This window comes from Christensenella tenuis (genome assembly GCF_014287795.1).
In the GTDB taxonomy this organism is placed as follows: Bacteria; Bacillota; Clostridia; order Christensenellales; family Christensenellaceae; genus Christensenella; species Christensenella tenuis.
Map to the genome: position 1 here is coordinate 229,680 of NZ_JACOON010000005.1, position 57,671 is coordinate 287,350.

Sequence of the window (57,671 nt, forward strand, 5' to 3'; positions counted from 1 at the left end):
ATCTATGGCCGCAGTTCGGCCTTTGGTAAAAAAGGCGTCGCATCACACGATACACTCTCGGAAAACGGTATCATGTCGCTGTCCTCTATCGAAGGGTATAAGCTCGGCGCAGATGTGGAAGACGTTTATCAGGACTTTTATAACCTCGGCAAGATCTTTCAGGTAGAAGATAAGGCAAATGAAGTGGTGGACGAAATGAAAGCGAGGATCACGGCCGTAGAGGAAAAAGTAAAGGACGTGGAGCCCGTTAAGGTATTCAACTTTGATTCGGAGATGGACGGCGGAGCGTATACGCCGGGCAATAATTTCACCTCCAAGCTGATCCGTCACGCGGGCGGGGTCAACGTGTTTGAAGATTTGGAGAACACTTGGAACACGGTCAGTTGGGAAGCGGTCGTAGAAGCGGATCCGGACGTTATTATTATCAATGACTACGGCAACACGACGCTTGAGGAAAAGATCGAGCAGTTAAAGACGAATCCCGCGCTTTCCGGTCTCAAAGCGGTACAGGAAGAAAACTTTATTATAGTAGAACTGCCCGAGGTATTTGCAAGCGCGCGTATCGCGGGGACGGTTGAAAAATTTGCCAAGACATTTCATCCAGAACTGTTTACTGAAGAGGAGGAAGGATAATGAAAAAAACATTAAAGAGTATTCTTTGCATCGCGCTTGTAGCGGTGCTGGCTTTCGGGGCTGCGGCATGCGGCGCCGGAACGGAAACGGGAACATCTGCGCCCGAGGCGGCCGGGCAAACAACGTTGTCCGCTCCGGAGGCTTCGGCAGCGGCGGAAGCCACGGCTGATGCTGTATTTCCCTTTGAGCTTACAACGTACGAAGATGCTGTCGTTACGTTCACCCACGTTCCGGAGCGTGTGATTGCGGCAAACCCGAACGCGGGCGAGGAACTGATGGCGCTTGGGCTTGGCGATAAGATTATTGCCACAAGTTATAACAATGCTCAGGTAGCGGAGGAATACCGCGAGGAGTATGAATCCAAGCCAAGCCTAACCGAAGAGGGGCAGCCTTCACTTGAGGTTGTACTGGACCTTGATCCGGATTTCATCTATGGCCGCAGCTCCGCATTTGGAAAAAACGGTATTGCATCACATGATACACTCACAGAAAACGGCATCATGTCACTGTCATCTATCGAAGGTTATAAGCTTGGGGCAGATGTAGAAGATGTCTACCAGGATTTCTATAACCTTGGGAAGATTTTCCAGGTAGAAGATAAGGCAAATGAAATCGTAGACGAAATGAAAGCGAAAATTTCTGCCGTAGAAGAAAAGGTAAAAGATGTGGAGCCCGTAAAGGTATTTAATTTCGATATGGAGATGGACGGCGGAGCTTATACCCCGGGCAACAACTTTACTTCCAAGCTGATCCGTCACGCGGGAGGAGTCAATGTATTTGAAGACTTGGAGAAGACATGGAACACGGTCAGTTGGGAAGCGGTCGTGGAGGCGGATCCAGACATCATTGTCATCAATGATTACAGCGGGACGCCTCTTGAAGAAAAAATCGAACAACTAAAGACGAATCCCGCGCTTTCCGGCCTTAAAGCGGTGCAGGAGGAAAATTTCCTTGTGATCACGCTGCCGGAGGTATTCGCAAGCGCACGGATAGCGGATACGATCGAAAAATTTGCCAAGGGTTTCCACCCGGACCTGTTTGCTGACTAATATGAAAAAACTAAGCGTCTATGCAAAAGAAAATACGACGCTGTGCTGCATCGTTTTAGGGGTGATCCTGCTCCTGTCCGTCATCCTGTGCATTGGAATAGGGCCGGTTGGGATTTCCTTTGATACGGTGTGGAACGTGATGTTCGGCAAACTGCTGGGGACGGATATCTCCGCTGTGGCGGAAAATACGCAGAATATCGTGTGGCATTTGCGGACGCCGCGCGTATTGCTTGGCGCTATGGTGGGGGCGGGGCTTTCTCTTGCTGGTGTCGCCATGCAGGCTCTGACCAAAAATCCGCTCGCAGATCCATATGTGCTCGGAATTTCTTCAGGTGCGTATTTTGGCGCGACAATCGCCATTATTTTCGGCGGATTTGCCATTTTTGGTTTATTCAAGGTACAGACAGGCGCTTTCCTGGGATCAATGCTTGCCATTACAGTCGTCTATGCGTTTTCACGAAGCGGACGTTCGGTAACGCCCATTACGCTCATTCTTGTCGGTATGGCGGTGGCTGCCATGTTTGGCGCTTTTGCAAATTTTGTGGTCTATAATGCGCCCGATGATACGAAAATACGGGAAACAAGTTTTTGGCTGCTCGGGGGAATTGCGGGTGTACAGTGGACGGAGCTTATCCCGATTGCTATTGTAACCGGGCCGGGAATTATCGCTATGTCCTGCCTTTCCGCTCCTCTCAACGCAATGATGATGGGTGATGGCGCTGCGGTGACGCTGGGTGTAAATCTTACTCTGGTACGCAATATCTTGATTGTGGTTACGGCGATCCTCACTGGCGTTACGGTTGCGGTCGCAGGCTGCATCGGTTTCGTGGGATTGGTAATTCCCCATATTGTACGGTCGCTTGTGGGCGCGGACCATAGAAAAGTGATTCCGCTCTCTGTCCTGATTGGCGCGATTTTTTTAATCTGGGTGGATGTGGGCGCGCGTATGTTCGACGCGCCCAAGGAAATTCCGATTGGGATTCTGACATCCATGATTGGCGCGCCACTCTTCCTGTGGATGCTCAAAGCGAGAAAATATTCATTTGGGGAAAAAGCATGAGTAAGGAAACGGTTCTAAATATCCACGAACTGGAATATGCGGTGCGCGACTTCAAAATATTGAAAAAGGTATCGCTCGAGGTAAAAAAAGGCGAATTTGTAGGCGTTATTGGTCCAAATGGGAGCGGAAAATCTACGTTGCTGAAAAATATTTACAAGGTTGCCGTACCTGATAGGGGCAAGATCTATGTAAACGGCTGTGACCTCGCTCACATGACCAATCGCCAGATGGCACGGGAGATTGCGGTTGTTGCGCAGGAAAACAATACGAATTTTGATTTTACGGTGGAGGAAGTCGTCGCCATGGGGCGGTATCCGTATAAAAGGATGATGGAGCCGCTTTCGGACAGCGATATTGCCGCCGTGCAGCAAATGGTACGCACGGTGGAGATGGAGGATTTCTTGAAAAGCAGCTTTTTGAACCTGTCCGGCGGAGAAAAGCAGCGGGTGCTCATCGCCCGTGCTCTTGTTCAGGATACCGGGTTGATTATACTCGACGAGCCGACCAATCATCTTGACATCGGCAGTCAGATCAGGACATTGCAATTGATGAAAAATTCAGGAAAAACAATCCTTGCCGCGTTGCACGACCTTGGTATTGCATCGAAGTACTGCGACCGTATCTACGTGATGTTTGAAGGAAAAATCCTATGTAAGGGAAAGCCGGATGAAATTATTAATGCAGAACTGATCGAAAAACTTTACGGTGTTCATGCCGAGGTGTTCGGGCACCATGGCCGCACTTTTATTGATTATCAGTAAAAGTGTTCAAATAAAACTGGAAAAAAGCGATAGATACGGCAATGTATCTATTTTTTTACCATTGAAAAGGGAAAATCCCTTTGGTATAATAAGTAATTAGTGAAATCATACATTTTTGTGTATCAATAAATGGAGGAACAATATGAGAAGATTATTTACTTCGGAATCCGTTACGGAAGGGCATCCGGATAAGGTATGCGACCAGATTTCGGATTCTGTGCTGGACGCAATTTTGGAACAGGACCCGAATGCCCGCGTGGCATGTGAAACGGCGGTTAATACGGGCCTCGTGCTTGTTACCGGTGAAATTACAACAAATGCGTATGTGGACATCGCAAAAATTGCCCGCGAAACAATCAAGCAAATTGGCTTTGACAAAGCGGATTATGGGTTCGACGGTGAAACGTGCGGCGTGATTACGTCTATCGACGAACAGTCGCCGGATATCGCGATGGGCGTTGACAAAGCGCTTGAAACGCGTGAGAACCAGGATGATGCGGAAAACGGTGCAGGCGACCAGGGCATGATGTTTGGTTACGCATGCAATGAGACGCCTGAATTCATGCCGATGCCGATCTATCTTGCGCACAGGCTTTCCCGCCGCCTTGCGGAGGTGAGGAAAAACGGTACGCTCGATTATCTCCGTCCGGACGGAAAATCCCAGGTGACGGTTGAATACGATGAGAATTGGAACCCGGTTCGTGTGGATGCGGTCGTCATTTCAACCCAGCATGATCCGGAAGCGACGCAGGCACAGATCCGGCGCGATATGATCGAGCACGTGATTACTCCTATGATTCCCGCGGATATGATGGATGACGATACGAAAATCTATGTCAACCCGACAGGACGCTTCGTGATTGGCGGACCGAAGGGAGACAGCGGACTCACGGGCCGTAAAATTATTGTCGATACATACGGCGGCATGGGCCGTCATGGCGGCGGCGCGTTCTCGGGCAAGGATCCGTCCAAGGTAGACCGGAGCGCGGCTTACGCGGCGCGCTATGTGGCGAAGAACGTGGTTGCGGCAGGCCTTGCGGACCGCTGCGAAATCCAGCTTGCCTATGCGATCGGCGTAGCGCGTCCGGTATCGGTTTTTGTGGAAACATTCGGCACGGGCAAAAAACACAGCACGGAAATTGCGGACATCGTGACAAAGCTGTTTGACCTTCGCCCGAAAGCGATTATCGAAAAGTTGCAGCTGAGAAAGCCCATTTATCGCCAGACCGCGGCATACGGCCACTTTGGAAGAGATGATCTGGATCTGCCGTGGGAGAGGCTTGACATGGTTGAGGCCATCAAGAAGGAAATTTGAGCGAAGAACTTGAAGGTACGGTTGTAAGCATTATCTATGAAAGCGCGGATGGTTATACCGTGGCGGAAATCGAGGCGGACGAGCCCACTATTGTAGTGGGCAACATGCCCGATTTAAAGCCCGGGGAGCGTACGCGCTTTTTTGGTATATTCAAAAACCATGCGAAATACGGCACCCAGTTTGCGGTACAGTCTTACGAAAGCGCCCTGCCGCATGACCTGAATGATATTGTACTTTTCCTGTCCGGCGGATTCATCAAGGGGCTGGGGGAAGTGCTTGCCACACGCATTGTGGAGGAATTCGGTGAAGATACGTTTGACGTGATTGAAAACGATCATCGAGAGCTGACGCGGATACGGGGAGTGTCGCGCCGCCTCGCAGACAGTGTACACGGGGCGATGAAAGAATATGCGCGCAAAAAATACGTCTATTCCGACCTGATGGGCATGGGCCTTACTGCACGGCAGGCGACGGCTGCGGCTGCCGCGCTCGGGGACGATGCGGCAAAGCTTGTACGGGAGAATCCATATATTCTTATCGAGCATGTGCGCGGCATCGACTTCCTTACAGCAGACCGGATTGCCCTTCATATCGGCGTAGGCGAAAATTCGCCGTTTCGTATCAAGAACGGCATTTTGAATGTACTGCAAAAGGTACTTGCACAGGGCAGTACCTATGTACGCAGGAAACAGCTGGTTCCACACGTCGCAAAAAATTTAAACGTCGCGGAGCCGGAGGTCAATAAAGCGCTTTTGGCTCTTGTGCTTGCCAAGAAAGTCGTTTTAAAAAAATATTATCCGGATCAGCAGGTCGTGTTCCTTGCATCTGCCTATCATGCGGAGACGCGGTGCGCCGCGCGTCTTATTGCGCTTGCGAAAACTTCTGCGCCGGACAGCGTTAAAAATTTAGACCGGCTGGTGAAAAAGCAAAGCGATGCATTTTCATTGACGGAGGAACAGGAGCGCGCGGTCCGGGCGGCGGTGGAAAACCGCATATGCGTTATCACAGGCGGTCCGGGAACAGGCAAAACGACGATCTTGAAAGCAGTGCTGAACATTCTCGGTGGCCTGGGCCTTATGTGCAGCCTTACCGCCCCCACTGGCCGTGCAGCCAAGAGAATGCAGGAAATGGCGGGCACGCAGGCGGCGACTATCCACCGCTTGCTGGAGTATTCTTATAATGAGGATGAATATAACTGCTATTTTCGCCGGGATGAGGAAAATCCATTGGAGGCAGACGCGGTCATTGTGGACGAGGTTTCCATGCTGGATGTGTTTCTGTTCCATAACCTCCTGAAGGCGCTTCCAGAGGGCGCGCGGCTGATTTTGGTGGGCGATGCGGACCAGCTTCCGTCCGTCGGGCCGGGCAACGTAATGGGCGATATCATTGATTCCGGTGTGGTCCCGTGCGTGAAATTAACGCATCGGTTCCGTAACGCGGGCAGTATTGCGGATGCCGCTTACGATATTCTCAACGGAAAGGTGCCGGAGCTGTGCGACGATTCCTTTGAATTCCGGGAATGTTCGGGCATAGATGAAGTGCGCGAGCTTTTGTGCGCAGAATATGAAGCTTACGCGAAAAAGGGCGTGGATGTACAGCTGATCGCTCCGATTAAGCGGACCGACCTTGGAACCGTGGCGCTTAACTCCGCGATCCGTGAACGGGTGAATCCTGGAAGGGCGGGGAAAGCGGAGATAGTGTTCGGGGACCGGACGTTCCGCGAGGGAGACCGTGTGATGCAGATAAAGAACAATTATGCACGCGAATGGCGGGATGATACAAACCTCACGCTTGGCGAAGGCGTGTTCAATGGCGATATCGGCACCGTAACAGGGATTGCGGCGGGTACGGTGGACGTACTTTTTGAAGATATGAAGCGCTGTGAGTACGAGACAATGGCGCTTTCGGAGTTGGATGGAGCGTATGCTTACACCATCCACAAATCGCAAGGAAGCGAATTCGACGTGATCCTGATGCCTATGATGTATGGAGCACAGCCTTTTTTAACGCGCAATTTGCTGTATACCGGCGTGACGCGCGCGAAAAAGAAAGTCCTTATTGCGGGCAGCATGCACACATTCCGGCATATGATCGGAAATGTATGGCAGGGAAAACGCGCAACGGTATTAAAACGGGAATTGATGTATCTTGACAGGTTGACAAATGGGTAAATGGATTGACTTTGTGCGGCAGGTAATGCACGCGGGCACAAAATGTATATACTGCGAACGGGAGCTTCCGGAGGGGGAACTCGTATGCGCGGAATGTGCACGGGAAGAGGATGAGCTCCGCAACCGGGATGGTTTTGCGGGCGGCATTTTATATGCATACCGTTACGGCGGCGTTGTGCGGACGCTCGTTCACAGGCTGAAGTACAACGACTCCCCGCATTGTTCCCTGTTTATGGCGCAGCGCATGGCGGAATTCCTCGACGGCTATGAGGTAAATGCGGATGCGGTTACTTTTGTACCGATGCACAAAAAACGGAGGAGGACGCGGGGATATGACCAATCCGAACTCCTGGCCCGCCATTTGGGGATGCTGCTCAATATTGCGTGTGAGACGATGCTCGTGCGCGGGCGCGAGACCAGGCCCCAATATAAGCTTGGCGCGCAGCAGCGATGGCGCAATGTGCACGATGCGTTCATCCTTGCGGAAGGCGCGCAGCCGGAAGGGAAAAATATCCTTCTCATTGATGATGTATTTACCACGGGGGCAACGGTAGGGGAATGTATGAAAGTACTTGCGGACGCGGGGGCGAACGTCATGGTGTTTACTTATGCGAAGGAGTTTCCGCAAACGGAAAAAAGAATAGGATTTCCCCGGATATAATTTTAATCTTGGCGGGGGAGGGCCTGCATTGCGGAAGGAAGCGGAACGTGGTATGCTTGAGTTAGCGATTGCTAACGAATTTGCGGAAAGGCAGGCGAAAATAAATGCTGGAACTAAAAAATGTATCGCTCCGGCTGCCAGATCAAAAGGAGATCCTGAGGAACGTCAACCTCAAGATCGACGACGGAAAATTTGTCGTGGTAACAGGCCCGAACGGGGGAGGAAAAACGACGCTCGCTAAAGTTGTTTCCGGGATTGAAACGCCTACTGCGGGTGCTGTTTTCCTGGATGGATGTGAAATTACAAATATGGGAATTACGCAGCGCGCCCGGTTTGGAATTTGTTATGCATTTCAACAGCCGGTGCGGTTTAAGGGGATTACGGTACGCGACCTGCTCGAACTTGCAGCGGGAAAAAAGCTGCGCGAAAAAGAATTATGCAATTACCTGATGGAGGTTGGCCTGTGCGCACAAAACTATACGGAACGCGAAATTGATGCAAGCCTTTCGGGCGGAGAAATCAAGCGGATCGAGATTGCGGCGGCACTCGCGCGGGATGCGAGGATTACGATTTTTGACGAACCGGAGGCAGGCATTGACCTGTGGAGCTTTAACAGTCTGATCGACGTATTTAAAGGCTTGCGAAAAAAAGGCAGGTCGGTGCTGGTGATTTCGCATCAAGAACGCATTCTTGCCATTGCGGATGAAATTGTCGTAGTGGCAGAGGGGGAAATCAGGCATCATGGGCCCAAAGCAGAGATTTTCCCTATGCTGCTTGGGGAACAAAAGCAGATATTCTGCCCGCAGCAGGAGGGACGGCTATGAATAAAGTTACGCAAAAATTACTGGGGCTTGTTTCCGACCTGTTCGGTAAACCGGACGGGGCATATAACATCCGGGAGGACAGCCTGTGCGCAGGGCGGAAGAGTTCAGAATATATCAGGATCGAATCCAAAACGGATAAGCCGGGGATCGATATTATTGTTGATGCGGGAGCAAAAGGGGAAAAGGTATATATTCCCGCCTGCGTGACACACAGCGATGTGGACGACCTCGTGTACAATGATTTTTATATTGGAGCGGGTGCAGATGTAATCATCATTGCGGGCTGCGGAATCCATACGGATGGAGAAGGAGACTCCCGCCACAATGGAATCCATCGCTTTTTTGTTGAAACGGGCGCGCACGTGCTTTATCTGGAAAAACATATTGGAATCGGGGAAGGAACGGGAAAGCGGGTAATTAATCCGCAAACCATTGCCGAAATCGCCAGAGATGGGTTTATGGAAATGGATACCACTCAAATCGAGGGTGTGGACAGCACCAAAAGGATTACGCGGGCGGTTCTTGGAGAGGGAGCGCGGCTTGTGATCCGTGAAAAAATCATGACGCACGGCAGCCAGTCCGCAGTCACCGATTTCGAAGTAGAGCTTAACGGAGACGGATCAGGAGCGGATCTTGTTTCACGATCGGTTGCCAAGGGAGCCTCGAAGCAACTGTTTCGTTCGCGTATTTATGGAAATGCCGTTTGCAGCGGACATTCGGAATGCGATGCGATCATTATGGACGGAGCTGAGGTAAGCGCGGTTCCGGAGCTTACGGCAAGGCATGTAGACGCCGCACTGATTCATGAAGCGGCGATCGGTAAAATCGCAGGAGAACAGATCATCAAGCTGATGACGTTTGGGCTCACGGAAAAGCAGGCGGAAACAAAAATCATTGAAGGGTTTCTAAAATAAAAAAGAGCTGCAATCCGCAGCTCTTTTTCTGTTTTTATCATTCCGGCTCGATCAGGCCGTAATTTCCGTCGGCACGCTTATAGATGACGTTTACCTCGCTTGTATGCGCATTGCGGAATACATAAAAGTTGTGTCCCAAAAGTTCGAGCTGAATCGCAGCATCTTCTTCGGCCATGGGCCGCAGCGCAAATTTTTTATTGCGCACGATATGCGGTTCATCTTCGTCAAAATTCTCTTCATAGTAATCGTATACGGTATCTTTCGTAAACGCCTCTTCATGCAGCCGCTTTTCGAGCTTGGTACGGTGCTTGCGCATCTGCCGCTCCAATTTTTTGAGAGCAACGTCGATGGAAGAGTACAGGTCCCCCGTCGCTTCTTCCGCACGCAGCACAACGCCTTCCGCGACTACGGTAATCTCTGCGATATGCCGGGATTTCTCGATTGAGAGCGTCACCTGCATTTCGGTGTTGGGCTTGAAATAGCGTTCCAGTTTTCCAGCCTTTTTTTCAACAACGCGGCGCAGATAGCCTGAAACAGTGATGTTTTTCCCCGAAATATTGATGTTCATTTAGTTCGCCCCTTCCGTGATATGTAGTATGGTACGGATTTACCCGCTACTTACAGATACACCTTTGCAGGCCATATGAAACAACGGCCTTTTAGCCCTCCAAACGAGATGACATCATTGAGTTTGCCACCGCGCAACCAAGGCAATCAGAAAGGCGCTGAGGCAATGGGAAAACCCGTGCCTGAAGGATAAAAAATCCTACTTAATAATTCGTCAAAGGAATGGGAAATTCCTCTACAAAAAATAAAAATGAGCGGCAAAGGATCCGCCTGACCTGGTCTTTTCCCCCACATTCGCCGCCCGGAAGCCCCGCAGCGGTTATGCCACTCTTACTTCTCTCGCCCTTTGCTGGACGGACGGGCTTACGTCTAGCCGCACTATGCTCACTGCGCCAAAAACACAGCTTACGTGGACCGCTTTGCCTGCGACTGGCATCGGCTTTCAACCACAGACGCGGATTCTTTTCCGCTTGTCTTTGATTATAATGCGGGCCGTTCCAAATAACAATAATTTGTGAACAATTCGCGGAATTTAGGTGGATTTGTTTACTTCGATGATTGTCTTTGATAAAATAAAGAGAATTGGACAACTATCGAAAACAAGAGAGAAGGTTTTAAATAAAATGGGATTATTCGGAAATTCGGCGCTCCGGCCGGTCAAAAAGCTTGCGGACAAGGTAGAGACGCTTTCTTCACAGTTTGAAAGGATGAGCGACGAAGAGCTCGTTGCCAAAACAGAAGAATATAAAAAACGCCATCAGGAGGATGGCGAATCCCTTGACAGCCTGCTGCCTGAGGTGTTTGCGCAGGTGCGCGAGGCGAGTCAAAGGGTCCTCGGAATGAAGCATTTTTATGAGCAGGTGCTGGGCGGTATCGTCCTTCACCAAGGCAACATTGCCGAGATGAAGACAGGCGAAGGGAAAACGCTCGTGGCGACGCTTCCGGCGGTTTTGAATGCTATCTCCGGCAAGGGCGTGCATATTGTTACGGTAAACGAATATCTGGCTAAGCGTGACAGCGAGTGGATGGGAAAGGTGTTCCGCTACCTTGGCTACACGGTAGGGCTTGTCACACGGGAAATGGATAAAGCGCAGAAACAGAAAGCGTATGCGTGCGATATCGTATATTCCACAAACAATGAACTCGGGTTCGATTACCTGCGGGATAACATGGTTGTACGGAAAAGCGACCTTGTACAGCGCGAACTGAATTTTGCGGTTGTCGACGAAGTGGACAGTATCCTGATCGACGAAGCGCGTACCCCGCTGATTATTTCCGGACAGGGAGACAAAGGCACGGATCTTTACCAGCAGGCGGATAAGTTTGTAAGCCGCTTAAAAGAGGAAGACGATTACGAAGTCGATGAAAAAATGAAGGCCATCAACCTGACGGAAGAGGGCGTAAAGAAAGCAGAGCAGTTTTTTAAACTCGATAACCTGACCGATATTGAAAATACGGAGATTGTACATCATATCAACCAGGCATTAAAGGCGCATAGGCTGTTCGTACGGGACCGGGAGTATGTGGTCACGGAGGACCGGGAAGTCGTCATCGTGGATGAATTCACAGGCCGCTTGATGATCGGCCGCCGCTATTCCGATGGGCTGCATCAGGCAATTGAGGCCAAGGAAGGCGTTAAGGTGGAACGCGAATCCAAAACGCTTGCGACCATTACCTTCCAGAATTTCTTCCGCATGTACCACAAGCTTTCGGGCATGACGGGTACGGCAAAAACAGAGGAAGCGGAATTCCAGAGCATTTACAATTTGCAGGTTGTGGAAATTCCTACGCACCGTCCCATGGTGCGTAAGGATCAAAACGACGTCATTTACGGTTCCAAGAAGGGCAAATTTGCCGCTGTGGTGGAAGAGATTGCCAAAGTACATGAAACGGGCAGGCCGATCCTCGTAGGTACGGTGTCCGTTTCGGACAGTGAATATTTGTCCTCTCTGCTCGTGCGGAAGGGAATCAAGCATGAAGTACTGAATGCAAAAAATCACCTGCGGGAGGCGCAGATTATTGCGCAGGCAGGTAAAAAGAATGCCGTTACTATTGCCACCAACATGGCCGGGCGCGGTACGGATATCATCCTTGGAGGCAATGCGGATTACCTTGCACGCAATGAAATGCGCGCGGATGGCATGGAAGAGGAAATGATCGAGAATGCGGTCAGCCATGCGGCAACAAAGGATCCGGAAATTCTTGAAGCCCGTAAGAAATATACTGAGCTCGTAGAAAAGCATAAAAAAATTACAGATGCGGAACACGATGAAGTCGTGGCGCTGGGCGGGCTTGCCATCATCGGTACGGAGCGGCATGAATCCCGCCGGATTGATAACCAGCTCCGCGGGCGCAGCGGGCGGCAGGGAGACCCGGGTTCGTCCAAATTTTACATTGCGCTGGAAGACGATCTTATGCGCCTTTTCGGGGGAGACCGCGTGAAGGGCGTAATGGACAGGCTTTCCGGCGGAGACGATGATATTCCGCTTGAATTCGGTATGATGACCAAGCAGATTGAAAACGCCCAAAAACGCATTGAAAGCAACAACTTCAATTTGAGAAAACACGTCCTTGACTATGACGACGTTATGAATAAACAGCGCGAAGTGATCTATGGGCAGCGCAAGCAAGTGCTGATGGGCGATGATATTTCTGATAATATCAGGTCGATGATCACGTCGCTGATCGAGCAGGCCATGGCGGTTTATTGCCCCAAAGGTAAATATCCCGAGGAATGGGATTGGGATGATCTTTATGCATATATCGAGCGTGTTTTCGGTATTAAACTTGTGCCCTATACGGATGAACAGCGGGAACAGGCGGAAGAAAAACGGCTGCAGCAGGAGATTTTGGATGCGGTGATGTCTTTCTACGCAACCAAAGAAGAGGAGATGTCGGGAGCGGGATTCAGCATGCGCGATGTGGAGCGCATGGTGCTGCTGCGTGTGGTAGACTCTAAATGGATGGACCATATCGACGCAATGGACCAGTTCCGGCGGGGTATCGGCCTGAGGGCGCTCGGCCAGCGCGACCCGATCAATGAATACCGCATCGAAGGCTTCGACATGTTTGATACCATGGTGGACGCAATCCGTGAAGAGACGATTTATATGCTTTTCCACATCAAGGTGGAAAGCAAAGTGGAACAACGTGAAGTAAAAAATGTACATGCGAACGTGGATGCCGATGGGAACCCGGTTGCGGCCAGCGCTCCATCCGGTCAGCGGATGAATACCAATGCTGGCGCGGGGCAGGCGCAGATGCCCGTACACGTGGAAAAGAAGGTGGGCCGCAATGAGCCGTGCCCGTGCGGCAGCGGCAAGAAATATAAAAATTGCTGCGGCAAGAACGTATAAAAACTGTAGGAAACCGCGATTCCGACAGAATTTGGAATTGCGGTTTTTTTATTTTAACTATTTTTTGAAAAAATAGGTTGACAAAGCGAGACACTTGTAGTATTTTAAAATTAAGTTGCGGTAACGCACACGCAAGTCTTTTTATATGATTCATTGATAAAAACTAAAAAGTATGTTGTAAAAAAGGATGAAATATTTTCATAACATTTGCGGTAACGCACACGCAAACGTAAGATAGACTAGATATACAGTATCAAGCGATATTACTTGACAAAAGGGGAAGTTATATGAAGGCTTTGGTATTCTATGACGTAAGAGACATTCGCTACGAAGAAAATTGGCCGGAACCCCCGCAGCCATCGGCGGGATTCGTAAAAATAAAGATTGACTGGTGTGGAATTTGCGGATCGGATATTGAGGATTATCTATACGGAGGCGTTATTCCTGTACACGAACCGCATCCGCAATCCGGATGCGCCGCACCCATTGTAATCGGTCATGAATTTTCGGGCACGGTGTATGAAACGGGAAAGGGCGTCAGGAATGTAGTTGCGGGCGATAAGGTTGCGGTAGAGTGCGTGGTAGGCTGCGGAAAATGTTATTGGTGCAAGCTGCGCGACTTTGGGCGGTGCGAACAGTATCTCTCCATTGGGCAGCATTGTGACGGAGGATTTGCGGAATATGTCAATGTGCCTGCGGAGAACTGCATCATTTACAGTGGCGTTGGGGCAGATGAGATTGCGGTCGCAGAACCGCTTGCGGTATGTGTGCGCGCCCTGAAGAAGGGAAGGATTAAGATTGGGGATTCCGTTGCTGTTGTGGGCGCAGGCCCTATTGGACTTTGCTCCATTGCGATGGCAAAGGTCGCCGGGGCATCAAGGGTGATTTGCATTGCCCGGGGCGGCCATCGCGCTGAAGTCGCTGCACAGATGGGGGCGGATCTTGTGTTGAATTCCCGAGAGGAAGGCTGGGAAGAACAGTATTGGCAGGAAACGGGAGGTCTGGGGAGTGATCTTGTGGTCGATACCGGCGGAAATATTCCGGCTATGCAGCTCGCTTACCGGCTCACCAAGCGGGGAGAGCGCTGCGTTTTCACTAGCGTGGCAAACGGGGATATTCCAATTAATGCGCTCAGTATTATTCTGGATGAAAAGGAAATATTGGGAACGGTCGCCCACTCTTACGAACGCGAATTTGCCTGGGCAATGAAATATATTTGTGATGGACGCGTGGATGTAAAGCCTATGATTACCAGCCACCTTCCCTTAAAAGACGCGCTTACACAGGGAATTCACAGGTTGATTGAGGATAGGAACCAAATCAAGGTACTCGTAACACCAAACGAAAAACTTTTGGAGGAATTTCGAAATGAATAAAGCGGATTTTGAATTGGCACATAAAATTGCCGCAGTGACAGGTGCGGGAAATGGAATCGGCGCGGGGATTGCAAAGGGATATGCGCAGGCGGGCGCTGCCGTTGCGGTGATCGATTGGGATCTTGCGGCGGCGCAGAGAGTAGCGGATGAAATTTGCACGGATGGAGGAAAAGCATGCGCATTGCGCTGCGACGTCTCCGATCATGTTATGGTGGAACAGGTGGTGCGGGAGATTACGGATAAGTTCGGCCCAATTGATGTTCTCGTCAATAATGCGGGAATCGGGATGCGCGCCCCGGCGGAAGAAATGACGGAAGAACAGTGGGACAAGGTACTCTGTGTAAACCTGAAAAGCGCTTACAATTTTTGTACAACAGTAGGAAAACAAATGATTGCCCGGGGCCGTGGCGGCAGGATTATCAATATGGCGTCTATTACATGCATGGTAGGTGTGGAAACGGGTAACATCAATTATGCGGCGAGTAAGGGAGGGATCGTAGCGATGTCACGCTGTCTGGCGATTGAGTGGGCAAAATATAATATACTGGTCAACGTCATTGCCCCCACCCACGTACGCACGCCGCTGATCAACCGGTTGATCGAAGAGCATCCGGAAAAAGGAGAATACTTTTTACATAATATTCCCTTGGGGCGGCTCGGAGAGGTGGACGACGTCGTAGGACCCGCGGTGTTCCTGGCATCGGGTGCGGCACGGTTCATTACGGGGCATACGCTGCTTGTAGACGGCGGCCATACCGCGTGGTAATAAATTCAATTTGCCGACAGGTAAAATAATAAAGGACTGTGAGGAGGAAAACAAATGAAAAAAATAGGCTTGATCGTTCTAACAGTGTTGCTGGTCTTGACCCTTTTGGGATGTGGTGCACAGCCGGCCGCCGGAGGACAGGAAACCTCTGCCGCCGCATCGGAAACGGAAACGCTTGCCGCGGAAGAAACGTCTGCCGCTCCGCAGACGGGTGGAGCTAAAATCGGCGTGTCGTTTGATTCGCTCGTTTCCCCTTTCTGGGTTGCTAATCTCGATGCCATGGAAGAAGCCTCGCAGGCGGCAGGCATGGAGCTTGTGACGGTGATGGCGGAAGGCGATGCCACAAAGCAAAACCAGCAGATCGAAAATCTGATCGCCCAGGGCGTTGATGCAATTGTATGCGGCCCAAAGGACAGCGGAGCGATTGTTTCATCCGTAAAGAAATGTAAGGACGCGGGGATTCCAATGATCATGGACAATCGTTCGGTGACAGGAGATGTGCTGCCCGATGTGCAGGTTGTGGCGGATAATAAAACGATGGCAACAGACGTACTGGATACTTTCGCAGAAATTGCGCGGAAAGAGGGAAAGAGCTATAAGGCGATTTTGCTGATTGGCAGTCTGAGCGATGAAAATGCGGTGCTTCGCAAACAGGGACATGACGAGGCAATTGCGGCCAATTCGGATGTATATGATATTGTTGCGGAGGTTCCGACAGACTGGAACCTCGATACGGCCCTGAAGGGACTGCAAAATGCACTTCAAGCCAATCCGGATATCGACCTGATTATTTCCCCGTCAGACTATCTGTGGCCTCCGATCCGTTCTTCCCTCGAACAAACCGGACGCTGGGCAAAAATTGGAGAGGAAAACCATGTTGCGGTCGTAAGTTTTGACGGAGATGAAGTCGGGATGCAGTATATGAAAGACGGCTACAGTGAAGCAAATGCGGCGCAGGACGCAGTACTGGAAGGCCAGATGTGCATCGAATGGGCACAAAAGCTTTTGAACGGTGAAACCCCGGAGGAAAATATCCTGTATGATCCCGGTAAGATCATCACATTTGAAAATTTCGAAGAAGTTGGACCAACAATTTATAGCTATGGTCTGCTGAAGTAAGCAATGCAGTGGGGCTGCCCGGAGCCACTTGCTACTGGGCGGTCCCAAATCCAATAAAATTATGAGCACTTGCTGAGGAGAAACCAAATGAAATCAGAAACAAACGGCATCCGTAAAGGATTACAGAATATATGCAGGGATGCTCCGATTTTACCAATTCTGGCGGTATGTCTGGTGATATCATGCATTTTTGTTCCGAATTTTGCTTCGTTTTATAATATCAAGGTTTTTTTCCTGCAAGCTTCCGATTTGCTTGTCGTATGCTGCGGGGTAACATTTGTGGTCCTGAACGGGGGAATTGATTTTTCCGTTACTTCCGTATTATCACTTGGAAGCGTAATTGGCGCATATATTATGGTGTTTTCCCCAATTGCTTCCAATCCTCCGATGGCCATTGCCGTTGCAATTATTGCGATGCTGGCAGTCGGCGCAGTGGTTGGGCTGATCAACGGATTCGCAGTAGCTGTGCTGAAAATGCCTTCTTTTATCGCCACGTTGGCTACCCAGCTTGCGTTTTCCGGGGTGGCTGTGCTGTTTTGCAGCCTTGTCACGGAAAAGACCTCGATTACCGGGCTGCCGGACGGATTTTTTATTCTTGGAGGAGAAGGTGGCTATTTTATGGTTCCGATCCTGATTGCTGTTGCTGCATGGACATTTTGCTTTTGGCTGCTGAAATACACTCGCTTCGGGCGTAGCCTCTATGCAGTAGGCGTTAACCCGAAAACGGCATATATTTCGGGAATTCCCGTGAAAAAAGTAATTATGCTGATCATGTTTATTTCGGGAATGATGGCGGCCCTTGCAAGCGTTCTTTCCACTGCGCGCAACCAGGTGGGAATGCCCTCCTTGGGCGATAAGTTGTTTATCAGCATTATGGCCGCAATTATTGTAGGTGGAACGAGCACGGCAGGCGGTTTTGGGGGATTGAAGCAAACGCTGTTGGGCGTGCTTTTCATTACGCTGATTAACAATACCATGAACCTGCTTGGAGTAGATTGGTATGTCATCACGGTCATTCAGGGAATCCTGATTCTTGTATCTACTATGATGGGAATGGTAAATGGAATTGGAAAAAGAAAAACTAAAATGATGGTACTGGAGGCAAAGAAATGAAAAATACAGCACTCCGGCTTTCGGGAATTGAAAAGAGTTTTTCAGGTGTCAAAGTATTGCACGGAATCAACCTCTCGATTGGAGAAGGCGAGATCTGTGGACTGGTCGGCGAAAATGGCGCGGGGAAATCGACATTGATGAATGTAATTGGCGGCGTCATTTCCAAAGACGCAGGGACAATGGAAGTGTTGGGGGAAGCCTATAGTCCGGTTACGCCTGCGGATGCCGCAAATGCGGGAATTGCCTTTGTTCATCAGGAACTGAACTTATTCACGAACCTTACAGTAGCTGAAAATATGTTCATAGAAGCATTCCCGGTCCACATGGGAAAGATTAACTATCAAAAAATAAGAAAGACGGCACAGGAAAAAATAAAAGAGTATGATCTTCCGGTTGCGCCGGATATGAAGATAGAGGCGTTGCCTGCGGGGATAAGGCAAATGATCGAGATATCAAAAGCGCTGATGAAAAAACCGCGCATACTGATTTTCGATGAACCGACAACTTCCCTTTCGTTTAAAGAAAAAGAAAAACTGTTCCATACCATCAATGGGCTGAAGGGAAACGGGATTACAATTATTTATATTTCTCATATCCTGGAAGATGTATTTGCATTGTGCGATACAATATCAGTTTTGAGAGATGGAAATATAATCAGTACAGATAACGCATGTGATGTGACAAAGGGAGAAATTATCCAAAAAATGGTCGGGCGTGAAATGAACCAAATCTATCCCGCTATTGAAAAATCTATCACCGACGAAATCGTATTTGAGACAAAAGATATCGTGTGGCAGAACAAAGTTGCAGGTGTTTCCCTTACCCTGAAACGGGGAGAAATCGTGGGCATATATGGATTGATGGGCTCTGGCCGGACAGAATTTCTGCGCACTGCATTTGGCATAGAAAAGCCTGACAGCGGCGAAATAATTGTTCATGGGGAACGAATAAAAAAGCAAACTCCCCTGCAAAGTATTAAAAAGAGGATTGCATTTGTTACGGAAGACAGACACCAGGAAGGCCTGCTGCTACAAAAACCGATTTTTGAAAATTTGTCACTTGTAGCGCTGCCTTCCCTGAGCGGCAAAGCAGGAGTGGTAAACCGTAAAAGGGAACGCAAACTTGTAGAAGAGGCAATTGAAAATCTGAAGATCAAGGTGTCCGACCCGGAGTCGCAGACAGCGGAAAGCCTTTCCGGTGGAAACCAGCAAAAGGTTGTATTTGGCAAATGGGTCATGAATGCCCCTGGGATTTTTTTCCTGGATGAACCCACCCGGGGCGTAGATATAGGTGCGAAATTTGAAATTTATACGATTATTGCTGAAATGGCGGCAAACGGGGCGACGATTCTGATGGTGTCTTCCGAGATGGAAGAACTGATCGGTACCTGCGACCGGATTCTGGTTATGAAAGAAGGCCGTATTACCGGTGAAATCGGCAAAGAGGAATTTAACCAGGAAGCAATTATCCGGCTGGCGCTATGACAGGAGAGGGAAAATGGATTATCAGAATGTAAGGGAAAGAAAATTAGGCGGAAACCAAGTAAAATCGGTTATCGCACGCCTTGGCGTATTTATTGTGTTCGGCGTCATCATTGTGCTATTTGCAGTAGGAAACGAACGTTTCCTGACGCCGGATAATATCCTGCTTATTATCCAGCAGGCGTCGCCGATGGGGATTGCCGTAATTGGTATGGTATTTGTTATGGTCGTAGCCGGAATTGATATTTCCGTGGGTTCCAACATGTATTTTACAGCCGTATTGGTTGCCATGATGATCAACAATTCCGTATTGGTGAACGATGAAATGATGAAAACCGGAATCGGCTATATTGTCGTCTATCTGGTTGCAATCGCCGTAGGAATCGGCATCGGACTCCTGAATGGCGTGCTTGTCGCAAAATTTAAAATTCTGCCGTTCATTGTCACGCTTTCCGTGGGCAGTATCCTGCGCGGTCTCGGCTATATGATGTCAGGGTCGCTCGTACAGGAAGCATCTGCGCTGTCGTCCTTTTCAAACAGCAGGCTGGGAATGATTCCCGTCGTATTTATCCTGTTTTTAGCAGTCATACTTGTATTTGATTTTCTGCTGCGCAGGTGCGTATTCGGCAGGCATATCCTTGCGATTGGGAACTCGCCGAAATCGGCACAGGTAGCAGGGATCAAAATCAACCGGGACGTTATTTTATGTTATGTAATCTGTGCAACGCTTGCCGCGGTTTCAGGTGTGCTTCAGGCCGGGCAGATTGGCAGCGTAGCGCTTAGCTTTGGGGACGGAAACGAATTTATTGTGATCTCGGCGGCGGTGCTCGGCGGGACGAGCCTGTTTGGCGGAAAGGGGACGATCTTTCCGGGAGCAATTATCGGAATTATATTGATTACGATTATTATGAACGGACTTGCTATGCTCAATGCGTCTCCTTATGTGTACACCATTGTACGCGCTGTTATCATCTTCCTTGCGGTGATGCTTGATTCGATCAATTATAAAGGAGACTTGCGATGAACCGGAGCAAACTGAAACGGATTCAGGGCTTGCTTTGCAAGTATAAACTGGACGCGCTTTTTTGCAGAATGTCTGTTAATATCCTTGCGCTTACCGGTTATTGGCCATGCAACCACGCTGCTGCCGCAGTGATCCCACAAACGGGAAACCCTGTGCTGGTCGTGCCCGAGACGGAACTCCAAAATACGGAAAAAGAAGTAGAAGGCCTTGAATTGTGCACATACGCACTTGAAAGTACAGAGCTTCTGCGCGGAGCTATGGACGGCATGGAGCACACACTGCGCAGCGTATTGAAAAAAATGGGGCTTCTGGATGCCAAAATCGGAATCGAACAGTCATTTGAAGACGGGGCTTCAGGTCGCCTGTTCGGAGATTTTAAATATCCCTCTTTGCCTACTTGGCAGCATTTACGGCGTTTTTTTCCCAACGCATGTTTTGTTGATGCGGCGGATGCCATTCTTTCCCTCCGCATGGTCAAAGAACCGGGGGAGGCACAGGCCATCCAAAAGGCGGCGGAGGTCGCATGCATTGGATATGAGGCCGTAAGGCGTGCGCTTCGCCCCGGCATGACGGAAGCAGATGTTTCCGCATTGCTTGAAGGGACGATTTTATCGCAAGGAACGGGCCGCAGCGGGGCGCGTTACGCACGCGGTTTTTCATCTGTCTATGCTGGAAACCGGGGGGCGGAGCAATGGACCCACTGGGCCTGCACGACGGGGCGCATGATCTGCAAAAATGATGTGATAGTGATGGAACTTGGAGTAGTGTGCGATGGCTACTGGGCGGATTTGACGCGTTGCATGTGCGCAGGGGAGCCGCCGGAAAAAGCAAAAGATGTACTTGCCATTTTGCTTGAGGCGCAGCGGCGTGGAATAGAGGCAGCAGTTCCCGGAACTCCAATCGGAGAGATTGACCGGATCTGTCACGCTTACTGCGCGTCCAACGGATATGGAAAAGAATATTACCGACACAATTGTGGCCATGCATCCGGTTATAATTACCATGAGACACCCATTGTGCATCAAGCAAACAATACACCGGTTCGGGAAGGAATGGTCTTATGCGTGGAACCGGGCATCTATATTCCCGGGGAATTTGGCCTGCGTACAGAAGATATGGTTTACATAACAAAGGACGGTGCAAAACTGCTTTCCAATTATCCGCATGAACTGTAAGGAGGGATCAGGTGAAACTGAAATATGCTCTGGTCACAGGCGGTTCCGGCAGTCTTGGCGCAGCAATTGCCAGGCGGCTTGCCCGCGACGGCCTGCACGTGCTGATTACCTATACAGGCAACCGGGAAGGCGCGCAGCGCGTAAGAGAGGAAATTCAAGTGGCGGGAGGAATAGCGTGGATAGAGCGGGCGGATCTGGCAGATATGAATGGAGTTAAAAAACTCGTCTCCGCAGCCTATCGCATCATGGGGCAGGTGGACGTTCTGGTCAATAATGCGGGCGTATTTTGCGATGAATCCTTTTTTGAAATTACAGAGGAAGGATTCGACCGAACGATTGCCATTAATCTGAAAGCGCCCTTCTTCCTTTCGCAGATGATTGCGCGGAAGATGAAGGATATGGGCGTTCCCGGAAGAATCATTCATATTTCTTCCGGCGGAACCAAACATGTAGAAGGGCTCAATGTATCTTATGCCGCGGCCAAGGGTGGGCTGAACGTGATGACAAAGGCGATGGCCGCGCATCTCGGAACGTTCGGTATTACGGTCAATGCGATTTTGCCCGGCCCGGTAGAAACCAAACTCAACGCCCACCAGTTTAGGGATCCAACGATGCGTGAAACGCTGCTTTCGGCCACCAGGCTGCGTAAATTTGGAAGCGCAGATGATATTGCTGCGGCGGCAGCCTATTTTGCATCCGAAGATGCGGGCTGGACAACCGGGACATTGCTCGGCGTAGACGGGGGATTTACATGTAACTGAAACGCAAAATTAAGTGAGCGCCTTTTCACCAATATGATATAATGAAAGTAAATTAATGAAAAAAGTGCGGTGGATGGATATGAGCGAACGGGTTACGATAAAGGATATAGCGCGAGCCGCAAACGTTTCCGTCGGCACAGTGGACCGTGCCCTGAACAATCGCGGAAGGATCAGCGCGGAAACAAGTAAAATGATTTTCCGGATCGCGGAGGAAATGCATTACAAGCCGAATAAATTGGCGAGCGCGCTGGGCAAGAAAAAAACAATTAATATCGCGGCTGTTTTTCCGGAACAGCCCGATTACTTTTTTGGTGAAATTGAACGGGGATTCCGGGATGCGCAGCGTGAGCTTTCGGACTATGGGCTGCAAATTCATCATATTCCCACGGAAAACCTGAACCCGAAAACACAGGTGGAAGTCCTGCGAAAAATCGGTAGGGAACAGTTTGACGGAGTACTCGTCGCAACGGGCGGCGAAGGGCTTGAAGGGGAGATCAATCGGCTGTACGATGAAGGCGTACCGATCGCAACGTTTAATTCAGATGCCGTCAAAAGCAAACGTCTGTTTTTTATCGGTGTAGATTATACAAACTCCGGCCGGGTCGCAGCAAGCCTCCTTGGCAAGTTTTGCCAGGGACATGGAAAGGTCGCTGTTTTCAAAGGATTCAAAGAGGTATTTTCCCATAGGGCGCGAAAAAAGGGATTTGTGGAATTCCTAAAAGAGGAGTATCCGGAAATCAACCGTGTATCCGGACGGGATTATGCCGACCGTGACGACCTTGCTTACGAATCGGTAAAGGATTACCTAAAACTGCACGGGGATGTAACGGCTGTATTTGTGACAAGTGCGCCCGGCACAGTCGGCGCGGGACGGGCAATTGGTGAACTGCCGCCGGAGAGCCGTCCTATGCTGATTGGCTATGACCTCAACGACTATACCGCCAAATTGCTGAGGGACAGAATCTGCTGGGGAATCATTGCGCAGGCGCCGGAACGGCAGAGCTATTATGCGGCTAAAACACTCTTGAAATATATTCTGGAAGGAAGCTTTGAAGAAAACGATATTGTGAACGCCAAATCCCAAATCATATTAAGGGAAAATCTCAGGGAATATCCGGAATATGAAAAATATGTCTGAAAGCGTATGAAAATACGCTTTTTTGATTGTGCGTTTAAGCGAGACATAATCCCCCGGCTATGCCGGGGGAGTAAAAAAGCTTTAGCTTTAAGCAAAAACCTCCAATGCTAGAATGGTGCGAGTCTGGCCAACTGCATTACAAAAGCAAAGGAGGTGTCCAAATGGACAAAAATACATTAGGACACACAACATGGGAATGCAAATATCATGTAGTATTGGCAGCAAAGTTCCGGAGACAGGTAATATGCGGAAGGATTAAAACAGATATAGGAAAAATACTCCGCGAATTATGTGCCAGAAAAGGAATTGAAATCATAGAAGCGGAATTATGTCCAGATCATGTGCATATGTTACTGCGCATTCCCCCAAAGTATAGCATGTCAGAGATAATGGGTTATCTGAAAAGGAAAAGGTCTCTGATGATATTCGATCGGCACGCAAATATGAAGTATAAGTATGGGAATCGGCATTTCTGGTGTAGAGGGTACTACGTGGATACGGCAGGAAAGAACGGGAAGAAGATAGCAGAATACATCAAAGGGCAATTGAATAGAGGCAAGTATGGAGAACAACTGGAGATACCGTATCTGGGCGACCCATTTAGTACTACGGGCAGCAGGCGATCTGTCTGCATGCGTCAGGCCGATGCGCCTTTTAAGGCGTTGTGCCAGTAACATAGCCTTACAGGCGTTTTGTGAAACCCCCAGCTCTGCCGGGGGTTGTTTTTGCAAAAAATATCCTTTCCAGACAGAGATAAATAGAAATCCCGGATTGCAGAAAATGGAAACAAAAGGGTCACTGAACCCTGCAAAAAAATTTTGTTTTAAGGTGGCTTCGAAGCGAACGGACAAGTTGCCATAATATCGCTATGATTGTAAAAAATCCTTAAATAAGGGAATGAAATATAAAATTTGTGTCATTGTTTTCAATTTTCCAGTACGGTACTATTGGAAAAACGGTAAAAATTTCGGGAGGAAAAAGTATGCTGCTGGGGATTGATGTGGGGACAAGTGGCCTTAAAGCCATGCTGCTTAATCCTGAAACCGGGATGTCAATACTAGCATACCGGGAATATGATGTAACGATGCCGAAGACCGGTTTTGCAGAACAATCACCGGATTTATGGTGGAAGGCATTGATTGCATGCCTGAATGAGCTTAGAGCAAAAAATACGGCAATATTCGAAAAAATTGATGCAATTGGTTTTTCAGGCCAAATGCATGGCCTCGTAATGGTAGGGAAGAATAAAGAGGCTGTTACAAATGCTATTCTATGGCTTGATCAACGCTCTGAACGCCAGACGCGGGCCTTTCAGGAGAAAATTCCTTCGGAGGAGATTGCAACAGTCATACAAAACCGTCCCTTTCCGGGGTTTGCGGTACCTTCCTTTATGTGGATTCAGGAAAATGAAAAGGATATTTATCGGGACTGTTATAAAATTATGCAGCCCAAAGATTACCTCCGTATGAAACTCACCGGAGCAATTGGAACAGAAGTAAGCGATGCATCCGCCACGGCAGGATTTGATATCAAAAATCGAAAATGGGCATTTGATTTATTAGATAAACTGGGACTTGATCCTGAAAAATTTCCAGATTGCCGGGAATCGGTAGACCTTGCAGGCGTGATAACGGCGGAAGCAGCGAAAGCAACCGGATTACGCAAAGGAATTCCCGTTGTATTTGGCGCAGGGGATCAACAGGCACAAAGCATTGGCAACGGCGCGGTATGCGAAGGACTGTTCATCTCTAATATTGGAACAGGAGGCCAAATTGCGACTTACAGTGAAAAAGATATTTATGATAAGAAGCTTCGCACACACACTTTTTGCCATGCTGTAAACAAAGCCTATACAATTTATGGGGCTGCATTATGCAGCGGAATGTCAATAAAGTGGCTGAAAAACAATGTATTTGATGCAGAGTCGTATGATGAGATATCGGCCTTGGCACAACAGGCGCCCCCATGCAGTGAAGAACTCATTTATCTTCCTTACCTTGCCGGAGAACGCACGCCACATATGGATCCAAAGGCACGGGGAATCTTTTTCGGGCTTACAATGCGCCATGACAAGAGGCATTTTGCGAGGGCGGTTATGGAGGGGGTGACGTTCAGCCTCCGGGATTCCTTGGAATTATTTGAAAAAATGAATCTTCCGGTGGAGAGGATTATCGCATCGGGGGGCGGTGCAAATAGCAAAATATGGCTGCGTATTCAGGCCGACATTTTTGGAAAAGAAATCGTGGTTTCAGATGTGCGCGAACAGGCCTGTCTTGGAGCTTGTATCCTTGCAGGGATAGGAACGGGAATGTTTGGGGATGTGCAGGAAGCGGTACGAAAACTTGTGACTTTTAAAAAAGAGACGTATGAACCGGATATGAAAGCGCATGAACGTTACGGTTTAACCTACAGGCAATTCCAAAAAATCTATGATGCGAATAAAGAACTATTTGCTGCAAATGGGCATTGATAGCGGGGGATATGATGAGAAAAACAATAGTATGCTTTGGGGATTCGAATACCTGGGGATTTGCCCCAGAATTACAGCCGGAAGACGAAAGCTATTTCGGAAGATATCCAGAGGGTGTCCGCTGGACAAGCGTACTTCAGGAGATGTTAGGCACTGGATATAGGATTATTGAGGAAGGCCTCAATGCACGCACCTCAATTTGGGACGATGTAACGTGGCCGGACCGTAATGGCCTCACCTATCTGAGGCCTTGCCTCAATACGCATGCCCCGGTAGACCTTGTTATCCTTATGTTGGGTACAAATGACCTCAAGGTTCGGATTTCCGGCTATACGCCGGAGATTGCCCGTGCTGCAGGAGTTTTGGTGAAGGCGATCCAAAGCGGAAATGATGGCCCGGAAGGAAATGCGCCCAAAGTACTTCTTGTATCCCCTATTCTCGTTGGAGAGGAACTTGAAACGGCAGCGCCTGATATTTATGACGAATTAGGGAGGGAAAACGCACGAAAAAACTCAAAAGAATTTGCAAAATATTTTCAGGCACAGGCAGCGCAATGTAATTGCTACTTTTTAGATGCGGCAAAATACGCAGAACCTGGCCCTGTTGATGCGCTTCATCTGGATGCAGCAAATCATCGAAAACTTGCAGTTGCCTTTGCGGAAAAAGTCCGGGAGATTTTTCAGGAAAGTATATAAGCGGAAGTCCGGAAGTGATACTCCAAATTTAGTATCAGATACGCCTTAGATGTCGTCTCAAAAAGATGTGCATAATACATATATCATTTAAGACTTTTCAGGTTTCATGACCATTTTAAATAACAATAAAATTCAATATGTGAATTAGGGAGGGAAATATGACAAATACAAACAGAGAAAGAATTAGCGCGATCCTTCATTACAAACCGTATGACCGAGTGCCTGTTATGCATTTTGGCTTTTGGAATGAGACTTTGGAAAAATGGGAACAGGAGGGACATCTTACCCATGAAGAGGTCGCAGTACTTTTGAGCGGTCATGGAAACCGTTCAGATGGAAATGAATATGAGCGCGCGATTGCACAAAAACTTGGATTTGATGATAACATTCTTGTATACACCGGGCAAAAAGGCGATTGGTATGATATGCCATTATACCCTGCTTTTGAAGAACAAATTATTGAACGCTATGACGATGGATCCTTTAAGCAGCTGGATATCGACGGCGTCTTCGAGTTAGGAAAAGAAGGAGCAGGTTCGATTGCGTCGGAACTTGGACATACGCTTGTGGACAGGAAAAGCTGGGAAGAACACTATGTCCCCCGGCTTCAATGGACAGAAGAACGTCTTGATATGGAAGCGATCCAAAAGATGATTGCAGAAAATGATACACGGTCAAGACATACGGCAGTTTATTGCGGAAGCTTATATGGAAAACTACGCAATTACTGGGGGATTGTAGAACTGAGTTATTTGCAGATAGATGATCCGGATCTTTATACTGAATGTATTGATACGATCGGAGAGTTATGTTATGATGTTGTAAAACATACGCTCGACACGGGTGTAAAAGTCGATTTTGCTCATTTCTGGGAAGACATATGCTATAATAAAGGCCCGCTTGTAAGTCCTGAAATATTCCGCGAAAAGGTCGGAAAACATTATAGACGGATTGCAGATGAATGCTTGCGCCATGGCGTTGACATTGTATCTGTGGACTGCGATGGATTTATCGAGGAATTGGTTCCTATTTGGCTTGATAATGGGGTAAACACCATGTTTCCTGTAGAGTATGGGGCATGGGAATACGATTTTGCAACCCTGAGGAAAAAATTTGGAAAAGAGATTCGCGGGATGGGCAATATCAATAAGCATGTGCTGAGCAAAGATAAAGCAGCAATCGATAAGGAAATTGAACGTGCCCGCCGCCTCGTTGATTTAGGAGGGTTTGTCCCCTGCATGGATCATAGAATTGCACCAGATGCGGAATGGGATTTGACAAGATACTATTGTGATAAAATGAAAGAGACTTTCTGGAAATAGGAGTCCAGACCCCATAACGGGCACGAAGCATCGGAGGAGTATTTCATTGCAAGAGCTCGTACGAATGGAGAACATATGCGGCAGTAATATATTAGCGCATGCCAGGCTCAACGTTTTTAGGGGAGAGATTGTTGGGCTGCTCGGAATGAATAACGCGGGAAAATCTGAGTTGATGGATATCCTGACGGGGCGGCTTCGCGCGGAAAAAGGAACCGTTTATTTTGAGGATCATCCTGTGTTCTTCACTTCGCCATCCCAAGCAAATGAACTAGGTATTTGCTACATTCATGGAGAGCAGGAACTCCTGAAGGAGTTTACGGTTACAGAAAATATTTTTGTGATGCGCAGGAAGCACGATGGACAGTTGTTGAATATGAAACAACTGTCCACTCGTTGCAGCCGGCTTTTAGGGGTGCTTTTTTCTGAGGAGACAGGCATTCGTTTTCAGGCCGGGGACCGTTTGCGGGATTTAAATGGTTTACAGAGATTAGCGGTACAGATTATCAAAACAATCAGCGAAAATGCAAAACTTATGGTGATCGACCACTATATCGACGATTTTCCACATCATTGGGTGACATCCTTGCGCAAATGGCTGTCTTTGCTCACGAGGAATCTTAATATTTCTTTTATTGTAACGGATCATAAAGCGCATAATTTATCTAAATTATGCGACAGAATTTTTGTGCTGCGCAGCGGTATGAGTGTAGGGACCTTTTCCAAAAACGAGTATGATGAAAAAATGCTTACCTCCGTTATGACAGGCAGCCTGATGGAAGACCGGGAGTATTACTGGCGTCCGAGCCCGGGTGAGAAAAAAATACTCGAATTTTCCGGGGTGAGGATTCCAGGAGAAAAAAATAAGCTGAATATCGAATTGATCGCAAACGAAATGGTTGGCTTGTGCTGCATGTCTCATCACTTTGTGAAGAATTTTTGTGATGCTTTGATCGGGGAAGTCCCTCTTCAGGAAGGGAAAATTTTGTTGGATGGAACCCCTATTGAGATTAGCAGCCCGGAAGATATCACAAAATATGGAATTGGGATCGTTTTTGGAAGGGCAAGATTATTCCCGAATATGAGTTTTGAAGAAAACGTGTCTATTACCGCATTACGAAAGTTCAGCGCAAAGACGGGAATTGTAAATAACAGCGCATCAACTCTGGCCGCGAGTGAGGCGCTTTCCATTTGGAAGCCGCCCCACCTTCTCTCTGGCGGAAATCAAATTGACCGCTATACGGAAAAGAAGATACTGATTAGCCGGGCTATGGCAACCCTGCCACAAGTCATGATTTACCAGAACCTTGACAAAGGCCTCGATGATGTGGCCTACGATAGGCTTGTGCGCGAAATATGGGGAACTCCCATCCGGCCGAAAGCTTCACTGTTTATTTCGTCTAATGTACGGAATTTAATTAAGGTATGTACAAAGATTTATTTTATTTACGAGGGCCAGGTAATCAATAAAGTATATCCGGCACAAACCACAGAAGAAGCAATGCTATCTTATTACAAAGCATTCTGCGAGATGTGATTGTGTAGGAAACTATTGAAGCGGAAGCGTAATCTCAACCTGTGTTCCTACATTGATCGTGCTTGCAATCGAAAGTCCGTATTCGTTACCATATTGCATCTTAATCCGCTGATTGATGTTGATAATTCCAATACCTACATGTATGCTATCCGCTGTATCAGCCATTTTTTCGCTGTTCAAAAGAGAAATAAGCTCGCGTAGTTTTTTGTCAGGAATCCCGCTTCCGTTATCGGATACCTGGAGTAGGAGACGGGATTGCGTTGAATAAATTGAAAGCGTAATTTTTCCGCCGGAAGGCTTGCTTTCGAGACCATGGGTGATGGCGTTTTCTAAAATTGGTTGAATAATAAAATTAGGAATCAGACACTTTGTCAGGTCACGGTCTCCATCGGCAATTTTTTTTTCAAAAGTAAACCTATCCTGGAAACGAAATTTTTGAATTAAAATATAATTATCGACATTTTTAATCTCATCCGACAAGGGAACCAATAGGCCGATTTTACGCGTATTATTGCGAAATAGCTGCGAAAGAGATTCCAGCATTTCGGCAATTTCCGGCACATTTTTCATCAGGGCTAATCCGCGGATTGATTCCAGAGTATTATACAAAAAATGCGGATTGATTTGGCTCTGAAGTTGGGAAAGCTCGGCCTTATGACGAAGCAGGTTAGCGGAAAGTTCGCGATTCCAGGAATCCTTGTGTTGCCTAATTACCGTATCTACCACTTCATAAAAGTTGCCGGAATAGCCCGAACGGGTTATGCCCTTCGAATTTGCGATCCGGTCATATGTTTCGAAAATGAGGCAATCGCTTTGATAAAGGGGCCTGATGTACTTTATACAAACAAAAACGATAATGCCTGTTTGCGCTGCGAAATAGATGAAAAAAATAAAATCAAGCGCAGTATCAAAAGAATGACGGTCAGGAAAAAGGGCGGAATTTGCAACAAGTAATTCGCAGCCCAAAAATAATCCTAAAGAACATAAAACAAACAAAACCAGTACAAAAAAAAGAATATGCGTTGCGCCTTTGCGTTTTCTTATAAAAGATAAAATAGAAGATAACATTGCGTATGCTCCATCTTTATTTATAATTGATTATGCCGCATATATTTTTTGCGATACTGCGAAGGCGTGATCCCCACGATTCGTTTAAAAATTTTTGAAAAATATTTTGCATTCGTGAATCCGACAAGATCAGCAATCCCTGCAAGGGATTGGGAAATATCTTTCAAATATTCTTTAGAAATTTCAATACGATATTTATTCAGATAATCTACAAAATTGATTCCCACTTCCTGCTTGAAGAGGATTGAAAAATATACAGGGTTGAGAAACACCAATTGGGCTATATCGTCGAGTGCAATTTTCTCCATGTAATGATCTGCAATGTATTTTTTGGCAATGGTGATATAAGTATTATCTGCACTGTCTTCAAGGGCCGTATAACGGTTAATATGGTCTGTGATTCTGGAAATAAGTGCAGCACGCACAGAAACAACATTCATGCAGTTGTCAAGCGAACTTAAAAATGCATTTTTTTCTTCCGAACGGTCGGGGAAAAGCCCTAAGTTTTGTGTAATATCAAGGAACAAATTATATATACGCTCTGTAAGTGCCCAAATTAGCTCTGCCTGGCCATCACAGATGCCTTCCGCAAGCGTAAACAACTGTGTGATTTGGGAGCGAATTTCATTCAGGTCAAATTTCTCAATATTGCGTTTCAAGCTGTCCTTGGCTTCTTCTGGGAATATCTTATTCAAATCTTTGCCGGAGTTATAGAGAACAGGAGGCTCTATAATCATATCAAGCCTGTTTAAAATGCGGGCACGCTGGGCACGTTGGGCGTTTTCACATGAGATGTGCAGCCGGGAGAGGTCTGTTTCCGCACTGCCCTTGCAGATCGTAAAATATAAATTTGAATATTTTTTGCAAATAAGCTCCATGTCGTCTAAAAAACATTGCAAGCTTTGCTGAAGTTTGCCGGAATTTGCCGGGCTATAGTTAAGCACTACGTGATACTTCGCCGTATTTGCGCTATAGACCGTTTCAAAACACATGCTTTCGAAATATTTAACAATATTGGCCTGCACACGGTCATATAATTGTGTAGGGAACGGAACATCTTCATCAAAACTTCTACAATCAAATTTCAAAATAAGGAACTGAAAAATTCCGGGCTGGAGATTGAGCAGGAATTCGTTGTTGACAGATGCGGAATCTTCTGCTTTAAAAGTTCCTTTTACAACCTGTTCCAGAAAATTATTATGCATTTTAAGCTTTGCAGCATCAAACTGCTCGCTCAGTTGCTTAATTTCCGTTGTATGGAGCTGACGTTTTTTTAGCTCCGCAGTAAGGTTTGTAAGGATATCGGTAAGATCTTTTTGATTAATTGGTTTCAGAATGTAATCCTTTACTCCGAACCGGATTGCTGTCTGTGCATATTCAAAGTTGTTATGGCCACTGATAATAACAAATGCTGCGGCGGGGTTGAATGCCTGTATTTCCTTAATCAGGTCAAGGCCGGAAAGCCCGGGCATTCGAATATCTGTAATTACAATATCGGGATTGCTTTTTTTGATTTGCTCAAGAGCTGTAACTCCATCTTTTGCAGTTCCAACAACCTCAAGACCCAATGCTTTCCAGTCAATCAGATGCAAAAGGAGCTCTATTACGAAGATTTCATCATCAGCGATAAATACTTTCATACTATGCTTTTTTCCCTCTCAGTTGTTTTCAAATGAATGATACATTCAATCCGGAGATGCCGGCAATAATTTAATACAAATTAAATTTGAATGATATTATAATAATATCACTCCTAATTATACACATATGCTCCGAAAAATCAATTAAGATCAAATTCTATGACAGGGGTGCTTTTTCCTTCCGAAAGGCAAAAGACCTAAAAATGGTATCTCAATTATAAAAATCATGCCATTGAATGCCCCTTTTTCAAGAGATATTCTGGATGCATTAGATAAAATTATTTTCTCAATTAAAGATTTCTAAAGGAGAATTAAATGATGACTTCGAGAGAACGGGTAAAAAAAGCAATCCGACACGAAGTGACAGACCGGGTACCTGTTGATCTGGGCGCGACTGCAATCTCTGGAATACATGTTTCGGAGCTCAAAAGATTACGGGAAGAGCTTGGGCTCGAAACAGGAGCGATAAAAGCTCTTGATCCGATGACGCTCATTGCTGAAGTAACTGATGATGTACGCGAGGCTCTTGAAATTGATTGCGTGGGGCTTTTTACCGGTGCGGACAGCCTCGGCCTCACATCAGATACCTATAAAGAATGGGAGCTTTCTGATGGAACAACCGTATTGCTGCGTGATGATTTTTCCTGGACGAAGGATGCGGAAACAGGGACGATTTATGCCTATCCGCAGGGGGATACTTCAGTCCCGCCAAGTGCGTTTATGAGTTCTGCTTCATTGTATTTCGACAATATTCCCAGGCAAGAAGACCTTGACAAAAAGACAGAGTGGGATGCACGCAAAGATTACGCGGGTATGTACTCGGTGTTGCCGGATAAAGATTTGCGGTATCTTGAAAGCAGAGCGAAAGAACTTTATGAAACGACAGATTATGCCATCATCGGCAGCTATGGCGGCGGAGGACTTGGGGATATTTTTCATGTGCCGGGTCCGTGGCTAAAAGAAACAAAGGGAATACGGGAAGTAGAAGATTGGTATATGGCAATCTATCTGCACCGGGATTATCTAATGGATCTTTTTGATATGCAGACGGATATTACGCTTGAAAATATGCAGAGATATTTTGACGCCGTAGGAAATCGGATTGAAGTGATGGTTCATTCAGGAACCGATTTCGCATTCCAGGGAGGGAGTATGATTGCTCCGGAACTGTACCGCGAGGTATACACGCCCTTTTATAAAAAAGTAAACGACTGGATTCACAAAAATACAGACTGGAAGTCTTTTATGCATTCCTGCGGTTCAGTTGTAACCTTAATTCCGGAATTCATTGATGCAGGGTTTGATATCCTGAATCCGGTTCAGGTCTCGGCAAAAGATATGGATGCCGTATCGCTGAAAGAGAAATTTGGCGATTCCATTGTGTTTTGGGGAGGTGGATGCGACCCGCAATTTGTACTCCCGAGCGGCACCCCTGAGGAGGTCTATGCCGAAACCAGGCGAAATGCACAGGCCTTTTCGCAAGGCGGCGGTTTTGTAGGGGGAAATGTCCACAATGTGCAATATGAAGTGCCGATTCCCAATCTTTTGGCTGAGTTTAGGGCGCTTCACGACACAGTCCCGCAGAAATAAACGGTGTGGGCCAGGCAAGGCTTGCTGTATGCAGAGGGAGAAGGGAATTGAGCCTGAAAATAATGCAACGTGGTTTTAATTATTCTCAAGATGGGCCGGGGAACCGGCTTGTATACCATTTGCAAGGATGCAATCTCGAATGCCCATGGTGCTCTAATCCGGAAGGCATCCCTAGAGACGGATGCATGATGCAAACAGGAGAAGCGCTGCCGCAAACAGTTTGCCCGCAGAATGGAATTAAGAAGGGAAGGATTGACCCGGATGTTTGCAGCCTATGCAAGGATTATTCATGTATAGAACATTCCTGCGGGCAACTGAAATGGAGTTGCTGCCTGATGGACGAATCGGAAATATTGGAGGAACTTGACAGAAGCCGCATGATGTTTTTCGATGGCGGGGGACTGACACTGACTGGCGGGGAGGCAACGCTGCAATTTGAGGAAATTAAGTCTTTGCTGGCAGCGGCAAGAAGAAGTAAGATACATACTGCTCTTGAAACGAATGCAACCCATCCTAGACTCCCCGAATTATTTCCGGTGGTAGATTGGCTGATTATGGATTTTAAGCATTATGATGATGCTGTCCATGAAGACACGTTGGGGATTTCTGGTGCGATTGTGAAGGAAAATATCAGGAAAGCGGCAAAGCAAAGCTGTGAGATGCTGGTCCGGATTCCCCTGGTGAACGGTTTTAATGCCTCAAAAGAAGATGCACAGGCTTTTGCCGAATTTTTGCGCGATTGTAATATTACAGAAGTAGAATTGCTGAAATATCATGAATATGGGAGAGAAAAATGGCGGCAGTGCGGGCGCCGGTATACAGTAAAGGACGGATTTGTTTCGGATATTCAATACCAGGATATTTTGCAGACTTTTGGAAGCTATAAAATTACCTGTGTCTCTACATAAAAGGGAGGAGAATAGCGGCTGATGAAAAAAATTCAGGACCTATATAAAGAAAATTCTATCACAGATATGGCAAAAGCGCTCTTCAAAGAAGAGCGTGCGAAAAAAAGACTGGACGGCTGGTTTCTTGCCCGGGAAATTGCGTTCAAACAGGAGGCGCGGCTGCAAGAGCTTCCCAGCGAACTCCGGGCGGCTTATGAATTGTCGGCCATTGTCAAAGACCTTCCTCTCTCAATCAGTGACCACTCTATTTTTGCTGGAACACAGAGCGATTCCTTTGCACGGAGCTATGCGTTAATTAATCCGGCCTTCCGGGTGGAAAGCTTTTCCGGGTACTGTGATCCTGTAGCGGTTTACGACGACATTATACCAAACAGCGAAATTACAAAAGAACGGATTGCCAAGGCAAAAAGAGCCGCGCAGGATACAGAATACGCAAAAAAGCTGGGAGAAGTATACCATTCTTATTCCCGGTATACCACAGAAGTGGCGTTTTTTGTCGAGCAGGTAACGGGCCACTTGATTCCAGATTTTCGCTACGCTTTGAGAAACGGAATCAGTAGAATGATAGAGGAACTGGAAAATAAAATTTCAAAGGAGAGAAAAGAAAAAAAGAGAATCAATTTTGCGGCAATGAAAATTGCTCTGGAAGCTACTGTTACGCTGGCAGGACGTTACGCAGACCTAGTTGCGGAAAAAGCCGGGGGTGCGGACGGACAACGAAAAAAGCAGTTGGAATTGCTGGAAAGAACTTTGCGTAAAGTTCCGAAGTATGGCGCGGAGAATTTATACGAAGCAATACAGGCTTATTTGCTTCTTTGGGAAGTGTTATGCCTTGAACAGGCCCCTAATCCCTTTGCGTTTTCAGTCGGAAACGCTGACCGGATTTTTGAGCCGTACCGCGCACTTGAAGATACGCCGCGGGAAATTGCTGCTGCACTTTTCAAACATTTTTTGACTTTTTTTAACGTAGGGGACCGTAGTTGGGCAATTTCCCAGAACGTCCTTATCGGGGGCAAAACCAAAGACGGGATGGATCTTACCAATGAGACTTCGTATGCGCTTTTAGATGCTTATTATGACATGAATCTCCCACAACCGATCCTGTCCGTTAAACTACATAAAAATACGCCGGAAAAACTTTATCAGGAGTTGGGGAAATTCTTTTTTACGCCGGGATGCCTGACGCCTTCCATTTTTAACGACGACGTGATTTTCGAGGTTTTGCAAAAAAGAGGAATTGAACCGGACGACTTGGAAAATTATGCTGTTGCCGGGTGTCAGGAACCTTTGATTATGGGAAAAGATAATGGAAATACCACTAACAGTTGGTTAAATCTTGCGAAAATTTTAGAACTTACTTTAAACTCAGGAGTTTCAACTATTACCGGCAAAAAAATCGGCGTCCCGTACCATGATGATTTCAAAGAAATTTTGGGAAATGTCCGGGAAGCATTTTATGAAAATGTTGCATTTTATATTTCGAAAATGGCTGAAGCGGCAAATGGCGCTTCGAAAGCTATTTCCTGCTTGCCAGTTCCGTTTTTGAGTGCATTTATGGGCGGTATGGAATCGGGTATCGATACCCGCGATACGGAAGAACAGGGAACGAAATACAACGGAAGCGGATGCCTGATTCATGGCCTTTCTGTCGTTGCGGATTCTTTTTGCGCACTCGATCATTTCCTGAAAGAACGACCAAATGACTGTGACACTCTTTTGCACGCCCTACAGGATAATTTTGAGGGGCATGAGGAGTTGCGCAGGTATTTGCTGGAATGCCCGAAATATGGAAATAATATTGAGGAAGTAGATGATGAGGCGGCGGAAGTCGTCAATAGAGTTTCCGATATGATAGCTGCACAGAAAAATTATCTCGGGAATTCATTCAGGCCTGACTGGAGCAGCCCATCTACCCATTTGCTATATGGATATTGGGTAGGCGCGACTCCTGACGGACGAAAAGCACGGGAAATGCTTGGCTATGGTGTAGATCCGCTCTATGGGGAGGCGGGGAATGGACTGGGATTTCGAATACTTTCTACAATGCGGCTCCCCTTTATAAAAATGAGCGGAGGATATGCTTCGCATTTTGGAATCGATCCTAAGTATTTTACCGGCAAGACCTATGAAGAAAAAGGCATTGATTTTGCAAAACGGATTATTACTCCGTTGTTTTTCAACCCGGAGAATAAAAATTTATCTCCATTTTATCTTTATGTAAATGTTACCACCCCGGAGATTTTGCGAAAGGTCAGGACAAACCCCAAAAAGTACGCGCCAAGCGGCGTTTATATTATGCGGATTCATGGAACGTTTGTTAATTTTTTGGATCTTTCTCCAGAAATCCAGAATGATATTATTAAGCGCCTTGATCCGGCATCTACAGCGATTCAGACTCATAAGACAGCATGAAACGTGCGGCGTTGATACTGCACAGCTTTATCCGCAAAACGAGTAATACCAAAAGAGCGGATTTTATGCGGATATAGGGGCCGAACAAAATTATTTGGAAGTTTTACCTTGAGGAATATCATCTAAAAATCAGAGGGGAATTCTAAATTTTGATGCATTGTTATTTAGTATTTTTGATGATAAATTGAAACTACAAAGTCAAAAGAAATTCCTGATGAGCCAACTAAATTAAGAATCAATAGAGAAGCTTTTGTGCGCAAAAATACAGAATAGTATGAAGTAACTAAAACATAACATTTGCATGGGCGAATCAAGCAACGCCTAATGCAGAATATCATACAAAGACTCAGGAGGAGGAAAGAATGAAAAAAATCTTAAGTTTAGTCGTTTGTCTGGCACTGGTACTTGTCGTGTTTGCGGGCTGTACCACTACACAGCCTGGAACGGAAGCAAGCGCTTCTACAGAGCCGTCGGCAGAAGCAACGGTGGAAGCAAGCAGTGAAGCATCTGCCGAAACGAGCAGCGAAGCGTCCGCATCTGCCGAAGCGAGTGCGGCTGTCTCTACCATTACAGAAGACACAGTGTTGGACTATGATCTGACAGGGAAAAAAATTGGTGTTACATTCTATGACCTGACAAACCCGATTTGGGCAGCAACAGGAGAAAACCTTGTGAAGATTGGACAGGAGCTTGGTGCGGAAGTCAATCTCGTTAGCTGTGAGGGAGTCGCCTCAACGCAAGTCTCCCAAATTGAAAATATGATCACAGCAGGGATGGACATCATCGTAATTGGTCCTCAAGATGCGAATGCTCTTGGAGACGTCGTTAAAAAAGCGCAGGATGCAGGTATCCTCGTTATGGCCTATGGGCAGTCGATGGAAGGCGTAGATGCGCAGTATGTCGTTGAAAACTATGAGGCTGGCTATATCGTTGGACAGAAAGCCGGCGAATGGATCAATGAGCATTTGGATGGGAAAGCGATTGTTGGTATGCTTGACTATCCGTTGATGGAAGATATCATCGACCGTGCAAATGGTATTAAAGACGCCCTTGCAGAAACATGCCCCGGCGCAGAAATCGTTGCAACGGCAACATCGGCAGATGCTGTCACCGGGATGGAAGCGGTGGAAACTTTCCTGCAGGCGAATCCCGACATGAAAGTTATTACCTGTATCGGCGATGGCGGCGCAGTTGGCGCGAATGAGGCTGTGAAAGCAGCAGGAAAAGCCACGGACGATTTTGGCATCTTTAGCTGCGATGGTACAGAGGAAGCACTATCAGCGATGATGAACGGCGATCCGATTCGTGTAACGGTAGGCCTTGGAACCCCGGTTCAGAAAGCAAAACAGACGATTGACCTTGCTGCAAGAATGCTTCTGGGACAGGAGTTTGACCAGTCTGAATATACCCCGATGGATCCTGTTAACATCGACAATGCCCAGGAATATTGGGATAGAGCCGGATATGGACAGTAAGAAACAATAGGGATTGGAAACAATGGGTTGGGTTCGGCAATGTGCAGAAAGCGCATTGCCGAACTTATCAAACAATAAAAAATCAAGAGGTCACAAAGTGGATAATAACATAGTTTTGGAATTTAAAAATATTTATAAAGAATATCCCGGTGTGCATGCTCTGAAAGATGTGAGTTTTGAACTAAGAAAAGGGGAAGTCCATGCGCTTGTGGGGGAGAACGGCGCCGGAAAATCCACACTGATTAAAACGTGCAGCGGCGCGATCAGCCCGACCTCGGGAACAGTTGTCGTAAACGGGAATGAGTTTTCTAATTTAACGCCTCTTGCATCGAGGGAAAATGGCATTGGCGTGATCTATCAGGAATTTAATCTTGTCAAAGAAATGTCTGTGGCAGAAAACATCTTTTTGGGGCGTGCTCTTCGGAATGGTATTGTAATCGATAAAAAAGCGATGAATGAAAAAACGGTCGAATTATTCCGGCAGTTAGGCATTAAAATCGATCCCAATGTGCTCGTTAAGAATTTGACAACCGGATATCAGCAAATGGTGGAAATTGCAAAGGCAATTTCTATGGAAAGCAAAATCTTAATTATGGATGAACCGTCGGCATCACTTACAAATCGGGAACTGGATGCATTGTTCCAGATTATCAGGAAGTTGAAAAATGAAGGAGTCGCGATCATATATATATCTCACCGGCTGGACGAGATTTTTGAGGTCACGGACAGGGTTTCGGTTATGAGAGACGGGGAACTTATAACCACAATCGATACTGCGGATTCATCGCGCGACGAACTCGTCAGGCTGATGGTTGGCCGTGAACTGAAGGAAACCTTTCCTGAAAGAGAAGTGAAAAAGGATAATGAAATTATTCTTGAGGTCGATCATCTTTCCGGAAATGGACTCACGGACGTCTCGTTTAATGTACGAAAAGGCGAGATTCTTGGCCTTGGCGGACTTATCGGTGCAGGACGGACAGAATTTGCGCAAATTTTATTTGGGGTTGCACATGCAACGGGAGGTTCGATCCGGCTGCGTGACGAAAAACTTGAAATAAAATCCCCGTCAGATGCGATTGAAAAAGGAATCGCACTCGTTCCGGAAGACCGGAAGCAACAGGGCGTATTGCTGCACATGTCGATTCAAGACAATATCACGATGCCTATTTTAAAGAGAATTTCCAAATATAGTGTTATAAATCGGAAAAAAGAAAAAGAGATTATTGAGAAATATAAGAATAGCCTGAGAATTAAGACGCCAAGTACGGAACAGCTTGTGAATAATCTTTCCGGTGGAAATCAGCAAAAAGTTGTTCTTGCTAAGTGGCTCGCGGCCGAGCCAGATATCATTGTTTTTGATGAACCCACTCGTGGAATCGACGTAGGAGCCAAACAAGAAATCTATGCTATTATGGATAATCTCGCTAAAGAGGGAAAAACACTTATCATGATTTCTTCGGAAATGGAAGAACTCATTGGAGTCTCAGATCGAATTGTTGTTTTGGCGGAGGGCAGAGTGACAGGAGAACTTCAGAAGGAAGAATTCAATCAGGAAAGCATCCTGAAATATGCCTCCATGTCATAAAGCCTCAATAAAATTTAGGAGTTAGATTATGAAGAACACAACATTTTTTCAAAAATACGGAATTGTGGTGGTGCTTGCCGGGCTGATCGTATTTTTCACGATTATGTCTCCTGCGTTTTTGACGGTAGACAATCTTTTTAACGTTGCGCGGCAGGTTTCCATGATTGGAATTACTTCAGTTGGCATGATGTTTGTCATGCTGACAGGCGGGATTGACCTGTCGGTTGGATCGGTACTTGCATTTGTAAACGTAGTATGCGCCTATTTCATGGTGAAGATGAATATGAATCCATGGGCGGCGTGCCTTCTGTGCATGGTCATCTCCGCAGGCTTCGGGTTCCTCAATGGTGTGATTATTACAAAGTGGAGGGTTCCGCCGATCATTTCATCTATGGGCTTTATGAACATTCTTTCGGGCCTTGCCTTTATTATATCGGGAGGCCTTCCCATCTATGGATTTGATCCTAACTTTACAATCATGGGGCAAGGATATATCAGTATCATTCCCATTCCGGTCATTATCATGATAGGGATCTTTATTCTCGGCTGGTTCATTCTGAACAAGACATATTTTGGGCGGTATTTTTATGCGATTGGCGGAAACGAAGAAGCAGCAAAGCTTGCGGGAATTAATGTTATTTCTACGAAACAGATGGTTTATATGCTGTCAGGAATCTTTGCTTCTCTCGCAGGTATCATTATGCTGTCGCGCCTGAATTCCGGACAGCCTACGACAGGTACGGGCTTTGAGTTCGAGGTTATCATTGCCGTTGTATTAGGCGGCGTCAGTGTAAACGGTGGTTCTGGGCGCATATTCGGCGTTGTGATCGGTGTGCTTATTATGGGAATTCTTTCAAACGGCCTTGTATTAATGAATGTCAACGATTATGTACAAGATGTTGTACAGGGGATTGTTTTGGTCATTGCCGTTGGATTCGATTGTGTATCTAAAGCAAAGAGTGAAAGTAAATTGAAAGAAAGCGTCAAAAATAAAGGCAATGCTGTCAGCGCATAAGCGCAGGAGGAAGGCAAAATGAAAGCTGCTGTATTTTATGGAAAACATGATATCAGGGTAGAGGACATCCCGATGCCCAAGGTAGGAGATGACGATGTCTTAATTCGCGTCAAGGCGTGCGGGGTATGCGGTACGGATGTACATATTTACAATGGAGACCCAGGATCGGCGGAAGTTGTACCGCCCCGTGTGCTGGGACATGAGTTTTCTGGCATGGTTGAAGAAGTTGGGAAAAATGTGACAGAATTCAAGCCGGGAGACCGCGTATGCGTGGATCCAAATGAGCTTTGCGGCGGATGCTATTACTGCCGCAGCGGAATAGGACATTTTTGTGAAAATATGATTGGCTACGGAACAAGCGGGAACGGGGCGTTTGCGGAATTCTGCAGCGTTAAGAAAAGTCAGGTCCTGAAGATTGCGGATACAACCACATTTACAGAAGGAGCAATGGCAGAACCTGTTTCCTGCTGCCTGCATGGCGTGGATATGTGCAATATTAAGTCGGGAGACAAGGTGGCGGTCATAGGCGGCGGTATGATTGGACTGATTATCCTGCAACTTGCTTCCATTGCCGGGGCAACGCAAGTAGCACTGATTGAGCCTGTTGAAGGGAAACGGAAGATGGGCGAGAAGCTGGGTGCAACGGTATGCATAGATCCGGCTTCGCAGGATGTGGAAAAAGAGCTTAAAGAGCATGGGATTGACCGCCTGGATGCAGTCATCGAGTGCGTAGGGCTTCCAAAAACGATGGAGCAAGCAATTCAGCTTGCAGGCAATAAATCGGTTGCCATGTTGTTTGGATTAGCCTCCCCGGAGGATACGATTACAATAAAACCTTACGATCTCTTCCGTAAAGAGGTTGATGTAAAAGCATCTTATATTAATCCCTATACGATTGACCGGGCTGCCGAATTGATTAATTCGCGCCGGATAGACGTTGGGTTTATGCAGTGTGAACCGCTGCCGCTAGAGCGGCTTGTGGATGCGGTGTCAGACCTTGAGCTGCGCAAACAAGGGAAACTGATCATTGATCCAGCTTTGTAATGTGGTCTGAGAGAGGAATGATTGGTATGGAAAAAGAAAAAATGCTAAACCAAATTCGGGCAGCGGAAGAGGAAATACGCGAACTTTGCGAAACGGAGGAAAATAAGCGGCGTATGGCCTTCTGGAGTTCAGAAGGAGTTTCGTCGGATTACTTCCATGCGATTCCAGCTGATAAGACGAAAAAACCATTGGTAATTGAATTTGAACGGGAGGCGTATGCGCAAACACTTGGGTATGATTTGATCGAGTTTTACCACGATCCGTATCTTCATTATCTAAGCGGCTTGCAAACGCAAATCTTCAAATTTAAAAATTTTGATGACGATACCCCGATTGCAAAAAAGCAGCCGGTCTTTGAATCTGCAGCGTTTGAAAAATGTATCTTTGGGGGAGATCAGGCAATATACACGGAGCACGATGCAGTTGTTTCCAAAGAACCGTTAATAAAGGAACGTAAAGATCTTGAACGGATGGAATATCCGGATTTTTACAAAGGCGGATGTATGCCACGAACCATTTCTTTTTTCGAACAGGTGCGTGAAATTGCTGCGGAAGATTTTGAAGTTGCTTTTCCGCAATGGGGAAGAAGCCCGTGGGGATGCGCATGGCAGGTTCGCGGCCTTGACAACCTGATGATTGACTGCATAGAGGATCCGGAATGGATGGTACAACTGCTTGATTTTCTTGGAGAGTCACGCAAACGGTGGACATTGCAAAAAAATGGATATCTTGGCCTTCCGCTCACGGAAGGAAATATTTACAATGATGAAGTAACTTTCCCGGTTGTCAGTCCACAGCTTTACGAAGAATATATTCTTCCCGGGGAAAAAGATCTTGCGGATTTTTTTGGAGGAATTGCGTATTGGCACAGTTGCGGGGACACAACAGAAATGTTCCATTTAATTAATACGATTCCCAATCTTAAAATGCTTACAGTAAGTGCGTGGTCAGACGTTGCAAAGGCCGGGCAAGTTTATGATAAGGATAAAGCGCTGGAAGTGCAGCTGCACAACTACCGTGATGTATTGCAACCGGAGACGGAAACCACGTTGCGTGACAGGATTCAGCTCATCAAAGATTCTACTAAGGATCATAGATCGATTGTACATGCCTGTGGAATTGTATGTGTTAATGGGTTTGAAAAGACAATGGAACGGTTACGCATCCTGAGCGAGACAGCACGCGAAATTCTTGATTAAAGGGGAAGCGGGGAATAAGGATATCCCGGATGGCCGGTAGTATATTGAGGGATTGCCTGCCGGCCTTCAGTGGAGAAAGTCACACTTTTTGAAGTGTGGCTTTTTTTATGGAAAAATTTTGTTGAGTATAAAGCATGGATTGTTTTCATTTCAGCCGGAACGGTTATATTGCGGAATTGTTACAAAAAGTTTACTTCCAAATATGACAAACCTTCTGCATTTATGGTATAATTGAACAAATTATTTGCAGGCGGGCGGCGCGCGTCCGCAGGGGCGCGCATAAGCGTCTCCAGTAAACACGAAAGGCAGACGGGTTGTGGGCATATTCAGGAACAAACCGCTGATTATAACGGTCATCATTATCATCGTTCTCGTGGTTCTGCTGGTGGCAAGCAGCAGCAATGGCACGATTTCACAAAGCGCAGGACAGGCCGGCGGCATCTTTTCTCCTGTGCAGGAATTTTTCTATCAAGTGTCATCGGGAATCGGCGGCTTTTTTGACGGGCTCATCAACAAAGATGACCAAGAGCAAAAAAATGAGGAGCTACAGAGCGAGCTCGAGGTATTCAAGAGCAAATCGCGGGAATACGAAGAGCTCAAAAAGGAAAACGAACGGCTTTCCGAACTCCTCGAATATAAACAGAATAATACCAATCAGGAATTGATGCTTGCGCGGATTACCGGAAAAAATCCCGGGAACTGGTTTGACGTATTCACGATCAATCTTGGCAGAGCGGATGGCGTAAAGGAAAATATGCCGGTTATCACGGCTGACGGTCTTGTGGGGCGGATTGAAGAGGTGAACCTCAATTCCTCCAAAGTTATGGCTATTATCGATGCGCGGAGCAGCCTGTCTTCCATTATGGAGCGTACGCGTGAACAGGCAATTGTCAAGGGGGCGATTTCAAGCAATTCGCTTGACGACTCGTTGTATATCACCTTCCTGCCCCTTGACGCGGATATTATGGACGGGGACAAAATTATTACTTCCGGCCTTGACGGAGTTTACCCCAAAGGATTCCTGATCGGCGAAGTCGCTTCCTCCTCCGATACGGAAGCGGAAGGGAAAAATGTAAGAATCGAACCGGCGGTGGATTTCCGGCGGCTGGAGGAAGTGTTTGTTGTGACGTCCATGGACGGCGAAGAAACGGGTACGGTTTCCGCGGCCAATGAAGTGATCGGCAGCACTACAGTTGGCGAGGCGGCGCAACCTTCCCCATCCTCACAGCCTTCGGACAGCGCGCAGCCACAGGGACAGTAAGATGAGATATGTGGTTCTTATCCTGATGGGTATATTTGGCACGATTTTGTCTGGCACGGCGTTTAGCGCTTCGTTTGACCTGGCAGGACTTGGCATTCAGATTGACCTCGTGTTGTTGCTGGTGCTTGCGTTGGTGCTCGTCGAAAAAAATATAACGCCGATTATTTTTGCCATGGCAACGGGGCTTTTGATGGATATGATGTTTTCCACCACGCTCGGCATGTATGCGCTTTCCTATACGGTTGCCGCCGCCGTGGCGAGCATTGTGGCCCACAGGATGGAAAAATTTAATTCGCTTCATATTTTTTTGATTGGTGCGGGTGGTTATATTGTCAAGGAACTTGTGATGGCGCTGATTGTATTTGCGCAGGGAGCGCGGCAATTTGACCTGGGGGCGATTTTCCTGCGGGATATGCTGCCGTCCGCCGCTTTTGCCGGGGCACTTCTTCTTTTGGTTTACCTGCTGGTTTCGCTTTTGTACAGGAATACGTGGATGCGTCCGCGTATGTCGTCTCATTTTATGGATGAGCTTTGAATGAGGAAAAAGTAGAATGTTTAAAAAATTAAAAAACAGGTTTTTCGTCGTTATGGCGATTACACTTGTAGCTTTTATAGCGCTTGGCGCGGGACTTGGGAACCTGACGCTGACGCAGGGCGGCGAGCTTTCGCTGCAGTCTGAAGATAAAAAAATCAGGACGCTGACCCTCAAAGGGGCGCGCGGACAAATTACCGATATCACGGGAATTCCGCTCGCCTATGACCAGAGCAGTTATGATATAGAGTTCCTGCGGGATCCTACCCGTAACAGTACGACGGATAAAGCATATTATACAAACGTTCTGTCCGAGGCTATTGCCCTTATCGAGCAAGGCGGAGGGACGACGATCGATACGTTCAACATTGTACGCAATGAAGACGGTACGTTTGCATTCGATTTTGGTATAACGAACCCGGAAGATATCGCCAACCGTGAAAAGAATTGGCGGTCGAATATGTATGTGTCTAAAAATGCGACGCCGGATGAAATTTACCGCGACCTTCGGATTCGTTACCGTATTCCCGAAGAATATACCTATGAACAGGCGAGGAAGCTGCTTTCCATCTGGCAGGAAGTACAGCTTTCCTCCTATCTTGCCTATGTCCCCATTACCATCAGCGAAGATGTCAATATGGATACGGTAGCCCTGATTGAAGGGAAATCCGACCAGCTCGATGGAATCCAAGTGGGCGAAAGCTCGGTCCGCATCTATCCCAAAGATGAGGTTGCGGCCCATATTGTTGGCTATCTCGGCAAAATGACCGATGAAGAAACCATCAAGGATTACAAGGAAAAAGGTTATTCGCAGAACGACCTGATTGGTGCGGCGGGCATCGAAAGTACGATGGAACAATATCTTACGGGAAGTTCGTCGGAAAAACAGGGAACGCGCGTTGTAGAGGTCAACAGCAGGGGAAAGGTAATCAACGAACGTTCTTACACCGCACCGACGGACGGCTATAATGTCCGCCTGACGCTTGATTTGCAGCTTCAGCAGGTAGCGGAAAAAGCGCTTGAGGAAAATATCAATACCGTTTACCAGGAACAGGTCGATGCATACAACAAGGCGGATCCCGAAGATTACGATGAGAATGAAAAGGTGCAGGCTGTTCTTGAGAGCCGCGAGGGCAATTCTACCTTGGAAAAGATGAACCTGGCAAAATCGGGTGCGGCCATCGTAATGGATGTGAAGACGGGCAGGGTGCTGGCTATGGCGAGCTATCCTTCCTATGACGCCAACATTTTCACGGGCGGCATTTCAAACGAAACCATGCAGGAATTAAATGATAATCCGGCAAAGCCGCTGTTCAACAATGCAATCTCCTCCAAGGCGATTCCCGGCTCCATTTTCAAAATGGTCACGGGCATGGCGGGCCTTGAGGAAGGCGCGATTACACTGGAAACAACCATTACCGACGAAGGACAATACCCGCTCGATCAAAAGAAGCAGGAAGGCGAACAAATCGTCGGCGATGTTCCGGCCTGCTGGGCTTGGGAGCCGGGAATGACGATCGTTCCCGGACATGAAAATCAGACACTGGTAAAAGGCCTTGAGCATAGCTGCAACTATTTTTTCTATGAAGTTGCCAACCGGATTGTAGGCACGACAGGCAGTACGGATACGCTTTCCCAATGGGGTGAAAAATTTGGGTTGACAACGTCTACCGGCATTGAATTGACAGGTGAAGTAGTTGGACAGGTTGGAAACCAGAGCGTGTTGTACGATCCGACAAAACCGATTTCCACGCTGAATTCGGAAGGGGTAGATGTAACCGCACAAAAGACGTCCCTGCCGCTTTTAATCCGCAACACACTGATGAGTTATTTGCGTGATTGCGGAAAATCCCTGAGTATCGACTATTCGGACGAACAGCTTAAGAAAACGGCGGAGCGACTGATTGAAGCGGCCGGGGAAGATCTGACAAATTATGAGATGGGGCCGACCATCCGGCAGATTTTATACGAGGAACTGCAGATTACCAGTGCGGTTGCGGACCGGAACGGATGGGTTGTCGATGTGAACAGTTACCTGAGCGAGCTTAGGTGGAATACACGCCGAACCATCGAGACCGGAATTGGTTCGGGCACTACGGCAGTTACGCCGATTGCCGTCGCGCGGTATATTTCAGCTTTGGTAAATGGCGGAGACGTATTTGAAGCGCATATTGTGGACAGTGTTGTTGACAATGACGGAAATATCATCGAACAGCAGGAACCGGTGGTATTTAATCATATCGATGCGCCGCAGGAATACTTCGATGCGATCAAACAGGGGATGACTGAGGTTGTCGCGGAAGAAGAAAGTACGGCCAGCAAAGCCTTCGACGGGTGGAAATACAAAGATGAGGTTATCGGGAAAACAGGTACGGGTACCGTTTCCAATATCGACCTTGAACATAACGCCTGGTTTGTGGCCTGCGCCCCCCGGGAGGACCCTGAAATTGCGGTGGTAATTTATATTCCGAATGGCATGGGGGGATCGCACGCGATTCCCGCGGCAAAAAATATCATTGAATATTATCTCGATGGGAAAACTGAGGAAACTGGTACAGAAATTCCGTCAGAAAACACGCTGGTTCCATAAAGATTCCGTGTGAATGAGTATTTGCGTGTGGCCATGGAATCATGTATAATGTATTTCGTGGTTGTATACAGTTTAAGCTATGGCCTGAAGGAACAAGCGGGAGGATTTATCATGCAGGGCATCATTACGTTTAAGGGGAAAGAAAAAGGATTGGAAATCTATTTGGATGAACGGTCTACTTATCCTGTTCTGCGTGAGGAGTTGATGGAAAAACTGAAAAAGAACAAGGACTTTTTCAGGGATAGTGAAACGAGGGTTATTATCCGCGGCAAAAAACTTTCGGAAGCACAGCGCAAAGAACTGCGGCGTGTTTTTTCGATGGATTTTGGTATCCGGGATGTGATTTATGGAGACGAGGCCGACCTGATGCGCGAGGCGGAGCTCAAAATCGAGAAACCGCCGGCAGCAGTGCATCCGGCTGCGAAAGATGAATATATGGACGAAGTGGAATTGGTATCCAATGCGTATTTCGATGCCCAATCCATTTTTGTAGGCCACACGGTACGCAGCGGCCAGCGTATTGAATGCGAAGGCGATATTGTCGTAATCGGCGATGTCAACCCGGGCGGGGAAGTGATCGCGGGGGGGAGCATCGCGGTGTTCGGCAGGCTGCGCGGTCTTGCACATGCGGGTTGTTCAGGCCGGAAAGACGTTTGCGTGGCTGCCGTGAATATGTGCCCCAAACAACTGCGGGTCTCCGGACGTGTTGTAACGTTCCCCAAGGAACGCGAAGAGGTGCATGGGGCGGAAGTCGCCGAACTCAGGGACGGCAAGGTGGTCATTCGGCCAGTCAGCATGAAGTAATTTCAGCGGTGTATGAAGCACGGTTTATTCGGAAGTATTATATATGAGAGGGATTTTGGTGTATGGAAAACGTAATTGTAATCACATCCGGCAAGGGCGGCGTTGGTAAAACGACGTCTACCGCCAATCTTGGAACGGGCCTTGCAATGCAGGGGAAAAAGGTGGTGCTTGTAGATACGGATATTGGACTGCGGAACCTTGATGTGGTGCTTGGCCTTGAGAACAGGATCGTATATGACCTTGTGGACGTGGTGGAAGGAACCTGTAAACTGAAACAGGCATTGATTAAGGATAAGCGCTATGAAGGCTTGTATTTGCTTCCGGCCGCACAGACGCGGAATAAAATGGCGGTTGCGCCTGAGCAGATGAAGGAACTGATTTCCGAGTTGGAACAGGAATTCGATTATGTTCTGATCGACTGCCCGGCGGGAATTGAGCGTGGATTTAAAAATGCGGTAGCAGGTGCAAAATCGGCGATTGTGGTTACTGTTCCGGAGGTTTCCTCCGTACGTGACGCCGACAGGATCATCGGCCTGTTGTCGGCGAACGGCATTGATGATGTGCGGCTTTTGATTAACCGTCTGCGTCCCGACCTTGTACGCAAAGGCGACATGCTTGCAATTGACGATACGCTTGAGATTTTAGGAGTGGATCTTATTGGGGTGATTCCGGAGGACGAAATGATTTTCCGGTCTTCCAACCTTGGTGAACCGGCAGTGACGGATTATTCTTCCCTTGCGGGAGAAGCATACCGCAACGTTACCAAGCGGATTATGGGGGAAGATGTTCCCATGCTTGATTTGGAACAGAAGACTGGCTTCTTCGGCCGTATCAAGCGGCTCTTTTCAAAATAAGCGGGGGGATTTGACATGGGATGGTTTTTTAACAGAAAAAAGAGCAGCCAGGTTGCAAAAGACCGGCTGAAACTCGTCCTGATTTATGACCGCGCGGGGACGACCTCAAATAACGATATGATCAACATGATTAAAAAGGATATCATGGGGGTTATTTCAAAGTATGTGGAGATTGACGAATCGGAATTTGAGATCGATTTTAAAAACGTGCAAAATGAGGAAGAGGAAGGCGTTTCTTCGCAAATTGCGATGAATATCCCCATTAAGAAAATTAAGCAGATGGTGAAGAACGCCGGGAAATGACCTAAGCATGGTTCGACGTTTCTTTTGGTGGGGAAGCGGCGGATCCTGTATGTGAAAACCGTGCCTGGAAGGAAATGGGCGGCAGTCTGCCGCCGCGCCGGATGTGCCGCAATGCGGGACGGCGGCCCTGCATGCACGGTTTTTGTTGCAATATGGGGAGTTACGGAGCGTATATGAAGGGAAAACTGGTCAACAAAAATATGTGGAAATATGTAGACTGGTTCCTGGTCGCAATCATTGTGATTCTGGTCGGGTACAGTTTGCTTTCCATCTTAAACGCAACTGCCTCGCCGTTTACAGGCGATGAAAGCACGTTCTCCGAGTTTTTGGCGAACCTGGACCTGAGCACCGCGGGATGGCAGCTCATTTTTTTCCTGATCGGCCTCGGATGCATGTTTCTTGTGATGCTTCTGGACTACCACACTCTTGCGCATTTTACAGAATGGATCTATTGGATTTGCATTGCGCTGCTGGTGGCGGTACTCTTCCTGGGCAGCACACAGAACGGCACGTCGGGCTGGTTCATGATCGGCAGCCGCGGTTTTCAGCCGGCCGAGGTGTGCAAAATCCTGATTATTATTGTATTAGCTAAAAATTTTGCCGACAGAACCGAGGGCAATGACGACGGAATTCAGACGTTTGGAGATTTGTTCCCCGTCCTGTGGAGAATGCTGCTGCCGGTTATTTTGATTGCGCTCCAGCCCGACTTCGGCACGGCGGTGGTGTATGTGTTTATTTTCGTAGTCATGCTGTTTATGGCAAAGCCGAGCTGGAAGGTTGTGTTATGGCTGCTTGCAATTGCCGGAGTGCTGGTCGGGGTTTTCCTGTTGTATATTTCGACCACGGGAAATTATCAATGGACGCGTCTGCTTTCCTTCTTTAGCCCGGATGCGCAGGCCGTACAGGATGCGGATGCGACCTTACAGATGGATCAGGCCAAGATGGCCATTGGCTCCGGACAATTTTTCGGCAAGGGCCTGTTTACGCCCGGTTCGCTTTCACAGCTTGGCTATGTGCCGGAAAGCCATAACGATTTTATTTTTGCGGTCACGGTGGAGGCATTCGGCTTTCTGGGGGGCATTGTGCTTATTATACTGTATTTTCTGCTCATTGGACGCACGTTTATGCTTTCGCTGCGCGCGCGCGATGATTTCGGCGCGTATATCATCATTGGCGTTGCGGCTATGATGCTCTTCCATGTGGTGGAAAACATCGGCATGAATGTCGGAATTTTGCCGGTTACAGGGATTCCGCTTCCCTTCTTCTCTTACGGAGGGTCAAGTATGGTGACGAACTGTATTGCCATTGGTATGGTGATCAGTGTGGATATGCGCAGGCAGAGATGGCAAGGACAATAGGCGAGGCACGCCCTATGGCTCAATTCCCGCCTGAAGCCGGGAATATCGCTTTTGTGGGCGGCCTCTCGCCTATCAACCCCGCGAAACCCGCTTGCGCGGCTTCACTGGGCTTTCGCGGGGCCTCCGGAGACTTCGTGTTTAGGGCTCTTTCGCGCGAACAGAAGGGGAAATAAGTACGCGTTTGTATTTTCATTGTAAGGAGTTTTTGTTTGAGTATACTCAATCATGTGGAAAAGCCGGCAAGATATGTCGGCGGGGAACTAAATAGTGTTATAAAAGACCCGGAAAAAGTGGACGTTAATTTTGCACTTTGTTTTGCGGACACGTATGAAGTGGGAATGAGCCACCTTGGGATCAATATTTTATATGAGGTAATCAATGCGCTCCCCGGAGTATGGGCGCAGAGGGCGTTTTGCCCCTGGCCGGATATGATGGCGGCACTGCGTGCCAGCGGGGAGCCCCTGCGGTCCCTTGAGGGAGGGATGCCGCTTTCGGAATTCGACCTTGTGGGGATCAATCTTTCCTATGAGATGTGCTATTCTAACGTGTTGGCAATGCTTGACCTCGGGAAACTCCCGCTGCTTGCGAAGAAGCGGGAAGACAAGGACCCGGTTGTGGTCGGCGGCGGTGCGTGTACGGTGAACCCGGAACCGATCGCGGATTTTTTTGATTTATTTGTCTTAGGAGAGGGAGAAGAGGTCACGCGGGAGCTTTGCATCCTCTTTGCGCGGCATAAAAAAGAAGGGTTTTCGCGCGCTGCATTCCTGCGGGACGCAGCAAAGCTGGAAGGGATATATGTTCCTTCTTTTTACGCGCCTGCCTATCACGAGGACGGGACGATCCGGGAGATTGCAGTAGAGCAGGAAGGCGCGCCTGCCATCATTAGAAAACGCATCGTGGAAAATTTTGATGCGGAGCAGACGATCAAAAAACCTGTTTTGCCTTATATCAACACGGTGCATGACCGCTGCACACTCGAGATTATGCGCGGCTGCCCGCGAGGCTGCCGTTTTTGCCAAGCGGGTTTTGCCATGCGCCCGGTGCGCGAACGGCGCGCGGAGACGGTGCGCGAGGTTGCACGCAATGTCATTGCTGCGACCGGCTACGACGAGATTTCGCTTTCTTCGCTTTCGTCTGGGGATTATTCCCAGATTGACGAACTGGTAAACGGGCTGGTTGCGGAATTTTGCGACCAGCGTGTATCGGTATCCCTGCCCTCCCTACGAATCGACAGTTTTGAAAAGGACTTAGCGGCGGGGCTTCAACAGGTGCGTAAAACGGGGCTTACCTTTGCGCCGGAAGCGGGAACCCAGCGTCTGCGGGATGTGATCAACAAAAATATTACACAGGAGGAAATCCTTGCCACGGTAGTGCGTGCGTTCGAAAGCGGCGTATCTTCTGTTAAATTGTACTTTATGATTGGCCTGCCAACGGAAACGATGGAGGACCTTGACGGCATTGCGGATATGGTGAAGGAAATCCGCAGTGCATTTTATCGTGTACCCAGGGAAAAACGCAATGGATTCCTGAATATTACAGTGTCTGCGTCCTGCTTTGTTCCCAAGGCATGCACGCCGTTTATGTGGGAAGCGCAGGATACGATGGAAAAATTGAAGCAGAAGCAGCAGTATCTTCGCAGTAAACTGAAAATCAAGGGCGTGAAGTTTAATTATCATGATGCGTCCCTTTCTTTTCTCGAGGCAGTGCTTGCGAGGGGCGACCGGCGGCTTGCTCCCGCACTTCTTTTGGCTTACCAAAACGGTGCGGTTATGGATGCATGGCACGAATATTTTTCATTGGAACGGTATTTGGACGCGTTCCGCGCGTGCGGGATCGATCCGGCATTTTATGCAACACGTAAAAGAGAGGCGGGAGAAGTGATGCCTTTCGAACATCTTGACTGCCGGATCGATAAGGCATTTTTGCGCAGGGAACGCGATAAAGCGTATGAAGGAATTACGACGCAGGAATGCCGGAAGAAGTGCCATGCGTGTGGAATACAGAAATATTGCGGCCTTGCGAAGAATAAGCGGCCCACAGAATGACGGAAAACGCAAGAATGCCGGTGATAAAATACAGCTGCCACGGAACCGCATGAAATATGCGGGTTGCCCCGGAGCGGACAGCGGCAGGCAAAGCGGGAGCGTTCAGCGGTTCTTTTGAAGGGCGGGCAAAAGGCGCGCGGAAAAAGAACTCTGCTAAAAAACAAAGGATAGAGACGTATGAAATTAATTATAAAATACAGCCGCCACGGAGCAGCTAAATATATCTCGCATCTCGATATGCAGCGTGCCTTTGGACGCGCGGTACGGCGCGCGGGAATTCCCGCGGAATATTCGCAGGGATTCAACCCGCACATTGTTATGTCGTTCGCGTCCCCTCTTTCCGTGGGGTATGAGACGGACGGAGACTATTTTGAGCTTGCGCTTGCGCAGGAAGCGGAGCCCGGAAAAGTAAAAGATGCGCTTAACGCCGTCCTGCCGCGTGACCTCCGCGTTCTGGATATCCATGCAGCGGAGGGGTCTAAGAAGCTGATGGCGCAGAATGAAAGCGCTGCCTACCGGTTAAAATTTCATTTTAAAAATGGAATGGATTGTGGTAAAATAAGGGATGCGGCAGAGAAGATGGATGCGGCCCCGAATTATATGGCAAAAGACCGGAAGGGACGGGAGCTTGATATCCGTCCGTTGATCCTTGAAATCGGTATGGATCAAAACGAAGTTATGTTGCTTTTGAAAAATGCAAGCGACGGGGCGCTCAATCCTGCGGTCGTTGCAAACGCCTTGCTTTTGGAAGCGGGCCTGGATGCGGAATACAGCGTCTGCCGGACTGAATGTTATACAATAGCGAATGGGAAAAGAATCCCATTTCAGGAATATAGTTTTTAATATTTGAAGGAGTTTGTGATGATGAAAAGAATCATCGCCGACGCCAATGCGCATGAAGCGCGCGTAGCCCTCATGGAGGGGAAAGAGCTGGTGGAAATCCAGGTTGAAACGCGCGGAAAAGAGCGACTTGTCGGCAACATCTACAAGGGAAGGGTCGCCAATATTCTTCCGGGAATGCAGGCGGCGTTTATTGACGTTGGCCTGGATAAAAATGCGTTTTTGTATGCGGGGGATATCCTGTGCGATGAATCGGATTTTATTTTCGAAGAAGGCGCGGATGAAGCGCCCATTAAGAAGAAACTTGAAGTCCCCAATATCAAGGAATTGCTGAAACCCAACCAGGAAATCATGGTGCAGGTATTAAAGCAACCGGGCGGCACAAAAGGCGCGCGCGTCACAACGCATGTTACGCTGCCAAACCGGCTGCTTGTTTTGATGCCGACAGTCGATCATGTGGGCGTTTCCCGCAGGATTGAGGATGAGAAAAAACGGGAAGAGCTCAAAGAGCTCCTTTCGCGTTTGAAACCGGAGCACATGGGCGTAATTGTGCGTACGCTTGCAGAGCAGGCAACGGAAGAAGAAATTGAGGCGGAGCTTAAATTCCTTGTGCGCCTGTGGCAGAAAGTGCAGGAAAAGGCCGATTTTGTGACGGCCCCGCGCCTGGTACACGCGGAAGAGACGCTTTTATTCCGTACGGTACGCGACATGTTTACGCCGGATGTAGATGAATTCATTATCAATGACAAAGACTACTATGAAAAGGTGCTCGCGGTTGTGAACATCGTTTCGCCGGGAATGGAAAAACGCCTGAAGCTGTTTGAGCACGGAGGAAATATCTTCGACTATTATGAAATAGAAGACAAGATCGGCAAGGCGCTTGGGCGCAAAGTATGGATGAAAAACGGCTGTTATCTTGTCATTGACGAGACGGAAGCCCTGACCGTTGTGGATGTGAACACCGGAAAATATATCGGCGAGGACAACCTGCAGGACACGATCCTGAATGCGAACATCGAAGCGGCGCAGGAGATTGCGCGGCAGCTACGGCTGCGTGACATCAGCGGGATCATCGTTATTGATTTTATTGATATGGAGTCTGAAGAAAATAAACACAAGGTTGTGGATGCACTTAAGGAAGCGTTGAGAAATGACCGCACGAAATCAAATGTGCTCGGTATGACGGAGCTGGGGCTTGTGGAAATGACGCGCAAGAAGACGCGACGCAGGCTTTCGGCGCTGACGCAGGCTACGTGCCCCTGCTGTAATGGTTCGGGCAGGGTTTACAATCTTGAAAATATGGCAATGCGCGTGCGCAGGGAAATTATACGCAGTGTTCCGCCGGATGAGCAGGGCATGTTTATCGTGGATGTAGCGGATACGCTTGCGGATTATATTATATCGCGCAATAATCAGAACCAGGCGATTTTGCCTCACTATGAAAATGCGCACTTTTTTATCCGCAGCACCAAAAACGCACACCCGGAACAAATTATCGTTACCCGTGTAACGGACAAAAACGCGCTTTCCGATACGCAGGTTTTCTGTTGACAGTAAAAGCTGCGTATGGTAACATATTTAATTGAGCCGCTCGCATAGGCGTGAACGCGTATTTTTATAATACGGGCCGAGTGCGGCGAGACTGGGTAAGGGAGGTAAAGGTCATGTATGCAATCATCAGGTCCGGTGGGAAACAGTATAAAGTGGAACCCGGCATGGTAGTCAAGGTTGAAAAGCTGGATGCGGAGGTCGGTTCTGAAGTATCGTTTGAGGCGATGATGACGTCTGACGGCAACGCAGTCCAGGTTGGACAGCCGGTTCTTGCAGACGTGGTAGTTAAGGGTAAAGTGCTTGCGCAAGACAAAGCGAAAAAAGTTATTGTGTTTAAGTATAAACCCAAAAAAGATTACCGCAAAAAGCAGGGGCATAGGCAGCCGTATACGAAAGTCGAAATCATACAGGTTGGCTCGGAAGTAGCAAAAGCGAAACCTGCTGCTGCGAAGAAAAAAGACGACGCAGCACAGACAGCCGAGGAAAAGAAGACGGCTATATCGGCAGCGCCGAAGGCTGCGGCAGAGAAAAAGCCCGCAGTAAAGAAGACGGCTGAAAAGCCCGCGGCAGAAAAGAAGCCCGCAGCAAAGAAAACAGCTGAAAAGCCTGCGGCGGAAAAGAAGCCTGCGGCAAAGAAAACAGCTGAAAAACCTGCAGCGGAAAAGAAACCTGCTGCGGCAAAGAAAGAAGAAAAAGAAACTGCCGAAAAAACGGCGGAGTAATCCCGGAATTTACGTAGAAACGAGGTGTTATTCTAATGGCACATAAGAAGGGCGTAGGTAGTTCGAGAAACGGACGTGATTCTGAATCCAAACGCCTCGGCATTAAGCGTTCGGACGGACAGTATGTACTCGCGGGCAACATTTTGGTTCGCCAGAGAGGTACGAAAATCCATCCCGGCAACAATGTGGGCCGCGGCAGCGACGATACGTTATTTGCTCTTGAGAGCGGTATCGTAAAATACGAGCGCAAAGGCAGAGACAAAAAGCAGGTCAGCGTTTACGCGAACTAAAAGTGTAAAAAAGCATCCTTAGCGGGATGCTTTTTTTGTACTTAAGAATAGAATATCCCCTGAAGCGGGAAGAAGCGGCTGGGTATTTTCTGGCTTAAAACGGATGGCGAAGGAGCCGGAATGGGGGAAGGGATGGACTGCAAGAGTTGACGAACCGCGGGAAAAGCTATAAGATAGAACTAACTCTATTATGGGGGAGTGCCGCCTTGTACCGGTGGAAACAGGGAAAGAATGGATAAGAAAAAGCGCAGTATTTATATTTCAACTGAATTAATCCTGATCTTGGTGCTGCTTGCTGCCGCGATCCTGATTACCATGCTGATGGAGCCATATGAAGTGCGTACGGCGGTAATCGGCGCGATTTTTGTCGTTGTCGTGATTTATTTTATCGTATCTACCCTGCGTAAGGAACGGTGGTTTACTATCGCGGGACGCATTCTTACGGACTGTTCGGATCAAATTGACAAATATGTGAATGCGGTCACGATGCCGACGGCAATCACGAAGAAAAATGGTGCGATTGGATGGCATAATCCGGCGTTTTCCATGCTTGCGGGCATGCGTTGTGAAGGAAGGAATATTTTTCGCATTTTTCCGCAGCTCATGAAACCGGCGGCGGACAGAAAAGTAAAAATCGGAAATATTACGTTTGTTAAAGAAGTGATTCCTGCAAAGCTGAATGGCAAGGACTATATGATTTACCGGCTGATCGATGTAAACAATACATACGAGGCCTCTGACCTGTGCCGTATTGTGACGGCTGCGGTGTGCCATATCCAAGTAGACGCCTATGGCGATCTATTGCGCGGCACGGCACAAAACGACCATGCAAAAATTGATGCGGAAATCGACCGGATCATTGGAAAACAGACGGCGAACCTGCATGGGGTTTATCAGAAATATGACCGCGATAAGTACCTGATGTTTTTCGAGAGGCGGTATCTTTCCTCGCTGATGCAGGGGAAATTTGCCATCCTGAACGAAGTGAAGGGGATTCCCACCGGAAACACCGCTGTACTGCCGACCCTCAGCATTGGCGCGGGTGTGGGAAACAGTCCGGACCAGGCGAATAGCAGCGCGGTGGCCGCGCTCGAGCTTGCATTGGGCCGCGGCGGAGACCAGGCGGTTTTAAAAGATGAAACGGGATATAAATTCTATGGAGGCGGCCAGCAGGCGATTGAAAAGCGTACGCGCGTAAAGGCACGCATGTTTTCACACGCGTTAAAAAACTTGATGGAACAGTGCGAACGGGTTGTGATTATGGGACACTCGGTGCCGGACCTCGACTGCATGGGGGCTG

Annotated in this window: 48 protein-coding genes (2 of these 48 cut by a window edge); 45 read left to right on the forward strand and 3 right to left on the reverse strand. The window is 47.8% G+C overall.

Features of this window, described 5'->3' with window-relative positions; translation table 11 throughout:
* The 9 genes from H8S18_RS10615 to H8S18_RS10655 form a co-directional block, all read left to right on the forward strand.
* A protein-coding gene (locus H8S18_RS10615) for an ABC transporter substrate-binding protein (protein ID WP_186858239.1) crosses the window boundary here: on the forward strand, positions 1-633 show its 3' portion. The gene continues 429 nt to the left of window position 1, outside the view; the window shows 633 of its 1,062 coding nt (coding positions 430-1,062); its start codon lies off the left edge, out of view; it ends in the stop codon at positions 631-633.
* Complete coding sequence (locus H8S18_RS10620; protein WP_186858240.1) at positions 633-1,682, forward strand: ABC transporter substrate-binding protein; 1,050 nt, start codon at positions 633-635, stop codon at positions 1,680-1,682. Before H8S18_RS10615 ends, H8S18_RS10620 begins: the two co-directional genes overlap by 1 nt.
* Before the next feature lies 1 nt (position 1,683).
* Complete coding sequence (locus H8S18_RS10625) at positions 1,684-2,742, forward strand: FecCD family ABC transporter permease (RefSeq protein WP_186858241.1); 1,059 nt, start codon at positions 1,684-1,686, stop codon at positions 2,740-2,742.
* On the forward strand, positions 2,739-3,503 hold the full coding sequence (locus tag H8S18_RS10630; RefSeq protein WP_186858242.1) for an ABC transporter ATP-binding protein: 765 nt from the start codon (positions 2,739-2,741) through the stop codon (positions 3,501-3,503). The genes H8S18_RS10625 and H8S18_RS10630 overlap by 4 nt, the downstream gene beginning before the upstream one ends.
* Before the next feature lie 142 nt (positions 3,504-3,645).
* Positions 3,646-4,818 carry a methionine adenosyltransferase gene (gene metK, locus H8S18_RS10635; protein WP_186858243.1) on the forward strand — a complete coding sequence of 391 codons (1,173 nt, stop codon included), beginning with the start codon at positions 3,646-3,648 and terminating at the stop codon, positions 4,816-4,818.
* Positions 4,815-6,989 carry an SF1B family DNA helicase RecD2 gene (gene recD2 / locus H8S18_RS10640; protein ID WP_186858244.1) on the forward strand — a complete coding sequence of 725 codons (2,175 nt, stop codon included), beginning with the start codon at positions 4,815-4,817 and terminating at the stop codon, positions 6,987-6,989. Before metK ends, recD2 begins: the two co-directional genes overlap by 4 nt.
* Positions 6,982-7,650, forward strand: a complete 669-nt coding sequence (locus H8S18_RS10645; protein ID WP_186858245.1) for a ComF family protein — start codon at positions 6,982-6,984, stop codon at positions 7,648-7,650. Before recD2 ends, H8S18_RS10645 begins: the two co-directional genes overlap by 8 nt.
* 104 nt (positions 7,651-7,754) lie before the next feature.
* Positions 7,755-8,474 (forward strand): ABC transporter ATP-binding protein, encoded by a 720-nt coding sequence (locus H8S18_RS10650; protein ID WP_186858246.1) that lies wholly within the window; start codon positions 7,755-7,757, stop codon positions 8,472-8,474.
* Entirely contained in the window at positions 8,471-9,388 is a 918-nt protein-coding gene (locus H8S18_RS10655; protein WP_186858247.1) for a SufB/SufD family protein, read from the forward strand. Before H8S18_RS10650 ends, H8S18_RS10655 begins: the two co-directional genes overlap by 4 nt.
* A 37-nt stretch (positions 9,389-9,425) precedes the next feature.
* Here H8S18_RS10655 and hpf read toward each other — a convergent pair whose 3' ends face one another.
* Positions 9,426-9,956 carry a ribosome hibernation-promoting factor, HPF/YfiA family gene (gene hpf / locus H8S18_RS10660; RefSeq protein ID WP_186858248.1) on the reverse strand — a complete coding sequence of 177 codons (531 nt, stop codon included), beginning with the start codon at positions 9,954-9,956 and terminating at the stop codon, positions 9,426-9,428.
* Between the two features lie 622 nt (positions 9,957-10,578).
* Here hpf and secA point away from each other — a divergent pair.
* The 15 genes from secA to H8S18_RS10735 all read left to right on the forward strand — a co-directional run bounded on the left by secA (position 10,579) and on the right by H8S18_RS10735 (position 29,285).
* Positions 10,579-13,311, forward strand: coding sequence for a preprotein translocase subunit SecA (gene secA, locus H8S18_RS10665; protein ID WP_186858249.1), 2,733 nt, complete (start codon positions 10,579-10,581; stop codon positions 13,309-13,311).
* A 287-nt stretch (positions 13,312-13,598) separates the two neighbouring features.
* Entirely contained in the window at positions 13,599-14,687 is a 1,089-nt protein-coding gene (locus tag H8S18_RS10670) for a zinc-dependent alcohol dehydrogenase (RefSeq protein ID WP_186858250.1), read from the forward strand.
* Positions 14,680-15,453, forward strand: a complete 774-nt coding sequence (locus H8S18_RS10675) for an SDR family NAD(P)-dependent oxidoreductase (protein ID WP_186858251.1) — start codon at positions 14,680-14,682, stop codon at positions 15,451-15,453. The genes H8S18_RS10670 and H8S18_RS10675 overlap by 8 nt, the downstream gene beginning before the upstream one ends.
* 54 nt (positions 15,454-15,507) lie before the next feature.
* Complete coding sequence (locus H8S18_RS10680; protein WP_186858252.1) at positions 15,508-16,572, forward strand: sugar ABC transporter substrate-binding protein; 1,065 nt, start codon at positions 15,508-15,510, stop codon at positions 16,570-16,572.
* An 87-nt stretch (positions 16,573-16,659) separates the two neighbouring features.
* On the forward strand, positions 16,660-17,685 hold the full coding sequence (locus H8S18_RS10685) for an ABC transporter permease (protein ID WP_186858253.1): 1,026 nt from the start codon (positions 16,660-16,662) through the stop codon (positions 17,683-17,685).
* Positions 17,682-19,169, forward strand: a complete 1,488-nt coding sequence (locus tag H8S18_RS10690; protein ID WP_186858254.1) for a sugar ABC transporter ATP-binding protein — start codon at positions 17,682-17,684, stop codon at positions 19,167-19,169. Before H8S18_RS10685 ends, H8S18_RS10690 begins: the two co-directional genes overlap by 4 nt.
* 13 nt (positions 19,170-19,182) lie before the next feature.
* On the forward strand, positions 19,183-20,190 hold the full coding sequence (locus tag H8S18_RS10695) for an ABC transporter permease (RefSeq protein WP_186858255.1): 1,008 nt from the start codon (positions 19,183-19,185) through the stop codon (positions 20,188-20,190).
* Positions 20,187-21,365, forward strand: a complete 1,179-nt coding sequence (locus tag H8S18_RS10700) for a M24 family metallopeptidase (RefSeq protein ID WP_186858256.1) — start codon at positions 20,187-20,189, stop codon at positions 21,363-21,365. Before H8S18_RS10695 ends, H8S18_RS10700 begins: the two co-directional genes overlap by 4 nt.
* Positions 21,366-21,376: 11 nt before the next feature.
* A complete protein-coding gene (locus H8S18_RS10705) occupies positions 21,377-22,126 on the forward strand; it encodes an SDR family NAD(P)-dependent oxidoreductase (protein ID WP_186858257.1) in 750 nt (249 codons plus the stop codon).
* Between the two features lie 79 nt (positions 22,127-22,205).
* The gene (locus tag H8S18_RS10710; protein ID WP_186858258.1) at positions 22,206-23,264 is read left to right on the forward strand and encodes a LacI family DNA-binding transcriptional regulator; all 1,059 of its coding nucleotides are present in this window, start codon (positions 22,206-22,208) and stop codon (positions 23,262-23,264) included.
* Between the two features lie 161 nt (positions 23,265-23,425).
* Positions 23,426-23,938, forward strand: coding sequence for an IS200/IS605 family transposase (gene tnpA / locus H8S18_RS10715; RefSeq protein WP_186858259.1), 513 nt, complete (start codon positions 23,426-23,428; stop codon positions 23,936-23,938).
* A 308-nt stretch (positions 23,939-24,246) separates the two neighbouring features.
* Complete coding sequence (xylB, locus tag H8S18_RS10720; RefSeq protein WP_186858260.1) at positions 24,247-25,734, forward strand: xylulokinase; 1,488 nt, start codon at positions 24,247-24,249, stop codon at positions 25,732-25,734.
* A 14-nt stretch (positions 25,735-25,748) separates the two neighbouring features.
* Entirely contained in the window at positions 25,749-26,429 is a 681-nt protein-coding gene (locus tag H8S18_RS10725; RefSeq protein WP_186858261.1) for an SGNH/GDSL hydrolase family protein, read from the forward strand.
* 158 nt (positions 26,430-26,587) lie between these two features.
* A complete protein-coding gene (locus H8S18_RS10730; RefSeq protein ID WP_186858262.1) occupies positions 26,588-27,751 on the forward strand; it encodes a uroporphyrinogen decarboxylase family protein in 1,164 nt (387 codons plus the stop codon).
* 64 nt (positions 27,752-27,815) lie between these two features.
* Positions 27,816-29,285: an ATP-binding cassette domain-containing protein gene (locus tag H8S18_RS10735; RefSeq protein ID WP_186858263.1), complete on the forward strand. Its 1,470-nt coding sequence runs from the start codon at positions 27,816-27,818 to the stop codon at positions 29,283-29,285.
* Positions 29,286-29,297: 12 nt separating this feature from the next.
* Here H8S18_RS10735 and H8S18_RS10740 read toward each other — a convergent pair whose 3' ends face one another.
* Together H8S18_RS10740 and H8S18_RS10745 are read right to left on the reverse strand one after the other, a co-directional pair.
* Positions 29,298-30,353 (reverse strand): sensor histidine kinase, encoded by a 1,056-nt coding sequence (locus H8S18_RS10740; RefSeq protein WP_186858264.1) that lies wholly within the window; start codon positions 30,351-30,353, stop codon positions 29,298-29,300.
* Between the two features lie 20 nt (positions 30,354-30,373).
* Positions 30,374-31,993: a response regulator transcription factor gene (locus tag H8S18_RS10745; protein WP_186858265.1), complete on the reverse strand. Its 1,620-nt coding sequence runs from the start codon at positions 31,991-31,993 to the stop codon at positions 30,374-30,376.
* Positions 31,994-32,308: 315 nt separating this feature from the next.
* Here H8S18_RS10745 and H8S18_RS10750 point away from each other — a divergent pair, with 315 nt between their 5' ends.
* The 21 genes from H8S18_RS10750 to H8S18_RS10850 form a co-directional block, all read left to right on the forward strand.
* Positions 32,309-33,583 (forward strand): uroporphyrinogen decarboxylase family protein, encoded by a 1,275-nt coding sequence (locus H8S18_RS10750; RefSeq protein ID WP_186858266.1) that lies wholly within the window; start codon positions 32,309-32,311, stop codon positions 33,581-33,583.
* Between the two features lie 62 nt (positions 33,584-33,645).
* On the forward strand, positions 33,646-34,491 hold the full coding sequence (locus tag H8S18_RS10755; protein WP_243165129.1) for a glycyl-radical enzyme activating protein: 846 nt from the start codon (positions 33,646-33,648) through the stop codon (positions 34,489-34,491).
* Positions 34,492-34,512: 21 nt separating this feature from the next.
* On the forward strand, positions 34,513-36,903 hold the full coding sequence (locus H8S18_RS10760) for a pyruvate formate lyase family protein (protein ID WP_186858268.1): 2,391 nt from the start codon (positions 34,513-34,515) through the stop codon (positions 36,901-36,903).
* A gap of 362 nt (positions 36,904-37,265) precedes the next feature.
* Entirely contained in the window at positions 37,266-38,378 is a 1,113-nt protein-coding gene (locus tag H8S18_RS10765; RefSeq protein ID WP_186858269.1) for a sugar ABC transporter substrate-binding protein, read from the forward strand.
* Between the two features lie 97 nt (positions 38,379-38,475).
* Complete coding sequence (locus tag H8S18_RS10770) at positions 38,476-39,963, forward strand: sugar ABC transporter ATP-binding protein (RefSeq protein WP_330598766.1); 1,488 nt, start codon at positions 38,476-38,478, stop codon at positions 39,961-39,963.
* A 28-nt stretch (positions 39,964-39,991) separates the two neighbouring features.
* Positions 39,992-40,978: an ABC transporter permease gene (locus H8S18_RS10775; RefSeq protein WP_186858271.1), complete on the forward strand. Its 987-nt coding sequence runs from the start codon at positions 39,992-39,994 to the stop codon at positions 40,976-40,978.
* Between the two features lie 18 nt (positions 40,979-40,996).
* A complete protein-coding gene (locus H8S18_RS10780) occupies positions 40,997-42,022 on the forward strand; it encodes a zinc-dependent alcohol dehydrogenase family protein (protein ID WP_186858272.1) in 1,026 nt (341 codons plus the stop codon).
* Between the two features lie 26 nt (positions 42,023-42,048).
* Entirely contained in the window at positions 42,049-43,221 is a 1,173-nt protein-coding gene (locus H8S18_RS10785; protein WP_186858273.1) for a uroporphyrinogen decarboxylase/cobalamine-independent methonine synthase family protein, read from the forward strand.
* Positions 43,222-43,537: 316 nt separating this feature from the next.
* The gene (gene mreC / locus H8S18_RS10790; RefSeq protein ID WP_186858274.1) at positions 43,538-44,482 is read left to right on the forward strand and encodes a rod shape-determining protein MreC; all 945 of its coding nucleotides are present in this window, start codon (positions 43,538-43,540) and stop codon (positions 44,480-44,482) included.
* A 1-nt stretch (position 44,483) separates the two neighbouring features.
* Complete coding sequence (gene mreD / locus H8S18_RS10795; protein ID WP_186858275.1) at positions 44,484-45,017, forward strand: rod shape-determining protein MreD; 534 nt, start codon at positions 44,484-44,486, stop codon at positions 45,015-45,017.
* A 16-nt stretch (positions 45,018-45,033) separates the two neighbouring features.
* Positions 45,034-47,604 carry a penicillin-binding transpeptidase domain-containing protein gene (locus H8S18_RS10800; RefSeq protein WP_186858276.1) on the forward strand — a complete coding sequence of 857 codons (2,571 nt, stop codon included), beginning with the start codon at positions 45,034-45,036 and terminating at the stop codon, positions 47,602-47,604.
* 111 nt (positions 47,605-47,715) lie between these two features.
* Positions 47,716-48,408: a septum site-determining protein MinC gene (minC, locus tag H8S18_RS10805; RefSeq protein WP_186858277.1), complete on the forward strand. Its 693-nt coding sequence runs from the start codon at positions 47,716-47,718 to the stop codon at positions 48,406-48,408.
* 62 nt (positions 48,409-48,470) lie between these two features.
* Complete coding sequence (gene minD / locus H8S18_RS10810; RefSeq protein ID WP_186858278.1) at positions 48,471-49,262, forward strand: septum site-determining protein MinD; 792 nt, start codon at positions 48,471-48,473, stop codon at positions 49,260-49,262.
* A gap of 15 nt (positions 49,263-49,277) precedes the next feature.
* On the forward strand, positions 49,278-49,565 hold the full coding sequence (gene minE / locus H8S18_RS10815; RefSeq protein ID WP_186858279.1) for a cell division topological specificity factor MinE: 288 nt from the start codon (positions 49,278-49,280) through the stop codon (positions 49,563-49,565).
* Positions 49,566-49,738: 173 nt separating this feature from the next.
* A complete protein-coding gene (gene rodA, locus H8S18_RS10820) occupies positions 49,739-50,923 on the forward strand; it encodes a rod shape-determining protein RodA (RefSeq protein WP_186858280.1) in 1,185 nt (394 codons plus the stop codon).
* A 209-nt stretch (positions 50,924-51,132) separates the two neighbouring features.
* Positions 51,133-52,968 carry a TIGR03960 family B12-binding radical SAM protein gene (locus H8S18_RS10825; RefSeq protein WP_207721742.1) on the forward strand — a complete coding sequence of 612 codons (1,836 nt, stop codon included), beginning with the start codon at positions 51,133-51,135 and terminating at the stop codon, positions 52,966-52,968.
* 177 nt (positions 52,969-53,145) lie between these two features.
* Positions 53,146-53,811, forward strand: coding sequence for a TIGR03936 family radical SAM-associated protein (locus tag H8S18_RS10830; RefSeq protein ID WP_186858281.1), 666 nt, complete (start codon positions 53,146-53,148; stop codon positions 53,809-53,811).
* An 18-nt stretch (positions 53,812-53,829) separates the two neighbouring features.
* Positions 53,830-55,359 (forward strand): Rne/Rng family ribonuclease, encoded by a 1,530-nt coding sequence (locus H8S18_RS10835; RefSeq protein ID WP_186858282.1) that lies wholly within the window; start codon positions 53,830-53,832, stop codon positions 55,357-55,359.
* A gap of 113 nt (positions 55,360-55,472) precedes the next feature.
* Complete coding sequence (gene rplU, locus H8S18_RS15125; RefSeq protein ID WP_186858283.1) at positions 55,473-56,081, forward strand: 50S ribosomal protein L21; 609 nt, start codon at positions 55,473-55,475, stop codon at positions 56,079-56,081.
* 35 nt (positions 56,082-56,116) lie between these two features.
* A complete protein-coding gene (rpmA, locus tag H8S18_RS10845) occupies positions 56,117-56,371 on the forward strand; it encodes a 50S ribosomal protein L27 (protein ID WP_082989456.1) in 255 nt (84 codons plus the stop codon).
* Between the two features lie 231 nt (positions 56,372-56,602).
* Positions 56,603-57,671: the 5' portion of a DHH family phosphoesterase gene (locus tag H8S18_RS10850; RefSeq protein ID WP_186858284.1), read on the forward strand. 887 nt of this gene lie beyond the right edge of the window; only the first 1,069 of its 1,956 coding nucleotides appear in the window; its start codon is at positions 56,603-56,605; the stop codon falls past the right edge of the window.

What these genes read in the sequence shown, in the direction of transcription:
- H8S18_RS10830 (WP_186858281.1), top strand. Translation starts at nt 53,146, where the DNA reads ATGAAATTAATTATAAAATACAGCCGCCACGGAGCAGCTAAATATATC.
- H8S18_RS10645 (WP_186858245.1), top strand. Translation starts at nt 6,982, where the DNA reads ATGGGTAAATGGATTGACTTTGTGCGGCAGGTAATGCACGCGGGCACA.
- tnpA (WP_186858259.1), top strand. Translation starts at nt 23,426, where the DNA reads ATGGACAAAAATACATTAGGACACACAACATGGGAATGCAAATATCAT.
- H8S18_RS10670 (WP_186858250.1), top strand. Translation starts at nt 13,599, where the DNA reads ATGAAGGCTTTGGTATTCTATGACGTAAGAGACATTCGCTACGAAGAA.
- H8S18_RS10685 (WP_186858253.1), top strand. Translation starts at nt 16,660, where the DNA reads ATGAAATCAGAAACAAACGGCATCCGTAAAGGATTACAGAATATATGC.
- H8S18_RS10750 (WP_186858266.1), top strand. Translation starts at nt 32,309, where the DNA reads ATGATGACTTCGAGAGAACGGGTAAAAAAAGCAATCCGACACGAAGTG.
- secA (WP_186858249.1), top strand. Translation starts at nt 10,579, where the DNA reads ATGGGATTATTCGGAAATTCGGCGCTCCGGCCGGTCAAAAAGCTTGCG.
- H8S18_RS10700 (WP_186858256.1), top strand. Translation starts at nt 20,187, where the DNA reads ATGAACCGGAGCAAACTGAAACGGATTCAGGGCTTGCTTTGCAAGTAT.
- H8S18_RS10730 (WP_186858262.1), top strand. Translation starts at nt 26,588, where the DNA reads ATGACAAATACAAACAGAGAAAGAATTAGCGCGATCCTTCATTACAAA.
- H8S18_RS10800 (WP_186858276.1), top strand. Translation starts at nt 45,034, where the DNA reads ATGTTTAAAAAATTAAAAAACAGGTTTTTCGTCGTTATGGCGATTACA.
- H8S18_RS10680 (WP_186858252.1), top strand. Translation starts at nt 15,508, where the DNA reads ATGAAAAAAATAGGCTTGATCGTTCTAACAGTGTTGCTGGTCTTGACC.
- H8S18_RS10745 (WP_186858265.1), bottom strand. Translation starts at nt 31,993, where the DNA reads ATGAAAGTATTTATCGCTGATGATGAAATCTTCGTAATAGAGCTCCTT.
- H8S18_RS10620 (WP_186858240.1), top strand. Translation starts at nt 633, where the DNA reads ATGAAAAAAACATTAAAGAGTATTCTTTGCATCGCGCTTGTAGCGGTG.
- minE (WP_186858279.1), top strand. Translation starts at nt 49,278, where the DNA reads ATGGGATGGTTTTTTAACAGAAAAAAGAGCAGCCAGGTTGCAAAAGAC.
- H8S18_RS10675 (WP_186858251.1), top strand. Translation starts at nt 14,680, where the DNA reads ATGAATAAAGCGGATTTTGAATTGGCACATAAAATTGCCGCAGTGACA.
- H8S18_RS10625 (WP_186858241.1), top strand. Translation starts at nt 1,684, where the DNA reads ATGAAAAAACTAAGCGTCTATGCAAAAGAAAATACGACGCTGTGCTGC.
- H8S18_RS10735 (WP_186858263.1), top strand. Translation starts at nt 27,816, where the DNA reads ATGGAGAACATATGCGGCAGTAATATATTAGCGCATGCCAGGCTCAAC.
- H8S18_RS10695 (WP_186858255.1), top strand. Translation starts at nt 19,183, where the DNA reads ATGGATTATCAGAATGTAAGGGAAAGAAAATTAGGCGGAAACCAAGTA.
- mreD (WP_186858275.1), top strand. Translation starts at nt 44,484, where the DNA reads ATGAGATATGTGGTTCTTATCCTGATGGGTATATTTGGCACGATTTTG.
- rpmA (WP_082989456.1), top strand. Translation starts at nt 56,117, where the DNA reads ATGGCACATAAGAAGGGCGTAGGTAGTTCGAGAAACGGACGTGATTCT.
- xylB (WP_186858260.1), top strand. Translation starts at nt 24,247, where the DNA reads ATGCTGCTGGGGATTGATGTGGGGACAAGTGGCCTTAAAGCCATGCTG.
- H8S18_RS10710 (WP_186858258.1), top strand. Translation starts at nt 22,206, where the DNA reads ATGAGCGAACGGGTTACGATAAAGGATATAGCGCGAGCCGCAAACGTT.
- metK (WP_186858243.1), top strand. Translation starts at nt 3,646, where the DNA reads ATGAGAAGATTATTTACTTCGGAATCCGTTACGGAAGGGCATCCGGAT.
- H8S18_RS10775 (WP_186858271.1), top strand. Translation starts at nt 39,992, where the DNA reads ATGAAGAACACAACATTTTTTCAAAAATACGGAATTGTGGTGGTGCTT.
- H8S18_RS10785 (WP_186858273.1), top strand. Translation starts at nt 42,049, where the DNA reads ATGGAAAAAGAAAAAATGCTAAACCAAATTCGGGCAGCGGAAGAGGAA.
- hpf (WP_186858248.1), bottom strand. Translation starts at nt 9,956, where the DNA reads ATGAACATCAATATTTCGGGGAAAAACATCACTGTTTCAGGCTATCTG.
- H8S18_RS10780 (WP_186858272.1), top strand. Translation starts at nt 40,997, where the DNA reads ATGAAAGCTGCTGTATTTTATGGAAAACATGATATCAGGGTAGAGGAC.
- minD (WP_186858278.1), top strand. Translation starts at nt 48,471, where the DNA reads ATGGAAAACGTAATTGTAATCACATCCGGCAAGGGCGGCGTTGGTAAA.
- H8S18_RS10725 (WP_186858261.1), top strand. Translation starts at nt 25,749, where the DNA reads ATGAGAAAAACAATAGTATGCTTTGGGGATTCGAATACCTGGGGATTT.
- minC (WP_186858277.1), top strand. Translation starts at nt 47,716, where the DNA reads ATGCAGGGCATCATTACGTTTAAGGGGAAAGAAAAAGGATTGGAAATC.
- rodA (WP_186858280.1), top strand. Translation starts at nt 49,739, where the DNA reads ATGAAGGGAAAACTGGTCAACAAAAATATGTGGAAATATGTAGACTGG.
- H8S18_RS10690 (WP_186858254.1), top strand. Translation starts at nt 17,682, where the DNA reads ATGAAAAATACAGCACTCCGGCTTTCGGGAATTGAAAAGAGTTTTTCA.
- H8S18_RS10760 (WP_186858268.1), top strand. Translation starts at nt 34,513, where the DNA reads ATGAAAAAAATTCAGGACCTATATAAAGAAAATTCTATCACAGATATG.
- H8S18_RS10755 (WP_243165129.1), top strand. Translation starts at nt 33,646, where the DNA reads ATGCAACGTGGTTTTAATTATTCTCAAGATGGGCCGGGGAACCGGCTT.
- H8S18_RS10740 (WP_186858264.1), bottom strand. Translation starts at nt 30,353, where the DNA reads ATGTTATCTTCTATTTTATCTTTTATAAGAAAACGCAAAGGCGCAACG.
- H8S18_RS10765 (WP_186858269.1), top strand. Translation starts at nt 37,266, where the DNA reads ATGAAAAAAATCTTAAGTTTAGTCGTTTGTCTGGCACTGGTACTTGTC.
- rplU (WP_186858283.1), top strand. Translation starts at nt 55,473, where the DNA reads ATGTATGCAATCATCAGGTCCGGTGGGAAACAGTATAAAGTGGAACCC.
- H8S18_RS10650 (WP_186858246.1), top strand. Translation starts at nt 7,755, where the DNA reads ATGCTGGAACTAAAAAATGTATCGCTCCGGCTGCCAGATCAAAAGGAG.
- H8S18_RS10630 (WP_186858242.1), top strand. Translation starts at nt 2,739, where the DNA reads ATGAGTAAGGAAACGGTTCTAAATATCCACGAACTGGAATATGCGGTG.
- H8S18_RS10655 (WP_186858247.1), top strand. Translation starts at nt 8,471, where the DNA reads ATGAATAAAGTTACGCAAAAATTACTGGGGCTTGTTTCCGACCTGTTC.
- H8S18_RS10835 (WP_186858282.1), top strand. Translation starts at nt 53,830, where the DNA reads ATGATGAAAAGAATCATCGCCGACGCCAATGCGCATGAAGCGCGCGTA.